Source organism: Flexithrix dorotheae DSM 6795 (assembly GCF_000379765.1).
Taxonomy (GTDB): Bacteria; Bacteroidota; Bacteroidia; order Cytophagales; family Flammeovirgaceae; genus Flexithrix; species Flexithrix dorotheae.
Genome location: NZ_KB903465.1, coordinates 115,344 through 173,014 on the forward strand (window position 1 = coordinate 115,344; position 57,671 = coordinate 173,014).

The following is a 57,671-nucleotide window of genomic DNA, read 5'->3' on the forward strand; positions in this document are numbered from 1 at the left end:
TTATCCCAAATTCAATTTTTAAAGTTTTTGTTACTTTCATTTTCTGTTATCCTCATTACCTGTTGGAGGCTCCTCAGGTTTGTCTCCTCCACCATTGTCCACTTCCTCTGGAAACCTTGAAAGCATTTGGTCATTTAATAGTTCAAACATATTATTCATTTTAAAGTTAAAAAATTATTTCAATTCATCATCTAACTGATCAATTATATTGTTCAACGTTTCTTTTTGGCGATTGTTTTTATCGAAAAAAATCTTCTTTAAAGAATTTCTAAAATAGAATATTCCCATTGACAGAAAAATAATGAAAACACAAATAATAATTATAAGGTAGACAAGTATATCCATCTCCAGCTCAGCTTAGTTAGTTGAAAAAATGCGAGTTAATAAGATTTGTGATTGGACTATTATTGTTAGTGGGAGTCAGAGCACTATATATAACTTTTCTGAATCGGGAATTTTAGAATTGGAAATTAATTTGTTAAACAAATTCATACCAGTATTATTAAAAAAGATACCCCCTCACAGTATATAGTGAAGGGGTATCTTTTTTAATAACTTTGAAAAGAAAATATCAATCAACTTCTTCTACTTCTTCTACTTCATATTTTTTATCACTTTGACTTTGACTTTTACCATAATAATAACCTCCTCCACCAGAAACTAAAGCAGTACCTAGAATTTTCAAAAATTCCATGGCAAATTCTGGGTGTTCTGAAGAAAGAGAAAACATAATCAATCCAATAATTCCAAATGAAATGAGTCCAGTAAAAATCCATTTCATTTTCGTTTTCTTATAGTCGTATTCCCTGTATTGCTTAAAATCTTCAACATTTTTAGTTAAAGCAAATTTTGCATAATCATGGGAATTATTAACCTCTTTTTCTCGTATTTTTAATCCTGCAGCTTCATTTTCAATCTGTTTTTTTTGATTCTCTAAAAACTGAAATAAAAGTTTGTTATCATAAGGAGAAAGGTTCCCTTGGCCTCTCTTTTGATTGTGTTGACTCATCTTTTCTTATCTGTTCTTATTACCACTTTAAATTTTCCATACCCTCTTTGTCCTAATTTAGGTGGAATTACTCTTACACTTTCTATAAGATTTGTATTCATTTTATAGAATGATAAGAAAGATTTTGGGGAGTAAAAAACCTGATTTTTTGATAGTACAGACATAGTAAATAACGGCTTAGGTTCAGTTAATTAGTGATACATATGTGACATGAAGTCTAAATATATAACGTAAAAATGAGTAAAAAATACCAAATAATAGTCATTTTGTTACAAAATTGAATTAAACAACTCTTTTTTGAATAATTTAATCATTATACTTATTTTGCAACACACCAGCAACAAATCCAGCTAAAAACAAACTGCAACACGGTTATCAGTAAAAACAAACCCCTCACAGCAGTCTGAGAGGGGCTAAACGCTAGTAGAATACAAACTTTCCGTTTGGGTTTTTCTATGCATTTTCAAATCTTAATTCAGGCTGGAGGGGATTTCAATTCTGATTCCACCTGTAAAAAATACCGGGCCAAACCGCACATCGGGATAAGGAACAATCTCATCCGGAACCTTATAAAATTTTTTCTCTGGCTCACCTTCTTTATTTTGTTTTCCAGTATGAGCCTCATATTTCCAGGAATTAAACCGCAAATTTCTGTAAGCCACTTCCCCGAAAAACACAACATTTTTTATTCTTAGGTTAGCTTCTAATTTTCCAGCCGCCATAAATGACCAGTCACGTACATAATCACTTTCCTGATCACTTATTTCATTAATTACACTCAGGTCTTGTTTCAGTCGGCCATATCCAAGTTCTATACCCGGGGATAAATATAAAATTTCGGGCACCAGGGGAATATGATAATTTACAAAGGCTTTCGGCAACCAGGTTTTTAATTCCCCATCCCCCAGAGAATAGAAATCCAACCCTATCCCCCCGGAAAAATTGGATAGTAAATCCCGAACTTGCATATTCACATGCAGCACACTTCCCCCACTCAACGGTTTATACCCTGCTAAATAGTCTGTTCCAATGGTGCGTGGTCCTGGCTCACCATTATCAATTGTATAATCTCCTGAAGGCTGGTTGGGTTCAATTGTTTTCTGATTGTGGGAAAATCCATAAGAAACCGATCCCCCAACCAAAATTGGTGATCCATAAGTATGTTTTACCAACATCCCCTTTTTAAACTGATACCTCCCATCCAGCACCCTTCCTTCAGCATGATTAAACTCTACTTTATCGATATAAATAAGCCCAACTGCTTTATTTTTCCCCAAATTTAACCTGTCCTTTTTAGCCTTAATCACTTTAAAATATTGCCCCTCCTTTATTTCAAAATTACTCCCCCGGTCAATTACCACTTTATTGAGTGATTTTTCCAAAATAGTAGCCTCATTTTTCTTTTCTTCCCTAACTTCCCTTACCAATAGTCCTGTAGTTGAAATTTTACTTTTTCCTAAAACAAGCCCCTTGGCAAACATACTTTCAGTTTCGGTAATTTTTATTAAACCCAGCTTTGGTGTCCCTGCATGAATTTCAATATCCCCTTCTAAATTCTGATTTTCATTCGCATTTAAATTGAAGACCTCAAACACCATTCCTTCCTTCACTCCCATTTCATAACCCCGGTCCAGAATAATTTCGCCCTCTCTGATATCCTTGATGTAGGCCTGAATCAAAAAATATTTCTTAAATTTATCTACAATTTCATAAGCTAATCTTCCTAAAGCTTCCGTGGAAGCGCTTTGAGGGTTTCTACCTTCCGCATATGCTGTTGCCTCGGTAGATTCAACATAAACACCCGTTTCTATATCCAATAATCGAATATTGGCTTTTATCTTAGTAGAGTAATATTCTGGCTGTGCCAGTTCTCCTTCATCATTATAATAGGCCGGATGATAATCTGTAGTGTTTCCTGCAAAATTGCCTACAATAAATTTATTTACGCCCCGTCTTTTTCCGACTTCCACAGCAGTAGCTTCATCCACCATTCCGGACAATTGAAGTCTCAATTCTTTGGCAATTTCTTTTAATTCCGCATCATCAGTTGTGATTACATTAAATTTTTTAGAGGCAACAATCAGATTTAAGATTCTTTCGGTAATTATCTCTTCCATTTCCTCAGCATTAGGGCCTTGCCATCCGCTAAATGGAAGCACTGAGATATCTTCTTTTTCAAATGGATTTGACTGGCAATAAAGTTGAAACTGGATTAATAAAACCAGAGAGGCGCAAGTAGTAATAAATTTCATCAAAAGAACAATTTCAGTTAAAAATAGTAGTATCGTGAGTTATTTTTTCTTCAGAAAAAAATTGAGTAGTAGAGATTATCCAGGGTTTATTTTGCCTCTTTATACGGATTTTTTTGATGGTGGTTATGGATTTGGAGAAAACTTAAATGCATTCAATTTTACCTTAATTGAGCTGTAATGGGAAAGGGTTGCTCTAATTAAAATAGTACCGTGCATAATTTTTTTAGATTTAGTTGTAACCATCACTATTTTCGGTAGTAACCATATCAAAGCCTAATAAAAATCCAGCTTTATCACCATTCATTTTGTGATGAATAAACTAAAATGAAAGAGCAAATGACCTACTTACAAAAACTTAATCTGATTAAAAAATGACTGATGAAAAAGTCATGGGAGATGTTAGTCGGGGAGATCTTGACAAAGCTGCAATTCTGTTCGAAAGGTATCAGGGAAAAATGTTTAACTTTTTTCTAAAGATGACTTTTGAGAGAGATTTAAGCCAGGATATGACCCAAAATCTTTTCCTAAGAATGATAAAATACCGGACTTCATTTAATGAGTCCTTAAGCTTTAAATCCTGGATTTATCAGATCGCCAGAAACGTGCATTATGATCATTACAGAAAACTAAAGGGGAAGTTTTCCAAATACACAGATTTGGAGGCCATTTCGGATCATCTTGCCCATCAGGGAGATGATAAGGAACAAATAGAAAGAGAAAAATCGCTGCATAAAGCCATGACACTTCTGGATGAAGAACAAAGGGAAATTTTAATTCTAAGCAAATTTCAAAAATTGAAATATCATGAAATTGGGAAAATTCTGAATTGCTCTGAAGGGGCGGTGAAAGTAAAGATTCACCGGGCAATTAAAAAATTAAAAGGGTTGTATTTCATGGTTGAAAACAACTGATGAAAACCTTATTCCAAAAAATTAACACTAAGCTTAAATATTAGAGCTATGGATAATGATAATTTAAAAGACAAACTTGTGGATTTTATAGAAGGGAAACTTCCTCCACAAGAAGAAGTAGAGATTCAGCATTTACTGGCCGAAGATGAGGAGCTTTTCAAAGAATATGATCAGCTAAGGATTGTGCTTGAAAGCCTGGAAAATAGCAGGGAAGCCACTCCTGACCATTCTCTTTCCACTCATTTCTACGAAATGCTTTCAGAAGAAAAAACAAAACAGGCATCTGCCAATCATCTGGGGAAATTCAGTGTAATTTACAACAATGCCAGGAGCATTTGGAAAAATAATCTGGTAGTAAGAATAGCGGCTTCCATCACCATTTTTCTGGCAGGTTATATTCTGGATAAAAACATTCAGGTAGAGGAAATCCAGACCACTGAAATTGCCACTTTAAAGGAGGAATTAGAATCTACCAAAACCCTGGTGATGTTGTCATTACTCAAACAGGAATCGGCAAGTGACCGGTTGCAGGCAGTAAATATAAGTTATGAAATGGAAGAGGCCGATAATCAGATTATTAATGCCTTAATCCATACGCTAAATACAGATCAGAATGATAATGTAAGGCTGGCTGCTTGTGAAGCACTCGGCCATTACACGGATAAACCGCTGGTAATTAATGCACTGATTGAAACGCTAACACAGCAACAAGATCCTGAAATCCAATTGGTAATAATCGACCTTTTGGTTAAATCCAAAGAAAAAAGAGCCATTCCCCAAATCAGAACCTTACTGGAAACTCAGGAAGTAATCCAAACCGTAAGGAACAAGGCCAATGAGGGAATTGGGCAACTATTATAATATAATTCAAACAAAACAACTTTTAAAATCTAATTATAAAATGAATAAAATAGCCAAAATATTCTTCACTCTTTTATTAGCAATTGGTATGGCTGTTGGGCTTCATGCACAGGAGTTTAAAACCAAATTCACTGGAAAATCTTCCAATAGTAAAATTTCAATTGCCCTTAATAATAGCGAAGTGATCATAGAAGGACATGAAGGAAATGACGTGATAATTATTGCAAAAGGATTTAAGGCTCCTCCAAAAAGAGCAGAGGGTTTAAAACCACTTTATAACACTAATGTAGACAATACCGGAATAGGATTAGCACTTATCATTGAGGGAGATGAAATGAAAATAGAAAAAGCCTCCAGAGAAGACATAGATTATACCTTTAAAATCCCTTCTAATGTTCGCCTGGTTGTAAATGAAACCCAATGGCAGGGAGATGGCATAGAAGTACATAAAATGGCTGGAGAAGTTGAGGTAAACGCCAAAAACTCAGATATTGTGTTTAAAGATGTCACCGGGCCAATTGTAGCCAATACGACTAATGGGGACATAGAAATTGTTTATTTGTCCTTAAATCAGGAAAAGCCCAATTCCATTAAATCCGTAAATGGCTTTGTGGATGTAACTTTGCCCGCTTCCTCTAAAGCTGAGGTTAAAATGAGGTCGATGAATGGAGAAATTTACAGCAATTTTGAATTGACTTATCCTGAAGATAAAAAAGGGATACCCCATGTAGGCGGAAATAATACGATAGAAGGAAAGCTTAATGGAGGAGGAATAATGCTCAGTATCAACTCCATTAATGACGATATTTACCTTAGAAAAAAATAAATAATCAAATCAGGAGGGTTTTAACCCCCTCTCCTTTTCTTCCCCTCAAAACCCATTTACATCATGAAACTACAAAATACGCTTACCATTTTAATGGTAACCCTGGCCCATTATGCCTTTTCCCAAAAAATTGTTGAAAGAACAATTAGTGTTGCTCACCAAAAATCCATCAACCTGCAATTTAATCAGGCGGATTTGATTAAAATCACTGGCTGGGATAAAAAGGAAATTCAATTTAAAGCTTCTATTGATTTAAATGGAGGCACCCTGAATGATTCTCTTCATCTGTTTTTTGAAGAAGGAAATGAAGAAATCCAAATCTATTCCCAAATAGACAAATCATTTAAGCACTGGATGAGTAAAAGGAATTATACGGAAGAAGATGGCAGAAATTATTATTGGGGCAAAAATGAGAAGTTTATCATCAGTGAAATCCTTTATGAACTCAAAATCCCTAAGGAACTCATCACTCAACTCAAAACCATAAACGGAGATATTGAACTTAAAAACCTGGATAATTCCCTTACCGCAAAAACAATTAATGGGTTCATAGATTTAGACTGGAATCCTGAAACAGGAGCTTATTTCGAAATGAAAACTATCAACGGAGAATTATACTCCAATCTGGAGAATATTGAATTTACCAATAAAAAAGAACATCCGATAGTGGGCTACCCGCTAAAAGGGACCTATAAGTCCGGTAAAACACCTGTGATGCTGGAAACTATCAATGGGAATATTTTCCTGAGAAAAAGGTAGTTAAATCATTTGAATTCTACCATTTTTTTCTCGAAATGCCTCCAATCGAAATCATTGTAGGTAATAAGGGAAAGCAAATCACCTTCCTGGATTTTGCTTTCATAATCAGGGCAAATTTCAGGTTCTCCATTTCTAATAATGGCAAATGGCGAACATTTTATACCTGTCATGGCTGAAGCTTTTATCAAAGCAATCAGGAATTCATTCCAGGTCCAGCCAATTACAAGTTCAGGGGATAAAGTTTGAGGGTTGGAACCTTTTGAGTTTAATAATAATTGTTCGATAATTTCAGCCGAATATTTGTCCTGGCATTCCTGCACAAGTGCAAATAATTCAAAACTTTCCAAAACCTGAGTAGAATTCACATCATCAAACATCCAGGCATTTGCAGGATCGACCAGAATATGTAAAACCCTTGTCTGATTTTCCACAAACTTTGAAACCAAATCTACAATGGTTTTTGTGGCCCCATCAGAATCTGAAACGTTAGGCTCTGTGGGGAAAATAATGATGGCCTTATTTTCTTTTAATCCGGCATTTTCATAGGTCTCTCGGCTCAACGGATTCCCTTTTATAAAATGAATACCCCGTAAAAGGGAAATGGCTTTTGGTAATTCTTCCAGACTACTATCCACCACACAAACCCCTACATTCTTTTCTGCATCTCTGATTTCTTTCACAAAATTGATCAATTGATTTTCTCCTGGAAAATTGAAAATTACATAACCATCTTTATAAGGGTTTTTCATATAACCTAATCTTTTAATGTCTGATAAATGAACTTTATAATCGAAAAAGGCAGAGAACAGTGCACCCAAAATAGCAATACCAAGGGTACATAAAATCACAGTTACCCATCTGCCCAAAGTAGTTTCTGCGGGTCTGTTGCCATAACCTACGGTGGTAAATGTTTGCCAGCTTTGCCAAAAAGCTTCTTCCCAACTTACGTTTTCTGCAAATTGAAATGCAACTACATTTAGACAAAATAGAATGATGAAAACCACTCCCAACTGAACAAGCCAAAGCAAGGGCTGCTGCTTTTTAAGTTTACTTGTTAAGTCATTAAATAATCTAAAAATCATGGCACCAACTTATCTATTTTCCTGATTTTATCAAAAAAAATCTACTTTATGTTAATAAATATTAATATTTATTTAAGAAAAAACCCGAATTATTCAAAATTGTGTTTTTCAAAGAAAAAAATGGAATTATTCTTGATACAGGTTTTATAAGGCAATCATGAGCAATCTCGGTATAAACTTTTGTCCTATTTGAATTTTAAAGAATGGGATATATTGTGAATGATAAATAATCTTTGAATAATACAGTATTACCTGCGTTCCATTTTTAAGGAAAATATTATATATTGGTTTCACTTAAATACTAACTATTAATTTTTTACATTGATTCTTTAAAACCTATTCCACTGCCAAAAAATATTACCTAAAAGGAATTGACCACAAAGAATCCGCAATTTTTTAAAAGGCTTACATTTTTCTGACATGTTAAAACCCAATGCGTTCATAATGATTTTTATGACACTGATGTTAAGCAGTGGGCTGTCAGCTATTGGGAAGAGCGGAAAGGAAGATAGTCTTAAAAATGTAATTAACACTCACCAGTCAGATTCCGCAAGGATAGAAGCGATGATGGAACTATCCATACATTATTATCGCTCTGATATCAATCAGGCTCAGACACTGGCTTCACAAGCAGTTGACTTATCCTCAAAAATCAATTTCCGAAAAGGTTTAGCTTATAGCCATTTTATCCTTGGAAAAATTTATGGCAGACTCAATGATCCGAAGCTCAGCCTAAAGGAATATTTGTTGTCATTAAAAGTTTATCAGGAAATAGAAGATAAAACCTATATCTGTAAAATCTTCAACAACATAGGATTGATTTATAAAAATCAGGCTGACTATGATGAAGCTATATCTTACTACCTGAAAGCACTGGATCTGGCTAAGCAGGAAAATGATTTAAAAAACACGGCTGATGCCCTTAACAACCTTGGTACTGTATACAGAAGGGTTGGGAAATACGAAACTGCCATCGACTATTTTATTCAGGCCCTTAAGGTAAAAGAAGAAATGGGAGATAAAAAAGGTGTGGCCGCCATTAACGGAAATCTGGGAAATCTTTACCTGGATCATAGTGAATACGATAAGGCTCTGCATTATTATCAGGCTGCCAATACCCTTTTTGTTGACCTTGGAATCAGAAAGCTAGAGGCGGTTTCTCTCTCCAATATTGGACTGGTTTATTTTTATAAAAACAATTTAAAAGCTTCTCTGGAACACCATAAAAAAGCATTGCCCATTCTTACCGAACTTGGGGAATATAGCGAAATTGCAAATTGCCTTAACGATATTGGAAGTATTTACCTGAAAGAAAACAACTATGCCTTAGCCATACAAACATTCCAGCAAGGCCTAAAGTCATTTAAAGCAGCCGGAAGCAAAAACATGCTTTATATGGCCGAAACGTATAACAATTTAGGTGAACTTTATATCAAAGTCGGGGATTTTCAATCTGCTTTGGAGTACCTGGAATCAGGAAGAGCCATTGCCAATGATATTGATAACTTGTCTCTAAAAAAGGACATTTATCGAAACCTGGCCTTATTTTATGAAAAAACTGAAGATTTTGAAAAAGCCTATTTAAACCACAAATTATTCACTTCTTATAAAGACAGCATTTATAACCTGGAGAAAACCCAGCAAATTGCGGAGATCGAAACCAAGTACGAAACCGAAAAGCGTGATCAGGAAAATATGTTTTTAAAGAATGAGCAGGCCAGAAAAAATGCCGAGCTCAAGCGAAAAGACCTGGAAAACAAAATGCTGGCAGGAGGAATTATTCTTTTTCTTATAGCCATCATTCACTTTTATAGAATAAACAAGCAGAAAAAAGCCACCAATAAAATTCTCTCAGAACAAAATAAGCAGATTTACGATAAGCAACTGGAAATTGTCAATATCAACGAGAACCTGAAAGAATCTCAAAAAAGGCTTCATAATGCCAACTCCGAATTAAGGCTGTTGAATGACGGGCTCGAAGCTACTGTAAAAGCAAGAACTTCTGAGTTACAAAAGACCAATAATGAACTTGACACCTTTCTTTACCAATCCTCCCATGCCTTAAGAAGGCCCTTGGTTCATATCAATGGTTTAATGCAAATCCTTAGAATTGAGGAAGATAAAATAAAAGCGCAGGATATTTTTGATAAGTTGAACTACACTATCCAGAAAATGGATATGATGTTGAGCAAGCTGGTAATGGCCAGTGAAGTACATTATGGTCAGGAAAAGGAAAGAGAGATAAATTTTGAGGAATTAATAAAGGATGTCTGGGCATTTTTAAGTCTTAAGTACGATACCAAAAGCATCAGATTTGGAGTGGAGATAAATACCGATCTCAAGTTTTTGGCAGATGAAAGAATGCTTAGAATTATGTTCCAGAATATTCTTGAAAATTCAATTCTGTTTAAGGTAGATTCTACCTTAAGACCTCCTTCACTTGGAATTGATATTACAAGTGATTCCGAACACATGGAAATAAAAATTCATGACAATGGCATAGGCATTCCTAAAGAAGCCCTTTCTGATATTTTTAAAATGTTTACCGTGGCCACACACAAAACAGAAGGGTACGGTCTGGGGCTTTATATTGTAAACAAAGCAGTGAAAAAGTTGAAAGGAACAATTACAGTTTCAAGTTTTGAACATGAGTATACCGTTTTTAGAATTACCATTCCTTTGGTAAAAGCCACTCAATTAATTTAGTTTCTTATCCCCTCCTTTCTCGCCAATTTTCTCAAAAACACTACTACAATTTCGGAATCGAAAAAAACAACTGACTACTATTCCAACAAAATTATCTTCATGCCTCAATATATGTTAATGGTCCTCGTTTTGGAAAAGCATATATAGAAACCAGGAAATTATCCAAAATAGTTTCTATAAAGCTATAATCACTTAAAAATGGGAATTTGATTCTCATAATTTTTTAGCCAGGGCTGATTTTTTTATGTATAAACTGGAAGAGCAGTTAAATTCAATTCTTTACAATTCAAGAGGGCGCGCTTTAAGCTTTTTAAAACTGGTTTCAGGTTTAAATGTCATTATTGCCATATTCCTGTTGGTATTGAGATTTGGTTTTTTGCCAGATCCAGAAGAAACCTTTACGATTTTTCGGGGCTATGACATTTGTTTTCTGATTTTTGCGCTGGTTTACACTACCCGGCTTTTATTTTCCCTTACCCGGGTTAAATTTTTCAAGAAAACATGGTTTGAAGGTTACCTCAATATTATTATTATCATCCATGGGTTGGTAAATTATCTTTCCGATGGATTTAGAATTTTGCTCTGGCTGGTAAATCAACTTGAGATTTATAATCCATTACTCACTTTCGAACACATATTGAGTATTTATCTGGTAATACTTGTCGGTTTGGAGCTTACCAAAATCACTACCAGAATATCAGACTTACAACTTAAACCTGCCTCTACATTTATTTATAGCTTTATTATCCTGATATTCTTTGGCACACTATTGCTCATGCTCCCGGCAATGACTCAGGGAAAGGGAAGTATGCCATTTTTAGAAGCTTTATTTACGGCTGTAAGTGCCTCTTGCGTAACCGGACTTTCCGTGGTGGATACAGGAACTTATTTCACCCAAAAAGGCCAAATCATCCTATTATTCCTCATTCAGTTGGGAGGGATTGGAATTGTGTCATTTGCGACCTTCTTCGCCACTTTTTTGGCCAAAGGAGTAGGCCTTAAACATCAATCCATTATCAAAGACCATTTGAGTAGCGAATCATTGGTTTCGGCAAAAGGTTTACTAACCCGGGTTATTCAGATTACCATGATAATTGAAATTCTTGGGGCTATTTTCCTTTTCCTGGCCTGGGATGATGAATTAAAATTCAATACTTTAGGTCAGAAAATATTTTATTCTATCTTTCACTCTATTTCGGCCTTTTGCAATGCCGGGTTTAGCCTTTTCAGTGATGGTTTGTTTACCAATGACATCAGTGAAGGCACTGCAGTATTTGCCAGGGAAAGTGATATCAATATCCGCAAAATGTATTTGTTGCATTTTATAATTGCCATTCTAATCATTTTGGGAAGTATTGGGTTTAGTACCATCGAAGATATTTTTACGCTCAACAAAACAAAAAAACGATTTAAGAATCCTAATAAGGAATGGAGATTAAGTACCAAAATAGCTGTTTATTCTACTGTAATTTTGGTGACACTGGGCACGGTAGGTTTTATGTTCTTAGAGTTTAATCAACTGACAGACAGAACTATTATTGAAGCTTTGAGTACTTCCTTCTTTCAATCTGTAACTACCAGGACTGCCGGCTTTCATACTATGAATTTTGGGGGATCAAGCGGTGGATTACCCATAGGAAATCCCACCATAATCATGGTGATATTCTTAATGTTCATTGGGGCTGCCCCCGGTTCTACAGGTGGTGGAATAAAAAGCACCACGTTTTATGTACTCACCATGTCTGCCATTTCCAATATTAAAGGACAGGATAGAATTGAAATTGGGAAAAGAACCATTCCTGATGACTTAATCAGGAAAGCCTTTTCCGTATTTATGTTTGCTACTACCTACAATCTGGTGGCTGTATTTATTTTATCCATTACCGAATCCGGAAATCCGGCTGGAATTGGAATTTTACAACTTGTATTTGAGCAAATTTCAGCTTTTGCTACTGTGGGACTAAGTATGGGAATCACCTCCGGGCTTTCGGCCATGGGAAAGGTCGTTATCATCATTTCCATGTACATCGGCAGAGTAGGAACCTTAACCCTTGCCCTTGCCCTCAGCAGCAAAGTAATTACCAATTCTTATCGATACCCGGACGGACATGTCATGGTGGGTTAATGTCTACAAAGTAGCCATAATACCTCTTGCATATCCTATAGATTCTGCAGCACCCGCCATTGGATCATCACCATCCTTTTCATATTCTAATGAAACTATTTCCTGATAATTTAATTTACTAATGGTTTTCAAAAACTTGGGAATATCCATAATTCCTCTGCCAAGCTCCAGCGTTTTTCCTTCAGCACCCAAGCCATCCACATCTTTTAAATGTATGTCATATAATCTGTCAAAGTATTTTTTTGCTTTCTCTGCCGGGTCCTGCCCAATTCTATAAGTATGCCCGATGTCAATACAAAGACCAATTCTTTTATCCAATGCTTTTACTTTCTCATAAACATCATCCGGACTTGGATAAATTTTATCCCCTGGCCCATGGTTATGAATCGCCAATTTAATATCATATTCTTTTACTTTTTTATCTACTAATGGCAAAAGTTCAGGATTAGGCACACCTATAATCACCCTGAATCCTGCATTTTTTGCATATTCAAAAGCATCATTTACTTCAGGTTCTGATTTCATATAAATCACCCCGCCTCCATAAAGATCAATGCCAGCATCTCTCACCTTTTTGGCCATTGCTTTAATTTCTTCAGCACTGCTATCCATAGGCATATGCATGCTTTTGAGGGCAATATGTTTCAAACCTAGCTTTTTGGTCATTTTTATCGTATCCTCTAAACTAAATTTTCTAAATGAATAGGAGGCCAGGCCAAACTTTAGATTATGGTCAGCTTTTACAGTTGGATTGGATAAAACTATATTAGGCACACTCAATGAAGCCACTCCCACTCCAAGAGTTTTCAGAAAGGATTTTCTTGTGAATTTCATAAAATTATGGTAAAAAAGGGTATGGTAAATCAGTAAATTTACCTAAACTTAATAACCATATTTATCTTTCCATAATGCCTTGAGCCTTTTTCTCAATTCTTCTTCTCTGGGGTTTTTTCCCGGGTCATAAAATCGGGTACCTTTCAAATCATCGGGTAGGAATTCCTGGGAAGCAAAATTTCCCGGATAATTGTGGGAATATTTATAACCTTTTCCATAACCCTCAGCCTTCATTAGTTTTGTAGGGGCATTTCTGAGGGATAATGGCACAGGAAGATTTCCCTTTTCCCTTACCTTTTGCTGTGCCAGGTTAATCGCCATGTAGGCTGCATTGCTTTTAGGAGAAGCCGCCAGATATGTAGTGGTTTGAGAAAGGATAATTCTGGACTCCGGAAAACCAATAAAACTGACTGCCTGAAAGCAGTTTGTAGCCATTACCATTGCGGTTGGGTTGGCATTCCCAATATCCTCAGAAGCCAAAATCAATAATCTCCTGGCTATGAATTTAGGATCTTCCCCTCCTTCTATCATCCTTGCCAGCCAATAAACTGCAGCATTCGGATCACTTCCCCTAATAGACTTGATGAATGCAGAAATAATATCATAATGTTGCTCACCGGATTTATCATATAAAACAGTACGCTGTTGGGCTGCATCAATCACAAATTCATTGGTAATAAAAACCTCTTCATCATCTCCCGAAGCTTCCACAACCAACTCCAAAAGATTCAGCAACTTTCTGGCATCTCCATCGGAGAGATTTAAAAGAGCTTCCGTTTCTTCTAAATGGATGGTCTTTTTAGCCATCATACTATCCTGATCGATCGCCTGATGGAGCAAGCCAATAAGTTCTTCTTTAGTTAATGATTTTAACCTGTAAACCTGACAGCGGGAAATTAAAGCGGAATTTACTTCGAAGGAAGGATTTTCTGTGGTTGCACCAATCAGGGTAATGATGCCCTTTTCCACTGCCCCAAGCAAAGCATCCTGTTGAGATTTATTGAAACGGTGAATTTCATCAATAAACAAAACTGTATTCACATTCCCTTTAGCATTATTAATCACTTCTCTCACATCCTTTACTCCGGCACTTACCGCACTTAGTGTTTTAAAAGGCAATTTCAAATGATTGGCAATAATATTGGCCAAAGTAGTTTTGCCTACTCCTGGAGGTCCCCAGAGAATAATGGAAACAAGTGTCTGGTTTTCCACCATCTTTCTAAGTACACCATTTTTACCCACTAAATGTTCCTGGCCAATAAAGGTAGCCAAATCAACAGGTCTCACCCGCTCAGATAAAGGAGCTTTCATATTTTTTTATTTAAGAAATCTATTCCATCCTACCCAATTTCCGAATCGTAAAATTAAGAAAACCAAAACAAATCTATCCTCTAAAAAATTAAGGTATGGATGGATTTTTTTGTATTGGTAAAATCTTTCAACCAGAACCAGTTCATCATAATTCAATAATTGTTATTAAGTTTGCCAAACATTTGAAACAAGGGAAGGAAAACAGGTAAATTCTAAATTGATTATCTTCAATTCCCAAAAACTACTTTAAAAGGGTAGCACTTATTATGCTCACAAAAAGAATAATTCCCTGTCTGGATATAAAAGATGGGAAAACCGTGAAAGGAATTAATTTTGTTGACCTCAGAGATGCCGGAGATCCTGTAGAACTGGCTCAAATTTACAGTGAACAGGGAGCCGATGAACTGGTTTTTCTTGATATTACTGCAACAGTAGAGAAAAGGAAAACTTTGGTAGAACTGGTAAGAAGAGTGGCTCAAAAAATCAACATTCCATTTACGGTTGGCGGAGGAATAAGTTCTAAGGAAGATGTTTCTGCCTTATTAAATGCAGGAGCCGATAAAATCTCTATTAATTCATCCGCTGTGCGCAATCCTGAGTTGGTCAATATTCTGGCCAATGAATTCGGATCACAATGTGTAGTGGTGGCCATTGATTCCCGCTATGTGAATGGAGAACATATCGTGCATGTGAAAGGGGGAAGGGAAGCCACATCTATCAAAACAATTCCCTGGGCACATGAAGTGGAAGAAAGAGGAGCAGGTGAAATTTTATTGACTTCGATGGATCATGACGGCACCAAAAATGGTTTTGCCATTGAACTTACCGGTACCCTGACCAAATCCTTAAATATTCCGGTAATTGCTTCTGGTGGAGCTGGAAATATGGAGCATTTTGTAGAAATCTTTAAAAATAATGATGCTGATGCTGCATTAGCAGCCAGTATTTTTCATTTTAAGGAAATCGGAATTCCAGATTTAAAAAATTTCTTAAAAGGCAAAAACATCACCACAAGAATTTAAGCGCTGAAAGTAAAACAAAACAATTGCAGAAAATAAAATGGAAAAAGATCAAAGTGATATTGAGTTTTTAAATTATCTGGTGGAGATAATTAAAGACAGGAAAAACAATCCAAATCAACAGTCTTATACAGCAAGCTTATTCAAAAAGGGGCTGAATAAAATTGCACAGAAAGTTGGAGAAGAAGCGGTGGAGCTTGTAATAGAAGCAAAAGATGATAATAAAGACCTGTTTTTAGGAGAAGCTGCCGATTTGATTTTCCACTATTTAGTGTTGCTTGAGGCAAAACAATATTCTTTAAATGAAGTAATTGAGGTACTGAAAAAACGGCATCAGGAATAAAAAACTGCACAACAAATGTTAATAACACATTACATTCAACTTTTTTAAATATTTTTCAATATTTTGTTTCGATTATTTGATATAAACAAACATATTCTTATTTTTGTATTATTAAACTTAAAGCAACTTCTCCCAACTACCTCCTTTTCACCCAAACATACATTGTTTTAATCAAGGGTAAATACTGAAAATGATTAAAGTCATATACTAAAACTGACAGGTATCATGGCAAACTTAGTAAGTTAATACTATCTTATAACTAACAGGAATAGATTTTTTAAACCTAACAAAGTTATATTAATTATGCCCTATTACAAGTCCACAAACAGAAGGAGTGCTACACCTATTTCAGATGCAGCAAAATTTTTCAGTACAAAGAGAAACGAAAATCAATTACAAGGATACACTGCATCCTTTAGTAATGAGAAATCAGAAATTAAAGCAATAAGAAGAGAAGATAAATTTAACCAGAAAGCAAGATAATCCCTTTTCCTTTTTGCCTTAAAGATTTTAATTAAAAAGGCTTCGGAATAAATTCCGAAGCCTTTTTTTAGGCAATTATTTTTTCAAAAACTTTTTTACAACTTTTGATCGCCCATTATTTATTTCCACAAAATACATCCCAGGTTTATATGAGCTAATATCGATAGTCCTGGAATTTTTATTAATGTTTGCTTTATTTAACTCTGTCAATAGCATCAGCTTTCCAGTCAAATCTATAATTTTAATACTATATTCATCCATGACTGATGAACTAAAAGATATATTTAAATCATTTTGAGCTGGATTTGGGTATAAACCAACTTGCTCTAAATCAGAAGAAATTTCTTTATCCAATACTTTATCCAATACTTTATCCAAAGAACCATAAGCATTTCTGGATGCAGCAGATTGATGGACTTCACTCTCTACTATTAAATAATCCACAGCTCCCCAACTACTATTCGCTTTAATAAAAAGTGAATGCTTCCCTTCGGAAATTTGAATAGGTTCTGAAATCATATCTCCCCAATATGCCCCCCCAAAATGACTACTAAAATCAGAAACAGAACCAGGATCTCCATTCAAAGAAATACTATTATTGTCTAATTTGAATAAATAACCATTTGGCCAATAAACCATTGAATTATGGGTATGTCCTGATCTTACTCTTAGTTTAAGCGTGTAATTGCCAGAAGAAGGTACATCAAAATCAATTTTAAATTCGTCTCCGTTATCAAAAATGGCTACTGCTCTTCCAGAATCATCGCTATAAACTGGAGAGGAGAATTCGGTAACATTACTTTTAGAACCCTGATTATTTATTACAATAAAATGCTCCTCCGCTTCATACTTTTGAGAGGCAGGTTCTATAACACTATTTTCAATAACAAATGTTCCTTCAGCAGCAAATTTGGATGATAATTTCCCACAACCCTTAGTTTGAACACTCCATTGATAAGTCCCAGGCTTTAAATTTGTCACTTTAAAAATAGGATGAATTCCTACATTACTTTCTTCAACTAGTCCATAACCAGTAATAAAATTTGCTTCACCTGACAAGATTAATTCATCTCCTTTTTTTACATACAAATTATAAGATTCATGCTCTTCCGGTCTTCTAACATTGTCCCATGTGAGTAAGGCAGAACTTGAATCAACTAGGGCATTTAAATTTGTGGGTACAATTGGAAGAGGTTTAGATTGAAAAGACTGATTGATTAATAACTTCCCATCTTTAGTGAAGATATCTAAAAATCCATCTCCATTGTAGTCCACTTTGGCAATCACGTTAGTTAATCCATTTAAGGTATTATTGGGATAAATTGGGGATGGAATACCTGTATCTGAAAATTGCCCACTACCATTATTTTCATAGTAGGTTTCTGCTTTAATGTCAAGATCTCCATCACCATCGTAGTCAAACCACTCGCCATAAAGCTGATCGGGTAAACCTACATTCATATCTTCAAAAATACCTGAGGAGTTTTGTTGTAGAAGTTTTGTCCAATAATTAAAAACACCATTATCATATTTATATCCGTGGTGTAAAAAATCAACCAAACCATCCTGATTATAATCTGCCCAAGATCCAACCCCCCTCACATTTCTCGCATTATTTTCAAAAAGAGTTTTATCCGCTTTATTTAATTCCACAATAAAGTCATAAGAGGTCTGGATATCATAACGTCCTATTGATAACTCCAAATCACCATCCTGATCAACATCAATCCATTTAAAATTAAATACACCATAAACATCAAAACTCTGAATCATTTCCACATAATTTCCTTCCTGATTCTCAATTATCCTTAATTCTGTATCATAACCTAAAAAAGAATAAAGTAAAAAATCAAAATCACCATCACTATCAAAATCACGCACTTCAAAACTTATGATTTGATCTTCCTCATTATAGGGTAAAGGGATTAAAGAAGCTGTAAAATTATTTTGATTGTTTGTGTAAAGTTTAATTTGATTACTATACTCTTCCACAACCATTAAATCAAGATCGCCATCATCATCAAAATCCAACCATTTAGCAAAATAAATATTAGGTGAATTTGGTATTCCTTGTAAAAGCTGACTTTGATATAACAAACCTGATTCTCCTTCAGCAATTTCAACTTCAAAAAAATCTATCCCACCCATTGCCTTATCGGCTCTAACTTCTAAAAAATAATTCCCTTTTTTCAACTCCAAAACAGGAGATTTAAGATCACCCCAGTAGGATTCACCAAAAGTATCATTGACTTGGAAAATTGAATTATTATCTCCAGAAAAATTCAATCTAACATCATCTACAAAAAAGGAATATCCAGAATGCCAAAAGCTTTGGCTATCGGTAGCATCGCCACTTCGTACTCGTGCATTTAATACATAAGTACCATCTTCAGGAATTGAAAAGTTAACATGGATTTGGTCATTTTTGTCAGGGAATCCAACCACTTTACGAACCTTTCCATTTTCCAATAAATCTTCAAAAACAGTAATTAAACCATTTCCTAAAAAATCCTGATTTACGTAATAGAAATCCTCCACCTCATATTTTGCTAAAGGAGGAGTTTCATAAACAAGTAAAGTCCACTTTAATTCTCGTTCAACATAATTGTCAGGGTTTTCAGCCTCGTAAACTTTTATGGTTGACGAAATTGTAATTGGATATAACGAATTTGAGCGATCTGCTTCTAATTCACCTGAAATTAATCCAGTCCTCTCATTTATCCATAACCCTTCAGGTAATCCCATTGCCACATAAACAAGTGAATCATTTTCTTCATCGATAGCTTCAACTTGTAGGGAAACCGATTCACTTATAAATCTCTTCTGAGTAGATAAAGGACTTATTTGAGGTTTTTGATTTGGGATAACTTCTTGAATTACTTCCAAATAATCAACAGCCCCCCAACTGCTTTTACATTCAATAGTTAATTCGTGATTTCCAGCACTAAGTTCAACTCCATTTAAAACCATATTCCCCCAATAAGATCCTCCAAAGGCGGACTGAAAAGTGGAAATACTATTTACATCACCAACAAAATTAACAGAATTACCATCTAATGTAAAAGCGTAACCATTTGGCCAATATGATTCAGGCGCATTGTTATAACCAGACCTCAAGTTTATTTTCAACTGAATCATTCCGGATGATTCTATTTCAAAAGCTATTTTCAACCTATCACCATTATCAAACAATGTCACTGCTTTTCCTGTACCATCAGCATAAATCGATTCTGGGAATTCAATTATATCTCCTTTGCTACCTACATCAGTCACCACACTAAAATAATTTTCTGCTTCGTAGATTGTACTTTGATTCGTTTCAATATTAGGAACAGGAAAAAAACCAAAGGATTTACTAAATTGTATTAACAACAATAACAATAAGGAAAGGGTGTATTTTACCATAACAAGCTGGATTTAAAAATTAACAAAAAAATAGATAGTTAAAAAATAATTCGCCTAATTTGGTAAAAATCAATATTATATATTAATGTGTAATATACAATCAAAACAAATGCTCAGCTGTTAACAATAGTTAATTCCACTTTTTTTTAAACAGGTCGCTCTTTAAAGGGATTAACTTCATCAAAAAGCTATTTGAAAAAATCCAGAATTTAAAAGCTCTGATTTTCTTTTATAATTCTGGTTTTATAACTGTATGTACCGGTACTTATAGTCAGAATATATAATCCCTGTTGAAGATTTTCAAGGTTTAAAACTTTTCTAAAGTCCTGACTATTTTTTTCAAAAACCTGCTGATCAAGTATTTTTCCCAGTACATCATAAATCACTAAACTGTAACTTCCATTTATTTGATTCTTTAATAAAATCGAAAATTCATTTTTAACCGGATTAGGAAAAACACTAATTCCTTCCAGACTAATTTCGTCTTCAAGCCCGGTTACAGATTTATTTTCAATAATTATTTTCTCGTTGCCTACTATTACTGTCACTTCCTTTTCTTCATTACTTTTATCTATACCTAATGAAAGGCTTCCCAAATCAAGCGGAATACCCTGGTAATCAGCCAATACCCTGTATTCATTGATGGCTAGTCCTTCAAACACGAAATTCCCTTCTTCATCAGAATAAGTCTCGGCAATGACCTCATTTATATTTAATTGAAGAATATAAAGCCGAACATTTGGCAAAGGATCTCCTTCTGCATTCCCACTTACAATTCTTCCTCCGGAAAAATTAGAACTAGCCACCACTTTTCCTTTTATAGAAGAGTTTCCCCCTACTACGGCAGCCATCTGCTGGATAATAATATTTTGATTGAGACTATCACTGGAAAGTGTTACTTTATTAGCATCAGCTCTGATAATCACATCTCCAAAATATGTATCAAGCAGATTTGGAAATACTTTTTTATCAGGTATGGCCTTAATGAAATATCTGCCTTGAGGAACATCAGTGAAAACATAGAGATCACTCTCCACAATTTCCTGAGAAGTAAAATTCTGGAATTTTCCATCTTCCTGTTCCTGATACAACACCACTTTCGCATGCTTTACCCTCTCCCCGTTTTTCTGGAATAAAATACCTCCGATGCTATAACCTACTTCAGTTTGGGTTAAGAAAATACTAAATGCTTCCTGATAACTTCCACCATTTCCATCCTGAGCTTCTATCCTTACGCTAAAGACCTTTTGTTCGGTGTAGCGAAATATTCCCCCCGAAAAAATTTCATTTCCAATAATGAAAAACTTGCCATTATCATCATCTCCTTCTCCTTCTATGAGATAAAATGTATGATTATCGAATTCATCTGGGTCTGAACTAGTTAGTTTTCCAACAAGTGTGCCCACAGGCGCATTTTCCACCAAATTCACATTGGAGAGTTTAATATCATCGGGATTACGATTTGCTGGTGATTCATCCACATCGGAGACTAGAATAACAAATTCTTTATGAAAAACACCTCCATTCCCATCACTTACAGCCACTTTGATTTTATGACTTTCCTTTTCTTCAAAGTCGAAATTAATTTTGGTAAAAAGGCTGTCTCCTTTGGCTTCAAAAAGCTGGTCACCACCAAAATCAGCCAATACAGAAAATTGATGACTATCCAAGCTATCTAAATCCTCCACGGAAAGCTTCCCTAAAAAAGCGCCTTTACCTTCATTTTCATTAATAATTATATTTGATATCAGAATATCAGTTGGTAAATTATTCCCTATTGTTTCTTCTACATCTTCAATATTTATAGAAAAAACCTTCTCAAAACTCCCTCCATTTCCATCTGAAACCTGGATCCTTATCTGATAGGATTTCTTTTCCTCAAAATCGAAAATTACTGCATTTTTAAGCTGCCCATTTTCAATAATAAAACTACCATTATCTTCACTTCCTTCTCCATTAAGAGCCAGACCAAACGAAAGCACATCTGCGGAATCCGTATCAATACCTGTTAAATCCCCAATATTGGAACCTGGCAGTACGTTTTCCTTAATATTATTGTTTGAAAGCAAAATATCGGTTGGTGAGGAATTTTCCACACTTTCCTCTTTGTCAATTACAGTTACAATAATGATTTTTTCGAATTCTCCTTCATTGTTATCAGTTACCTTAATCCTCAAACTGAAGGTTTTTTGAGTTTCAAAATCAAACACTTTGGCCGATCTTAATTGGTCACCTTCAATCTGGAATTTATCGTTGTCAAGGGCTCCTTCTCCATCAGCAAATTCAAAAGTATGGGAATCTTCAATATCCGGATCATCAGCTGATAAAACTCCAATTAATGCTCCCGGAGCCTGTTCCTCTTCTATTCCCGAATTGTCAATTAAAATATCTGTAGGAAGCTGGTTTTCAGGAGCTTCTTCTTCGTCCAATACCTGAATTGTAAATTCCTGTTTTACAAAAGCCCCATATTCATCTTTTGCTAAAACAATAACCTTCAAGAACTCTTGTGTCTCAAAATCAAAAACTGTTTTAGTTTTCAACAGATTATTATCAATTACAAATTTAGTACTATCCAAACCTCCTCTTATCTCAAACTGATGTACCTGAAAAGTATCAGGATCAATGGTGCTTAGCTCGCCAACTATACTTCCAATAGGAAGGTTTTCCTTAATCGTATTGCCCGATAATGCTACTGCGGTAGGCGATGAGTTTTCGAAAACATCTTTTACATTAATCGTAAAGTTTTCAGCTAATACCCCACCTTTTTTATCAGAAACTTTCACCCTGATCGTAAAACTCTGGTTTTGTTCAAAATCGAAAATTTCCCGGGTAATCAACTTATTTTCATCAATAGCAAATTTTTCATTATCGTTACTTCCTTCTACCAGGGAAAATTCGAGTTGATCAAAAAAATCAGGGTCTTTACCGGAAAAAACTCCAATTTCTGTATTTATTTTTTCATTCTCTCCAACTTCATTTTGGCTCAATTTCAACTCCGATGGAGGTCTGTTTGATCTTACCCCTCCTACTTTTTCCACAAACAGATAATCAACCGCAGCATAGGCCTTGGCAGACTTAATAGCTAAGTTATAAGTTTCACCAACTTCCAGATTTACGGTATCCGAAATCATGTCACCCCAATGCGCACCACCATAATAAGAGCTAAATTCAGAAAGGGTAGTATTATCACCAACAAGTTTCACCTCCTTCCCTTCCAGTTTAAACTGATAACCGTTAGGCCAATAAGCCTCATTGGTCACCTCTCCACCTGCTCTTAACCTTACCACCAAGCGGTAACTAGCATTTTCTTCTACATTAAAATCAATTTTAAACTCATCATCAACATCAAAAATGCTAACACCTTTTCCAGAGCCATCTTTGTAAATGGGTTCATTAAACTCCTTAACTGTTCCATTCGAACCCACATCATTTAACACCTGATAATGTTCTTCAGCCTGGAAGAAATTTGGGGATAAGCCGCATTCCCTTTGTATATTTTCCAATGAATAGCAACCAAAAGCATTATTCTTTATAATCAGGTTACCAGAAACAAAATCTTTTAACTTATCCAGAATACAACAATCTGATAATAAAGGATTAAAGTTGATTGCCAATTGGGTAATTTTCTGAAGATTTTCTAATCCTTTTAATGAAGTAAGTTGATCATTACTATGAATTTCCATATTTCCTACCTCTGTTAGATTTTTAAGGCCTTCTATCGAAACCAGATTTGGGGAATTTTTGATTAAAAGAGTCTCTTTTACAGAAGTTAAAATATGCAATGCATCCAGGTTAGTAATATCAGTTCCATCAATATATAAATTACCTTCCAACACTCGGCAATTAAACTCATCTACTTCTTTTTGAGTTGTTAATACCCTGTTTTTAAAACAATCATCACATTTTTGAGGCAGGATAAAATCTTCTATTTCATACTTACACTCAGGATTTTCCTTAAAATAAACAGAAAGGTCAATTGGTTCGCCTGGCTCAGGAGCAAAACCTACGACCATTGGATTAGAAATAACTTCGAGTTCTTTGTTATTCACTACCAAAGTACCAAATGGTCTGTTAGTAAAATAGATCTCTACTGTTTGAAGAAGAATATTACCAAAGTTGGAACAACTTGTTTCTGCAAGCACTACTTTATCTATACTACATGGAAAGTCCTTATTGCTAATGGTGAATGAACCTTCACTTGCAAATTTTGAAGCCAGTTGACCACTACCAACAGTTTGTACACTCCAATGATAAGTTCCGGGTGCAAGTTCACGTGCCTTGAATATTGGAGCAATACCTACATTTCCTTTTGGCCTTAAAGGGTCACTTTCTTTAAGCCCACTTCTATAATCCTCGTACTTTAAATGATTCTTGGTTATTTGAGGATAGCCTGTATCTCTATTCGACTCTGAAGTAAATATAGTTTCGTTTCCTTTTCGAATATATAAGTTATAAGCCTCTTCTTCTTTCCTGACATCATTCCAACTCAAAAGGACACTGTGTGAATTGGGATTCGCTTTTAAATTAGCAGGAATTTGAGGTTTGGATTTTATTTTATCAGATGAGTTAATATAGAGTTTACCGTCTTTGGTAAAAAAATCAAGATGACCATCCCCATTAAAATCCAATGTAGTCAGGATATTGGAAACCCCATTTATACTTTTTGGATATACAGGAGTCCTTATACCGGAATTACTAAAATTTTCATTGCCATTATTTTTAAAAAAAGTAGTTGAACTAATATCAACATCCCCATCTCCATCATAATCAAACCATTCTCCATAAAGCTTATCAGGAAATCCCTTATTTAAATCTTTAAATATTCCAAATTCACCTTGCATATAAAGCCTTGTCCAAAAATAAAAAGGGCCATTTTCGAATCTATAACCATGCTGCAAAAAATCCTTTAATCCGTCCTTGTTCAAATCCGTCCATGAGCCTAGTCCAGAAACTCCCCTTTTGGGATAATTAGAAAAGGAATTTTCAGATTTATCATATAGAAGTCTAAAATCTTGAGAATATTGGATTTCATGTTCTCTCCCTTGGATGTCCAAATCTCCATCCTGGTCGCTGTCTACCCAATTATACTCAAAGTTACCATAGACATTTAGAAACATAGGAATCTCATCATATGTCCCATTTCCATTATTTTGAAATATGTTTATTTCAGATGTAATGAAACCTGGAACATTATCTGACCCATATATAAGAAAGTCTAAATCTCCATCACTATCAAAATCTCTCAGATTTATATTATAAACTAAAAAATTTGATTCAAGATTTAGATTTATTATACTTCGATTAAAATGTCCACTATTATTTCTATAAAACTCAATTTCATTGGAATTTTCTCTAGCCAAAAAAAGGTCAAGGTCTCCATCTTTATCTTCATCCACCCATTTCGCGTCCTGGATGTTTTCTAAACTTACTCCTGAAAGAAGCTGTAGCTTATATAAGTCCTGAGCAGTTCCATCATTTTTCACAATTTCCAAATAATCCACAGCCACCCACGGAGATTCAGCTTCTATTTCCACATAATATTCTCCTGCTTTGAGATTTAATAAAGGGGATTCCATTTCACCCCAATACGATCCTCCCAAACTATTCTGAAGCCCTGAAAGACTACTATTATTACCTATAAAAGATAAATCCACATCATCAATACTAAAAGAATAACCTGAAGGCCAGTATTTGGTTTGGCTGGATTTATCTCCGGCACGTAGTCTTACGATTAATTGGTATTTTCCGTCCTCTGGTATTTTGAAACCCAAATGAATCCGATCTCCGACATCAAATAATGCCACCGCTTTTCCTTTACCATCATTGTTTATGGCCTCGCCAATAATTTCAACCTTTCCATTTGTCCCTACATCCTTAAAGGTAGTATAATTGTCCTCCATTTCGTATTTACTTGTTGAAGGAACACGGTGAATATCAATTTTCCAATTAAATATAAAATTCTCATAGATTGATGGATTATCCTTTAGAGAGACTTTTACAGTTAATGTTGCTTCTGTAGGGTAAAAAAGATCAGAGTAGATTTTAGTAACTGTACCTGAAATTAATCCGGTTTCTTTATTAAGCTCCAATCCATTAAAAAATCCACTAATTTGATCGTCTGATTCATAAACCAATTCCCCACCATTAGAAGCACTCGCCTTTAACTGCAAACTCACTTCATCGCCAACAAAACTGGACTGATTGGGAACATCCTCTATAGTAATTTTCACTTCACCATTATCTTCCACTTCTTCTATTTCCAGGTAGTCTACTCCAGCCCATTTGGCTTTTGCTTCTACGGAAATTTCATTATTGCCAGCATTCAGGTTTAATTCGACTGACTCCAATATTCCCCAATAAGATTCACCATATTGAACTATACTATTATAAACTCCTGAAAAACTGATACCAGTATTATTCACACTGATTCCATAACCATTTTCTGTCCAATACCTGTCTTTATATCCTGATTCACCTGATCTTAACCGGACTTTTAACTTATATTTTCCTGATTTTGGAATATTAAAAGTCATCTTTAATTGGTCTCCAATATCCCAAAGTTTTACGGCAATTTCCCCATTTGGATCTCTTATCCATTCAGGATCGGCTTCAATAGGATATCCTCCCCCATCAATCACAGCAACAAAATGATCTTCAAATTCAATTTTATCACCAGAAGGGGGTGGCGGAGGATTTCCTTCTATTTTTTCTATTTCTATATAATCTACACCTGCCCAGTAAGCTTTTGCTTCTATAGAAATTTCATTGTTATCTGTAGCCTTTAAGGTTAATTCTGGAGAATTCATTATTCCCCAATATGAGGTTCCATATTGAATAATACTACTCTGGTCTCCTGTAAAATTAAAAACATTATTATTTACACTTAATTCATATCCGTTTTCTCTCCAATACCTATTGATATCTCCCGATTCACCGGACCTTAACCGTACTTTTATTAGATATTTTCCATCTTCTGGTACCTGAAATTCCATTTTTAACTTATCTCCAGCATCCCATAGTTTTACAGCTACTTCACCGTTTGGATCTTTTATCCAATCATAATCCGCTTCAATAACACTTTTTGTTCCTTCATCGGTCACTACCACAAAATTATTTTCAACCTCAATTCGGGTAGCATTTATTTTATGCTCAATGGAAGAATAGGAAAAGGAGCTTATTGTAGTAAAAAGCAAGGTGGTGAAAACCAGTTGAAAATAATAGTTGTTATTCATATTCATAGATCAGTTAAACACAGTCTTAAAAAATAGTAGTCCAGTTATCTTGCTTATAGGAATTCCCCCCATCAATTCACAACTCAGAATTGACCAAAAATGAGGATAGTAAAATACAGTTCTGTACGTAGTTAAAATGCAATTTTAGAATTGTTCTACAAGACTCTCAAATATGCTAAATTTTATTTTTAATTTTGGTTAACAAATGTTAATCACCGCAATAATTATTGGTTAAATAAGGATTAAATCAGTTTTTTATTTCAGAAAACAACAAAACCTTCCAATAATGAAAGGTTTATCATACTAAAATTCACCAAAACTTAACGGACTGGAAACATGATAAGATCAGGTCATCTTATCTTCAATTCATTCTTATCCGAACTTTTCTTGTGCTGTAATCTATTTTAAAGCCATAAGTTTTCATGGTATCAGCACCAATAATCCCATTAATTTTTATGTTTGTACGTTCAAAAGTTGAATTTACAATTGGGGAAATATCATAGGTTACGTAGGGTGTTACGATTTCCTTCCCTACCAGGTGAAGCTTCACATTATAGGCATTTTTCATTCTTACCCGGGTGTTTCCAAATCCGGTAAATTCCAAATTAGGATTGTGCTTTTCCAAAATTCCAAAACCATACTTTTTCTGATCTTTTAAATGAACAATCGTTCTGTCAGAACCTGTATCTAAAAGTAAATATGCTTTTTTTCCATTAATTACCCCTTCCACAATTGGTTTATCATCCAGGCTGATAATATCCAAATAAAAATAATCCACATCGGAGGAATTTTCCACGACAGGAAAAAAGACTACCCAAAAAAAAGAAAATAAAGCCATCATAATGTTAGTAATCTTTGGTTTACAAGCAAAAAATAAAACTTAACAACTGAAGTGGCCTTTATGAATTGAAATATACATTCATTTCAAAAGCCACCAATTAACTTTCCTATCCGTTGGAAAGGAGTTGTACATAGTTCAGTTTTGGAAAATTAAAGGATTGTTGAAAGTTTGTGGTATTGTTATAATTCAACCTCTGGAATAGTATTTTTACAAAGGTTTAATATGCTTGTCAAAGGTAAATAGCCAAAACTCCCTAAGCTATCAGATATGAGCCAAAAAATACCGGAAATGTATCATCTTTACCTAAATGGTTAAATTGATGAGATTTTTAAAACTATTTATTAATCCCCTTTTTCCATTTATAAATATCCATTGGACTTTCCTTTTGGGAATATTATTTCATCATATTTTTTTCATTTTAAACCTGATTACAAACCAATAATTTAAGGTTGGATGAAGTATTGAGTAGCCTATTTTCCCCTTTTTGCAGATGGAATAAATTAATGTAAAATAAAAAATGATACATTTGTAAACCATGGCTTTTCCATAGAAGTTAGGTAAAATCAATTAAAAAATAATTAAAAGCAGCTGTCTTTTTTATCCGTTTATATGAGTTGAAAAACATAAGCATCAAAATTACAGCTTCTTCTATCCAGCACTTGGTTTAAAAAATGAAATTTCAAATTATCATTATCGGGATAATATTTCTTTTTATCTCAATATCAGGAAGTTATTCACAAGTCAGAACAAAAGTAGCTCTTACCAAAGTGAGTAAATTAACTCATAAAATAATTACTCCACATACAGATAAAAAGGAACAGGTTAAAGCTATTTACGATTGGATTACTCATCATATAAAGTTAAGTACAAACCCGAGAAAAAAAGTCTTTTCAGACCCACACAAAGTAATTCAAAAGAGAAAAACCAACCAGCTAGGATTTTCCAACCTTTTCCATCAGATGTGTCAGGTTGCCGGAATTCCATCTCTGCAAGTACAAGGTTATTCTAAATCTCATTTCATGCCTTATAAATACCGGGCAATAAATTCCTTCCATTATTGGAATCTCATAAAAATTGAGTCAAAGTGGTATGCAGTTGATGCAACTTTTGGAAGTGGTGATTTAAAATACAGAACAAATTTCATCAAAACTAAAATTTTTAAGCAGCCCCACTTTTCACAGAAAATCAAATTCATTCGAAATCCATCGGAAGAATATTTTTGTCCATCTCCAGATATTCTGAATGAAACGCATATTCCAAATATCCCCGAATTTCAACTTACATTAGATCCCCGACCTGTAAATCCATTGTTTGAAATTGATTCCACTGCTCATCTCTCACCAATTAATTATACTGATTTAATCGAAAAGTTTTACAATACGACTTTGTGGAGGCAAAAACAAATTGAAGGGAATAAGGCATCCGAATTTAATCCTATAAACCATTTTGATTTGGCTTTGACACACTTTGAATATTGTGACTTTCACTTTCAGGAAGGAGCTACTGATGACATCAAATTTTTAAATGCACTTAAAGTAAAGATTGATTCTGCGAGTATACTTTTCAGAAATCATTTGGATGAAATTAATCGGGTACATAAGGAGTACTTATTGGATTATGGAGATATGAACAGAAATGTTTCAAGGATAAATTCAAGACTGGAAAGTACCACCAGTATTGTAGAAAGCCATATTGGATTAGCTTTCAAAAATAATGACCGGGCAAATGGGTTTCAGATTAAAACAGAAGAACTGGAAAACCTTATTCAAAATTGGAAATATGCAGGGTCTGGCCCAAAAAAACCGAACCCACAACAATTAAATAAACTGAAACAACAAATCTCCGAGTATGACAAACAACTCAGTATTTTTAATGATTCAATCCAGAGAATTGAATACGAATGCGAGCTCAATCACGATTCTATTATAAACCTTCAACTTCTATCTCTTCACCATATTCATGAAATCAATTCCCAATTTTCACTTTTAAATGTGGAGATGGAACATCGTTTTCTCCCTAAAACCAAATCTTTAATTTCGGTAACAGATAGTTTAATAACCCTATTAAATACAAGAGAGAAGGATATTTCCAGGATGAATAATATTTTCAGAAAAAATTCAAACAAACTTTTTCAATACCTTAAGAAAAAAGAAGTAATCGCTAGCAAATATCGGAATATTATAAGACGATGGAGTTTTGATGAATTGAAAAACAAAGACTTTAAACTGAACATCAAAGAGTTTGAAGATCGACTTATAAATGATTACTTAATCTTTCAAAGAAATTTAAAACAAATGACTTCCTGGTTCAATGAACAAAAAGCTTTTTGCCAGACAGCCGGGAAGGATCTGCTATGGGGAAAAAGTAAATATGAAAAATTCAATATAGTTTATCCCCATTTTTTATCCTTTATCGCTATTCGGGAAAACAATTATTTCTCAGAGGAATTGGAATTAGCCAAAATGATGATCTCCAAATCAAGTGCTTTACAAAGAAGCATAGGCAGGAAGACCCCAACAAAATGAAACCTTTACACTTGTATACTCATGTGCAAGAAAAGCAAATTCAAAACAAGCCTTAGAAACAATTAAGAGGCATTATTAAAAATTCAATAAATTAACTTGTATATACAGGATAAAAAATATACCTTTGGCTCATATTCATACAAAATGTCAGATTTACCTCAATATAAAAAGCTCCAGCACCTAATTAAAAAACAAATACTTTCGGGTGTTTACAAAGAAGGAGATTTGTTGCCTTCTGAGAATGAACTTAGTACTATTCATGAACTGAATAGAGCTACGGTTCGTCAGGCATTAAGTGAATTAGTGAAGGATGGGTATATCTACAAACACAAGGGCAAAGGGAGTATAGTTAGCTCCAGAAGGCAAACACTTGGACTTCTTTCATTTAAAGGTTTTTCCGAAGTAGTTGGCCAGACCACTCATGCTATTAAAAATAAAGAATTGAAAAAGCCTTATTTAACCAAATGGGATGATCAGTTCTTTTATGAATTAACTGATATAGAAAAAGCTGCAGGCTGTATTTGCCTGGAAAGGTTAAGGATGGTTGATGAGGACCCGGTAATGTTAGAATTTACTTATATTCCAAACCTGAATTTACCCAGATTTGTAAGTAAACCTTTAATCAACAATTCCCTTTTCGATACTTTGCTTAATAATTATCAAATAGAAGTGATTAATCTGGAGCAGGACATCAGGGCAATTGCAGCGGATGAAGAAATAGCCGGTTTATTGCAGACCGAAGAGGAAAGTCCGATTCTTCATATTTTCAGGAGGTACCGTACGAATAGAGATGGCTTGTTTATATACAGTTCTTTATACTGTAATACAGAGCAATATTCTATTGGAAGTATTTTTAACTAAGAATAAAAATATTGTAAGAAAAGCGATTCCAAAAACTTAAACTAGAATTAAAGTAAAAAAATGATTTTTGACTAAGAATATTTATAGGTATTTATTTTAGTAAAGTTGAAAAAATTAAATCCGGATTTATACGCCATTATTTTTGACCAAGAAGATGCGTTTTTGAGGAGCATAGCAGCGTTAGGCAACAAAAAAACAAAGACCTATTGGGCAAAAAGAACAAGTAGAAAACGGATGTTATTATTTTATCTTTACTTAACTTGGACACCTGAATTTAAATACCAGACATAATTATTTGAAATATGAAAAACAGACCCAACGTATTCTTAAATCATGTAGGCTTTTTGTGTGATGCCAGGAAGATAGTCACCATAGAGGATTGTGAAGCTACTGAATTCACCATTCAGAACATGAGTCTTCATACAGCCGAATCTTTAGGTGGCTATGAAAACTGGCAAACAGTGTATACCGGGCCACTAAAAAAAGTTCAAAATCATTTGGGAACATTTCTACAGGGCGATTTTACAGATTTTACCCAACCAGGTTTATTTAGAATTTTCCTTCCCGATGGGATAGGTCATTCTTACCAGTTTTTAATTACAGATGGTGCCTTTTCCCGATTACCAAGGCTTTTTCTGGACCATATTCACAACTGGAGATCGGGAAATTTTGAAAACGAATGGAGAGGACCTATAAATGCAGATGATGGCATCAGGTCAGATAATGGCGAATATATTGATGCTTCAGGAGGTTGGAATGATGCAGGAGATTTGAGGAAATGGATGACTATGACCAATCTGCCAGCTATTGGTTTTTTAGATATTCACGAAAGACTGGGATTAAAATGGAATCACTTTGCGGAGGAAAACGTAACCGATAACGACCTGATCACAGAAACCATTTGGGGAGTGAAATTCATCCTTAAAATGCAAGACCCTGATACAGGGATGATTTTTGAAGAATTGGGTGCTGGTGGCGAAGGACGAAAACAACCGGGCATGAGCTGGTGGTATGAGAATCATTCTGGCTGTTATGCAGATAACTCCCAAAACCACTTTACTGATAACAAAGTACAATCAGGAGATGAAAGAAGGGTAAGGGTGCAGTATAATCCAATTGTACAATATATTAATTCATACATTTTACTTAGGGCCGCCAAAGCTTTAAAAGCTTATGATCCTGAACTGGCTGAAACCTGTATAAAAGCTGCTTTCAGGGTGTGGGATTTTATCCAAACTAAAAAGGATGAAGATCCTTTACATACCTGGACCTCGGTGAGATCCTGGAGATTATGTGCCGGAATAGAGTTCCATCTGGCAGGAAAAATCCCTATGGAAGAGGTAACAGTGATGCTTGATGAATTAATTGACCTGCAAAGTGAAGAATACGGATTTTGGTTTATGGATGCTAAAAAAGATGATCCTTACCGGGCAATTCTACACTCAGCACAACCTATTATCGGGCAGGCGCAGTTTATGGAATATTTCCCCGATCATCCTGTAGTAGAAAAATGCAGAAAATCTATTCTCATCTGTTGGGAAAAGTATGTGCAATACATCACGAAAACCAACCCATTTGGCATAATTCCTCTGGGTTGTTATTTCAAACCTGCAACCGAAATAGATGTTTACAGAGATTTGGATAACGGTTTAAAATTCAGGTTTTATTTGCCTCCAAATTCTCCACAAAGAATCACGCATGGCCTTGCCGGTCACTGGACTAGTTGGTCGCATGGGTTAGCACTTGCCGGAAAGGTTTTGGGAGATAATGAGATGACTCAGGCTTCCTGGGATCAGCTTTACTGGCTGCTGGGCAATAATCAGCTAAACAGTTGTCTGGTTTCGGGAATTGGGTATAATACCCCCATGCCGCACAGCAGGTTTTTGGGCACAGATGTAGGAGGATTTTGTGTAGGGCCCAGAGGCGAAGAAGAAGACGAAATATTTATAGATATGGATGCCAGAGCGGATTGGAGCAGTACAGAATACTGGAATTGCCCCTTATCGAATACGTTAATGGCATTTTCAATTTTATTACCAAAAGAAATAAAAACGGAAAGGAAAGTGGGATATATTGGCTAACAACTATTTGCCCACCATCATCACTACTTTTCCGGTTTTGAATCAGAGTGCATTTATTTAAAACTAAATATAAATTCAATTAAAATGGACAAAGTAACCGAACTGTCAAAAATGATTGACCACTCTTTGCTTCACCCCACCATGACGGATGAAGATTTAATAAAAGGGTGTGAAATTGCTAAAAAGTATAATGCGGCATCAGTATGTATTAAGCCTTATGCAATAAAACTGGCAGTTGAAGAATTGAAAGGTAGTGATGTTTTGGTGGGTACTGTTATTGGTTTTCCACAAGGAAATTCTACTGTAGCCATCAAGGTAGCGGAGACCAAACAAGCCTGCCTGGACGGAGCAGTAGAAATTGATATGGTGGTAAATATCGGAAAAGTGTTGCAGGAAGACTGGGATTATATAGAAGCTGAAGTGAAAGCCGTTTGCGAAGAAACCCACAAGCATGGTGCAATTCTAAAAGTGATTTTTGAAAATGATTTCCTTCCTGAAGACAAATTCAAAATCAAATTATGCGAAATCTGTACTAAAGTTGGAGCCGACTTTGTAAAAACTTCAACTGGTTATGGTTTTGTAAAAGGAGATGATGGAAAATATTCTTATCAGGGAGCTACTCATGCCGATTTAAAATTAATGAGAAAGCATTCTGGTCCAGAGGTGCAGGTAAAAGCTGCCGGAGGGGTAAGAACACTTGATGATTTAATTGCAGTAAAAGAATTAGGAGTAACCAGAGTTGGGGCTACAGCGACCATCGCCATGATTGAAGAAGCTAAAAAGCGATTCACTGGCGATTATGATGCGGAAGCACAAGCCAACGCAGCCGGAGATACTTCAGGTTACTAAGAAAGGCTCTTGCGGGTAGAAAAAGGTTTCCTTGATCGACTAAAGGACAAAAAACTAATTAAATTGAAAATATTCCGTCAAGTATACAATTGTGCATATCTGATTTTTACGGTTAAAATCCTCCCCTTTATCCCCTCCAAAGGGGAAAAAGTAAATTTCCTCCTCAAAGGAGGGGGGTAGGGCGAGTGAAAAACAAGTATTAATTTATTTTTTAGACCCTAATTTTCAAAAATGTCCAGGAGTATGGTTTCCTTGATCGATTAAAGGACAAATTACTAAGAATTTGTAAATTGCCACTTCAAATTTTTAATTCAATTAAAACAATGAAAAGAAGACCTTTTTTTACCGCATTTACAGGATTATTAACCGGAGCAGGATTATTTGCTTTTCCTTCATGGGCTAAAATTAAACCTAACAAAAAGATTCCGGGTGGTTTTATTCACCATGTATTTTTCTGGTTTAAAGAGCCTGATAATAAAGAAAAAAATGATGCTTTTTTAAAGAGCTTAACTTCATTTTTAGATGAAGTGGATGAGATTATGGCTTCTCATGTAGGGCTTCCGGCTAATACTCCAAGAGAAGTGGTAGATAACTCCTATACCGTTTCCCTAATTGTAACTTTTAAAGATAAAGCCGCTCATGATGCTTATCAGGAGCATCCTGCGCACAAAAGATTTATTAAAGAATCATCGGATATCTGGGAGAAAGTCCAGATTTATGATGTGGTAAGTTAAAGCTGATTTGGGGTTGAGTTTTTCTCAACCTCTCATTTCGCTAATTTTGTAGCTTTTTCAGGATTTATTGGTTGTTGATTTAATGTTTCTTAGGCATGAACTTCTTTTGTTTTATTGCCATCAATTAATGGACTAGTTTCATTAAATCCGTAGGAACAAAACCAATTTTACCTATTCCTCTCCCTTTCCTCCTCAATTGAGGAGGAAATTTAATCTTCCCCTTTGGAGGAGAGAAAGGGGAGGTTATTTAGCCCAACCTCCTGAAATAGTTTCCAAAATTGGCCTAAATCCAGCTTTATAATTAAATTGAAAATGAAATCACTTATTCAAAATCTGATTAGAAAGCTGGAAAAAAACCAGGATGAGCAAAAAGCCAAAAAGATCTTTATTGGATTTGATGGCTATATCGATAAAATCCAAAGGGCAGTAAAAGCCCAGCATCCTGAAAGAACTGCATTTTATAAAACACTTACAGATTTTTCAGCCAAAATAGCCGCTGCTTCAGGAAAAAGCGGTCAGGTGGAAATTACCACACAGGAAACCAAATTAGGCGGTAATGCTCCTATTCTGGCCCATGCTGCCGATTGTCTTGGTCTGGATGTAACTTGTATGGGAACCTTAGGAGACCCGGAAATCCATCCGCTATTTAAGGCAATTGGCAAGCATAGCCAGTTAATTTCTGTAGGAAAACCTGCAGAAACCAATGCCCTGGAATTCCATGACGGAAAACTGATTTTATCTGAAATTAGTACTTTTAAAGAACTGGATTGGGAACACCTGAAAAAGAAAGCAGGGCTGGAAAAACTTATACGGATATTTAATGAAAGTGAGTTGCTGGCACTTGTAGACTGGTGTAATTTATTCCATTGTACCGCTATCTGGCAGGGAATATTTGAAGAAGTACTTCCACATCTGGAAAAACGGCCCAAAACTTATTTCTTCGATTTAGCCGATCCGTCTAAAAAAACGATAAATGAAATTGGGGAAGCACTTCGGCTAATTGGTCAGTATAAATCTTTTGGAAAAGTAATACTGGGAATGAATGAAAATGAAACTGATTTGATTTACAAAGCCTTAAGTGAATATTTGGGAGTTACAGCAGACCCAAATGCTAATCTGGAAGAACAGGGAAAATATATTTTCGAAAAGTTAAACCTTGATCAGCTTTTGATTCATCCTATTAAAAGTGCATTGAGTATTGATAGCAATGGCAATATTTCTCTAAAAGGTCGCCTGGTGGCCGCGCCAAAAATTTCTACTGGTGGAGGAGATAATTTAAACGCAGGTTTTTGTTTTGGCATCCTGCAGGGATTCAATACAGAGGAAACTCTGATATTGGGAATGGCTACTTCCGGAGCCTATGTTCAGAACGGAAAAAGCCCTTCAATAAAAGATTTAATAAACTATTTGAGGGTTTGGGAAAAAGAAGTTGTTCTATAATAGTAAAATATACGGTTAATTACCAAGGCAATTAAACTTGGCTAATATAATATTGAATAATTCAATAGTGTGCGATTATCTAATTATCAAGCAATGACTAACTTAAACTAAAGTGCTGTATATTAATTTTCTTTGGAGAATTGATGTCAGCACTTTTTCTGCTTACATATTAATAACATTATTTCAGAAGATGATATGAAATTGAAAAATCACTTACTATCTGTTACAAATTACTCGGTATGTTTATTTTTTCTAATGGGAATATATGCCTGTTCCACGATAACCCATGAGGAAGAATCAGTCCGGGAAAACAAAAACGAATGGCCTGCTTATCAGGGAGATAAAGGTAGAAATCAGTACTCTAATCTAAAGCAGATTAATAAAGAAAATGTAACCTCTTTAAAAGTGGCCTGGGAATACAAAACCAACGACCTTGATCCCGATGGTCATGCCCAGATCCAGTGTAACCCCATTATAATTGATGGCATTATGTATGGCACTTCTCCCAGACTTAAGGTTTTTGCGATTAATGCAGCAACAGGTGAGGAAAAATGGGTGTTCAATCCCAATGCTAATGCTGAGGGGGAAAAAATGAATTATGGAATGAATGTGAATCGCGGAGTGACTTATTGGGAAAAAGGGAATGACAAAAGAATTCTTTTCACCTCAGGACCAGTACTTTATTGTCTTAATGCCGATACCGGCCAGCCGGTAAAATCTTTTGGTATTGACGGACAAACTTCATTAAAACAAAACCTCGGGGGAAGATCCGCAGATTTATATGTAGTATCTACCACCCCAGGAGTAGCCTTTAATGATCTATTAATTATTGGAACCAGAGTTTCTGAAAATGTTGATGCGGCATCCGGTTATATCAGAGCCTTTAATATCAAAACCGGAGAAGTCGCCTGGACTTTTCATACTATTCCCAAACCAGGGGAATTTGGATTTGATACCTGGCCGGAAGATGCCCACAACAGTATTGGAGGGGCAAATTCATGGTCGGGCATGAGCCTTGATGAAAAAAGGGGAATTGTTTTTATCCCAACAGGATCTGCTGCTTTTGATTTTTATGGTGGAAACAGAAAAGGGGAAAACCTTTTTGCCAATTGTGTGCTGGCCTTAAATGCTTCCACTGGAGAAAGGATATGGCATTACCAGACTGTCCATCACGATGTTTGGGACAGAGATTTACCTGCCCCTCCAAATTTGATCACGGTGAACCACAATGGGAAAGAAATTGACGCAGTGGCCCAAATTACAAAATCAGGATTTGTATTTCTTTTCAATAGGGAAACGGGTGAGCCACTTTTTCCCATAGAGGAAAAACCTTTCCCAAAATCTGATCTAGAAGGGGAAGAAACCTGGCCAACACAACCAATTCCAACTTTACCCCCTCCTTTTGCCAGACAGCAAATGAAGGAAGGTGACATTACCAATATCAGTCAGGAATCACACGATTATGTCAGGGGAATTCTGGCCAATGTCAGGTCAGATGGGCAGTTTGTTCCACCCAGTAAGGAAGGCACTATAATTTACCCCGGATTTGATGGTGGAGGAGAATGGGGAGGAGCTTCATTCGATCAGCAATCGGGAATTATGTATGTAAATGCCAATGAAATGGCCTGGATTCTCACTATGGTAGAAGTTGGGAAGGATAAAAAAGTTAGCGAAGATGGTGGAAAAGAACTTTTGGCTGATGCTGGAGCAAGCATTTATCAGGTTAATTGTGCGATATGCCACGGACAGGAAAGGCAGGGAGACCCTTCTGGGACTTACCCTCCTTTGAAAAATATTGGAGAAAAATATAAGAAGGCGGAAATTCTGGCTCTGGTAAATAGTGGAAAGGGATTTATGCCATCCTTCGGGCATTTGGAAGATGGGCAAAAAGAAGCATTGCTGGCTTTTTTATTAAATCTTGAGGATGAAGTAACTGATGCACATGAACTCGGAATGGAATCGAATAAAACGGCTTTACCTTATACACATACCGGCTACAACAGGTTTTTTGATCACCTCGGTTACCCAGCAGTAAAGCCCCCCTGGGGGACACTTAATGCCATAGATTTGAATAAAGGCGAAATTTTATGGAAAGTACCTTTAGGAGAATTTGAGGAATTAACTGACAAAGGCATTGCCAAAACCGGAACAGAAAATTATGGAGGCCCTGTGGCTACAGATGGAGGCTTAATTTTCATCGGGGCATCCAAAGACGAATATTTCAGGGCATTTGACAAAGATACCGGAGAAGAATTATGGAAATACAAACTTCCCGCTGGTGGTTATGCCACGCCTGCGGTATATGAAGCAGATGGCAAACAATATGTGGTAATTGCCTGTGGTGGGGGAAAAATGGGTACCAAATCTGGGGACAGCTACGTAGCCTTTGCCCTACCCTAAAAGACACCTTCTTTTAATTATTTACCAATTGAGCCCTTGCATTTCGTGAGGGCTTTTTTGGTGGATTGTAAATCCTACGATATTGATTCGATTTTGTAAAGGTCGAATTGGGACCACTTTAAATCCTAGGCCCCTCATTTGTATCAAATTTATGTCTGATTTTCAGCAAAGTTAGTGCTTTGCTTATTCTATTTTTTACAATGTCTTTTTCTTCATCATTTAGAAAATCAACAGAATAATCTGAACCCCACCTTGGTTTGAAAAATGGAATAACTGTAATATTATCCTTTCCAGACATGGTATCCATTAAACCTAATTCTATAACTTTTTCGCCTTCGCAATAATTTAAGACAAATTGGTTCAAGACTTCTATTTTAAATCCCTCACCTACTACCACTTTATTATTTATTTTTTTCACTTCTATTATAACTCGTTGTTCTATTAAAAATACAACATTTTTATTAATTGTAATCCAATAGCTATAAACTCTTATCCATGGGATAATTTAATATAACTCATATCCCTTACTTTTGCACAAAATAAATACCTGTTATGAGTTCATTCGCATCATTAAACTTATCAAAATTTCTTTTAAATGCCATTTCCGATCTTGGATTTGAAACTCCTACTCCTATTCAAGAGGAAGCTTACCCTATTATTCTCTCCGGAAAGGATATTGTAGGGATTTCCCAAACAGGTACAGGAAAAACTTTTGCCTATGCCCTACCACTTTTAAGAGATTTGAAATTTTCCAGACAGGTTCATCCAAGGATTCTCATACTGGTCCCTACAAGAGAATTGGTTTTACAAGTAGTAGATCAAATCAAAAGCTTGACGACTTACATGAGCGTGAGGGTACTCGGAGTTTATGGTGGGGTAAATATCAATACCCAAAGACAGGTAGTAGCGGAAGGTTCTGATATCCTGGTTGCCACTCCGGGCAGATTATATGACCTGGTGCTTAGCCAGGCAGTTCAGTTGAAAGCCGCCAAAAAACTGGTGATTGATGAAGTAGATGTGATGCTCGATCTGGGTTTCAGGTTCCAGTTGACCAATATTTTTGAACTGATGCCTGAAAAAAGGCAAAATATCATGTTTTCCGCCACCATGACTGAAGAGGTGGATGAATTGATTGACAGCTTTTTTACACCACCGACCAAAATTTCCATAGCTGTGAGTGGTACTCCCTTGGAAAATATCACTCAACAGGCTTATCCTGTTAAAAACTTTAATACCAAAGTAAATTTACTGGCGCATTTACTCAAAGATAAAGCCCTATTTCATAAAGTACTGGTTTTCGTTTCCAGTAAAAAACTGGCTGACCGTCTTTTTGAAAAACTAGAGGAGCAATTTGCTTCTGCTATGTGTATCATTCATTCCAATAAATCACAAAATTATAGGGAAAGATCAGTTGAAGAATTTGATGAAGGCAAAAAAAGGATTTTGATTGCCACCGATGTAATCGCCAGAGGGCTTGATTTAGATAAAATTTCCCATGTCATAAATTTTGATGTCCCCTCCTACCCTGAAAATTATATGCACAGGATTGGACGAACTGGAAGAGCCGAAGAATCCGGAAATACTATCATGTTTTACACAGAAATGGAAGAACCTCAAAAGGAAGCCATAGAAGCTTTAATGGATTATGAAATTCCTTTGCTCGACTTTCCTGATGAAGTGGAAATCAACAATGAATTGATTCCTGAAGAAAGACCTAAAAAAGGAGGAGGCAACAAAAACATTCAAATTAAGATTGAAGAATCCAATCCGGCTTTTCATGAGAAAAAGGAAAAGAACAAGAAAGTAAACGTAAGGCGATCCCATAAAAAGGAAATGCAATTGAAATACAAAAAACCAAAGAAAAGAGCACCTAAAAAGTCCGGAAAAGGGAAACGGTAGGTTTTAGGGGTTAGTGATTAGAGGTTAGGGGTTAGAAGAAAATCACTTGAGCTGGAGCACGCGTGATGCATGTGCCATTTTCAAGATGCTAACCAAAATAATCCTTGTGTATGACGTGGATTTTGGAGGAAGGCGAATATATTGCCCTAGTGTGTTAAATTGCCTTACAAACGCAATTCTCAGACATCCTCGTTCGGAAACGAGGATGATTCATTTAGCTAATGGTTCATTTTTTTTCTCACTAAATAAATATAAATAATTACTGGACCTACAACTATTAAAAACCAAAATAGCAAAATTAATTCTGCCCAACCAGGAGGTTCCGAATATAGGAACTGAAAATAACCGTCCATTTTCGCCCTTATCATTTCAATGGTTATAAAACTACCTGCAAGCGCCATAAAATAGGACAAGGAAATTACCCAAATTTTTTTATTTTTTGATAAAAGGTAAAGCAAGGTCAACCATAACATCCCTACAGCAAAAGGAATTCCCAACATCTGTCCTCCATGGCCATATGCAGTTATAATAAAGCCAAACCTTAAACAGTATATAAATGAGGTGATTGAGCATACAATCAATACTAGCAATTTAATCACACTCGTACTATTCACCGCTTCCTCCTCCCTTCTTTAATTCTTACATAAATTAATTTGAAGCGTCCGTTGGGGCTTTCTCTTTGTTCTATTTCAAAGTTTTTGATAGATTTGATCAGTGGGGTTAATTTTTGGAATCCATAGTTTCTGGAATCAAAATTGGGTTGCTTTTTTTGTAATAGATTACCTACATCTCCCAGGTATGCCCATCCGTCATCCTCTGCCAAATCGGAAATTGTGGTGGAAATCAGTTTGATTTCCTTCTGGGTAATCTTATCGAAATCATCTTCTTTTTTACCGGACTTTGATTTGGTACTTCCCTCATGATCATCCTCTTCCGACTGGCTTTTCAAAATTTCTATGTAAATAAATTTATCGCAAGCCACTATAAAGGGATTTGGCGTTTTCCTTTCTCCTATGCCCAAAACCAACATTCCTGCTTCACGCAATCTGGTGGCCAGCTTGGTAAAATCACTGTCGCTGGAAACCAGACAAAACCCATTTACCTTTTCAGAATACAGAATATCCATCGCATCGATAATCATAGCTGAATCGGTGGCATTCTTTCCTGAAGTGTAGCCATATTGCTGGATTGGGGTAATGGCATTTTCCAACAATAAATTTTTCCAGCCACCCAGATTGGGCCTGGTCCAGTCACCGTAAATTCTTTTAATGGTTGGATTGCCGTATTTGGCAATTTCTTCCATCATTTCCTTCACGTATGCGGAAGGAATATTATCTCCATCTATTAATACTGCAAGTTTTAAATCTGCCATAAGTGTTTTTTAGCGTTTTTTCTGGTTTGGTTAATCTAATGCTACAATTCCCAATTTATAAGTCTTTCGTTTTTCCCCATAAATCAAAATCTCATTGTCGGTAATTTGTTCACAGCTTTTGGGCCTGCAAATGATATTTTCTGCTCTGTTACTGGACACAAGCCTTCGCTTCATTTGGCCCTCCTTATCGATAGATGCCAGCACCACAACTGATTTTTTTCCATTAAAATAGGCTGTACTATTCGGATGGTTATTTTTAATATTTTTGATATTATCGTTATAAATAAAATGAATTTTCCCTCCCTGAATGCCATGAACATAGGAAGAAAAATAGCCACCATCATTGGCTGTTTTTTGCCTTTTTGGCACCCGTGTGGCCCACTCTATACTCATATCCGGGTTGATATTCAGCACAATAATATCATTGTAATAGTAATAGTAGGTATAATCTGTCATGCCCGATCTCTGGTCGTAACTGGTATATACACGTACGTAAAATTGTTCCGCTACCAATAAGGCTCCGCCATCACTTCTTAATATAATATGATCAATATTATATCGGTATAATTCCTTATCTCCTTTATTGGCTTTTTTATAAGACATAAATTCCGACAAAAACTTATTGTCAAATTCGCTAAAACCTTGCTTTACAATTTTTTTGGATTCGGCATCAATCCTTAAAAAACAGGTGCCTTTAATGGTAGTAGTTCCTTTATCAGAATAAAATCCTGCACATATAATGTCGCCATCATCATTAATCCTGAAATTTAGGTCGGTAATAAATTTATCATCAAGAGATACCGTATATTCCTGAAAATCCTCTCCCCTATTCTTATAAGAAAGGATTTTATATTCATAATTTGGCTTCCCCCTCCTTCTTTCCTTCAATTTCCCTTTATATTCTACCCCAAGGATATAGGCATTTCCTCTATTGTCTACCCTGTAATTATCAATTTCAAATAATTTATCCGAATAAGGAATAGTGATGTTTTTTTGCCATAGTTCCTCCATTTTTTCATCAAAAACCTGAATGGCAAATTTTTCATTTTCCCCTCTTACATAAACCTCCGAATTCCAAATCATGAACTTGGAACGATCTCTGGACAGTTCATGGGAAAACTCACCAAAATTATTCCTGTTCCTCAACCCCGACTCGGCAATCTTTTCAGGTGGACCAGCAGCTTTCATAGTTTCCATGTCAAATTCCTGAACAAAGAGGAAGTTTTTTCGGGCCTGTTGGTTCAACTGGCTGGAAAAGGTAAATATTTTTCCATTCATGCTCTGGGCAAAAAGGAAAATTAAATACTCATTGCCTATTCTATTTTCAATCGGGACGGCTTTTTTCAGCATCATTTTCTCATCATAAAGCTGTAACATGGCAGGTTTGGGAGACGAGAAAGAAAAAATTGAAGGACCAAAAAATCCCGGATCGGCTTCCATAATGGCGTATACACCCAGTTCATTGCTATCCACAATATCACTGATGAGGGCGTGTTTTTTTATTTTTTTCTGAGTTGGTCCCCATTGGGTTTTCACCTGTTGAGCAGTAGCTGATTCTATTCCCAAAGCGATAAAAAACAAAATAAGGGAAAATTTTAAGGAGATTTGAAAGGAAATAAATCTCGGTTGTATAGGATTCATTTGTTTGTTTTTAAATTAGGGTCTACAAAAGCAATTAGCTGGCAATAATAAAGGCTAAGTTAAAAATTAATTAGGCAAAATTTATAAAGTATCTTTTAATCCACTTATGGCTAAAAAAATTATGTACTATGCAGTTGGTGGAGGGATGGGACATATTACCAGAGCAAAAGCCTTTTTATATACCACAGAAATGGAATTGGATGAAGTCATCATTTGTACGGCTTCCCGATATGCAAAGGATTTGCTCAAGGACTACAATCATGAAATTATCCCCGGGGAATTAGCCTATGACAAAAATGAACTGAAAAACTGGTTGTTGGATTTGATCAAAAGGCATAATATCGGTTCGGTTTATCTGGATGTTTTTCCCGGAGGAATTATTGGGGAATGGATGGACTTTCCTTCCACAGACCTCAAATTTTTTTACCTTGCAAGAATTTTAAAATTCAGATTCTATCTTTCTAAGTTCAAGGGTTCATTCCCTGCTTTTTCAGAGATTTTCATTTGCGAAAAAATATCAAATGATCAACTGGCCTGGACCAAATCGCTCTCCAGGAATACAAGCTTTTTTAATCTTTATTACCAGGAAAAAACAAGTCCTTCTCATTTGAGAAAACGATTCGAAGCGTCCAAACCTGACAATTGGATAATTCTTCATTCAGGACCTGAAAAGGAAGTAGAGGTTTTATATCAGGAAGCAATGGATTTGGCCAAACTCGAAAAATCAGAACCCAAAATATGGCTAATTTCCGGGAATTTGCCAGAGCACTTAAAGGATAAAGTGAAGTATTTAGGGGCTCAAACTTATAATGATTTGTTGGAATTAGCCGATTTAATTATTTCCGCCTGTGGATTTAATACCATGCATCAATTAAAATTTATTAAAACCAGACACAAATCAATTCCTTTTGAAAGAAAATATGATGACCAGTTTTGGAGAAAAGAAAACATGTGATCAACTGTTTTCTTTATCCACAAAAATAATTTGAACTTTAGCCGAATATTTTTTATTTAAGGGTTAACATTTAAGCTCTATTGCTTGGAGCGTGTTTAAAATTTAGGTTTTAAAGCGAAAACGTCCAGTTTTGGGTACTCACGAAAAAAGAATTTTTTTGAATAGCAGCGCTATTTGGAAATCTTATTTTGAAGTGGGGTTTCATAATTGGGCCTTTGCAGCGAAACAGTTAAAATTTAAACATGCTATTAAGTTATCAGGAAATAATTGTCCCGGTAAGGTTGGCATTTTCTGTGAACCTGGGTCTTTAAAGCTGCTATAGTGCGCTTACGTAAGGTTTCTGGTTTGTGGAAATGACTTTGTTAAAACCAAAGGCGTTTTCAGGTTACCTAGAGAATGGATGTGCAACTTTTTTATTTATAAAAATGACCATCTCTCTCTTTCAAGCTTTAGTACTCCAGACCGAGTGACAAATCAATACTAGTTTAATTTTGATTTAGCAATTAACTATAAAGATACTCATGAATCAGCAAGAAAAATTTCTACAGGAATATCCAGATAAAATATATTTAAAGCATGATGATACTGAATTAATTTCCAATTACCTACAGCAGGAGGAGTTTTTGGAAAAAGATGAAAAGGTAATTGGGATGGAAAAACCCGGAGAGGGGAACATGAATTTTGTAGCCAGAATAAACACCAATCACCGAAGTTTTATTCTCAAGCAATCCAGACCATGGGTGGAAAAATACCCTCAAATTTCAGCTCCTATTGATCGAATAAATGTAGAATCTAAAATTTACAGACTCATCAGGCAAAATAAAACCCTGAGAAATTTCACTCCGGAAATCTTATTGGATAAATCTGAAGATTACATTTTGGTATTAGAAGACCTGGGGAAAGGAGCTGACTTTACCTACCTGTATCAAAAAGATAAAACCATTCATGAAGAGGAACTGGCCACATTAGTAGGTTTCATCAATCAGCTTCATCAAATAAAAAGAGACGTAGCAAGTGAATTTCCAGGGAATATGCCAATGAAAAAATTAAATCATGAGCATATTTTTTATTTCCCTTATTTGGAAGAGAATGGATTTGACCTGGATACTGTCCGGCCGGGCCTACAGGCCATTGCCATGCAATATAAAAAGGATGATGCTTTAAAAGCTAAAATAGCCACTTTGGGAGATATCTACCTGGGTGAAGGGAATACCTTGATTCATGGAGATTACTATCCGGGAAGCTGGTTGAGGGTTACTTCAGGGATCAAAATAATAGATCCGGAATTTGGCTATTTTGGGAAGCCTGAGTTCGATCTGGGTGTTTTCACTGCGCATTTAAAAATGGCACAGGTTGAACAGGAATCTATTGATTTTGTTTTGGAAAATTACGACCAGCCGGCTGGTTTTGATCCACAACTTTGTCAGTCATTTACCGGTGTGGAAATTTTAAGGAGAATAATTGGACTGGCTCAATTACCTTTGGATTTGACTTTAAATGAAAAGGAGGCTCTTTTGAAAGAAGCTGTTAGACTTATTAAAAACTGACCTAAAAACAAATGCGTTTCATCACTTATTTTTTCCTGGGATTATTCTTAATCTCCTGTTCCAACGCTTCGGAAACTGACGAAAAAACTTCAAAAAAACCTGAAAAAATTTCGGGGAACACCCACCTAAACCCTCCTTTATTGAAAAAGGAAGCACTTTATGATAAAATTCTGGGCATGCTGGTGGGATCCGCCATTGGTGACGCCATGGGCGCACCAACTGAAATGTGGAGCCGGGAAAATATTAAAATCAATTATGGATTTGTAGATCAGTTGGATACCATGGTGCGGGCTCCTTCGGCAGAAGGCACCTGGGAATATAATTTGCCAGCGGGAGGAACTACCGATGATACCCGCTGGAAAAAGCTGATTATGGAATTTCTGATTGAATCCGAAAATGGCTTTTTAGATAATAGCCGGGCATTGGATGACCAGCAGTTTGCCGAATTTATATTATCCAAATACCAAAAAGATATTCAATCTTTAAAAAATACGGATGGTTTTTCTCCGGAGCCCTTTGAAGTAAATGCCAGAAAAATGGCCTGGCTTCAGGAATGGGCAATGGTAGCCAAACCCTTTGCAGAAAAGGATTTAAACGGATATGCCTTTGCCCTTAATAAATTCTATGGTGGAGAAATGACCTGTGCAGGAATGCTTTATGCCCCGGCATTAGGAGCCTTTTACCCATCACAACCAGAACTGGCCTATTCCGAGACATACAAACTTTGCCTTTTCGACATCGGTTATGCGCGCGACATCAGTGCCTTAACCGGAGCAATGGTAGCTGAGGCCTTAAGGGAAAATCCATCAAAACCCGCCATCTTAAATGTGGTCAGGGATATTGATCCACAACATTATTTTAAGAGCCGGTTGGTGGGCAGGTCAGCATTCCGAAATTATCAGATTGCCAAAAGTATTGTGTATGAAGCCAATCAACTCGATAAAAGCCAGGTTGATATTTCCAGGCTTATTTTTCCTAAAAATAAACCTTTTGATACCTTACATGTAGCCAGAATGCAGAAAGCCTTTGAACTCCTGGATGGAAATAACCAGGATATGCCATTCCATGCTGCCGAAATATTTTTAGTTAATCTCACTGCCATCATGTTTTGTGATTTTGATTTTGAATCTTCCCTGGCTTTTGTTATCAATTATGGCAGAGATAATGATACTACTGCAGCTGTTACCGGAGCCATATTAGGTGCATTTCACGGAGCCAATAACCTTCCCCCAAAAATGGTGGATCAGGTATTGACAGTAAATAAAGAGCAACTGGGAATTGACCTGGAACAATTGGCTAATGATTTCACTGAAAAAATCTTAACTCAACAGGAAAGCAGCTAGAAATTACTCATAATTGATCACCTCATTTTTTTCAAAATCATAAAGCGTTAGCATTCTGATTTCATAATAAGCATTCCAGAAATCCCTCAAGGCATTGAGATAGGTTCTTTTTGCAGAATCCTTGTCCTGCAGGGCGATATTTAAATCTGTAATGCTAATTTTAGCCACCAGGTATCTTTGCTGGGCAATGTCGTATCTTTTCTGTCCAATTTCATCAGCTATGATGGCAGCTTCTAATTGAGATTTCAGAATCTGAAACCGCTTGACCAGTACATAAATTTCCTGTTCGAAATTAATTTCTTCCTGGGCAACGGTGTTTTTGATCAATTCCTGGTTGGCAAGCGCTGATTTGATGGCCGACTTTTGCCTTCCCCAGTCAATGATTGGTATCTGAAAGGTAACACTCAAATTTTCCCTATCCTGAAGGTCCTGATAAAGTAAATTAAATTCTTCAGAGGTATTTGTCAGACCAAAAGATCCATTGATTTGAACATTCAATCCACTTTCCCCCTTAGCTTCTGCCACATTCCTTTCTGCCTCTAGTTGTTGTCGTTTAAAGCTTAGATATTGTTGCCGGTTTTGTTTTGCCTGTTCAATCGCCTTTTGCTCATCAATATCAAATTCTGGAATTACAGTAGGTTCAATCAGGAAAACACTGGTATTTTCATTATTGCCAATAAACTGATTCAGTTCCAAAGTTCTGGTTTCTACATTAAGTCCTTCCTGGCTCACCTGCTGTTCTGAGTTTCTTAAGTTCAGTTCCAACTGAAGCAATTCATTTTCGGCAATTTTCCCCAATTCATATCTTCCTAATCCAATTTTATAAATGGTATCATTATTTGCCCTGTTTTTTTTGGCTATCTCCGAAGAAATCTGAGCCAATAACAAATCGAAAAATAATCCACTTGCCCTTAATGAAATTCCTTCAATGTCCTCATTATATTCTTTCATCGCCTCTTCATATAAAATCGGCTCTATTTTCTTATCCCATTTAAACTGATTAAAAGTAAAAATGGGTTGATATAGTCCAACTGTGATCGGATTAGCTCGGTAAGTGAGGTATTCATTATCCCCAAATTGCTGGATTCTGCCAATTTCTGATCTCATAAAAACAGTTCCTCCTGTAGGGGAAATTCTTTGAGAAATTCCTAACCCTAACTCGGCAGATGTAAAAGTTCTCCTTCTAAATTGTTCCGATCCGTCATCCTGTGTAATTGGATCAATACTTCGATTGAAATCTGGCAAAGTTCCGTCAAACCCGAGTTGAGGTTTAAACCTAGCCTGGAAACTTTTATAAGCCCAGAAAACCTGTTCTTTTTGGTTTTGAACTCTAAGTGACCACAAAGATTTCCCCTGTGCCAATGCCACTACATCCTGTAGGGTGTAGATATTTTGCTGGGCATTTAAACAAACAGGAAGTGAAAGAATAAGAATGAAAAAAAATGTCTTTTTTAACATGAGTGGTATGTTTGTTAATCGAATTTTGAAGGTTTAACAGCTTATTAAAAAAATGATACTTAATTTGAATTACTCATAGCGTAAGCAGGTAATTGGATCTTGCTCTGCAGCCCTTTTGGCCGGAGTAATCCCAAAAATAAGCCCAACACCCGCAGCCACTACAAAGGAAATGAAAATGGATATGGGGGATACAATTGTGGGGATATCCGCAATCTTGGATATAATTAAGGCGAGAATCACACCCAGTATCACTCCAATTATTCCTCCCGAAAGGCTAATCATTACGCTTTCAAATAAGAATTGTAATACAATGTCCAGTTTTTTTGCTCCAAGGGAAATTCTAAGGCCAATTTCTTTAATCCTCTCCAGCACAGAAGCCAGCATGATATTCATAATTCCTATCCCTCCTACTACCAGAGAAATTCCGGCAATTGCTCCCAGTACTATATTGAAAATATCGTTGGTCCGCTGCTGCTGCTTGAGCAATAATTCGGGAATGGTAATCTCATAATCCACCATGCCATAATGCCGCCTTTCCAGCATTCTTACAATTACATCTGCTGAAGGATTAAGTTGCTCTGTTTCAGACACCTGGATAACAAGTTTATCCAACTGATGATAATTATACGACTTTTTGTTTTCCTGATCCTCATCATTATTTCCATTTCTGGCGGCCTGCTGTACCATTTTGGCTGTAACCAAGGCCCGGTTTTCATAACGCATCAATATCGTTTTCAATGGAGTATATACATCCATATTAAAATCTCTGATTCCCAATTTGGCCAAACTTGAAGAGGACACCTGCCTTTCTGCCATCACCCCGATTATTTTTAACCAGTGCGGTCCGCATTTTATATATTTCCCGATGGGGTTTTCCTTACTAAAAAACTTAGTCTGAATACCTCGGCCAATAATGCAAACCTGAGAGCCATTTTGCAGCTGAAAGTCATTAAACATTTTTCCATCGGCCAATTCGAAATTGTAGATATTAAAATAATCGGGCAAAACACCTATAAGTTTTGCCGACCGCCTTATTCCATTTTTTACAATAAAAGTTTCTTTGATAATTTCCGGACTAATCCGCTGAACGTTGGGCAAAACATTGGTTATACTATTCACATCCAGCATGTTCAACCCGGGAGAGAATTTATTTTCTGAAGCCCCTGAACCATCCCCTTCATCAACCTCCTCTTCTTTTTGTTCTACAATCGGTTCTATTACAATATTATTTACCCCAACCAATTTTATTTGTTCCAGTATTTCCTGCTGAGCACCATTCCCCACAGCCAGCATGGCAATTACAGCCGCTACTCCAAAGATAATCCCGAGTGCAGTAAGAAAGGACCTGAGTTTGTTGGCAATTACCGCTTCAAGGGCAATGGAAAAGTTGGCTAAATATCTGTCCATCATAGCTTATGGGAATTTTGTCTTGGTTTTAAAAAAGTTGTTGAAGGCCGGCAGGGACATTCAATAAAAATTGTAAATCTATACTTATAAAAAATTACTTTTCCGGCTTAAGGCAAATCAAGCTGTAACAATCAAATCTATAGAAAGTGAAAATCTAAAAAAACAGAATTATACTGATTACACTTATAAAGAATATGAAGCCGGATATTTCAAATTTGAATTTTTAGGAGAATGATTTCTCCTAAAAACAGGTCATACCCCAATTTAAAGATCATTTTTTCTGGCCACAACATCTGTCTCCTCCATGTCCAGCAATTTCACTTCATCTTCTTCTTTTCCTTCCGGAGTAGATAAGAGGCAAATGTCTCCTTCATTAATACCCATTTCCACAATAGCCTCATTTTCATTGGTTTTACCCACAATTACCTGTTGTTTTACCACAGTGAGCCCTTCCTTTTTATACACATAAGAGATGGAATCTCCCTGAGAATGAAGACATTCTAGAGGAAGGAAAATAGCTTCGGGAATAGTTTCACAGGAAATAATATTACTGGTGGTCATTGCCGGACGCAAAGTTGTATCCGATTCATTAACCTTAATGGTCACTTCAAATACTTTGGCATCGGAATTGGGTTTTTGTTCACCCATATTCGCCACATTTATTACTTCACCTGTCATTTTCTTATCCGGGAAGGCATCCAGTCCAATTTTTACTATCTGCCCTTTTTGGATTTTCATGATGTCCACTTCATTCACATAAGTTTTGGAAATCATACTGGTAAGATCAGGTAAAGTGGCCACTGTAGGGTTCCAGGTTTGTACGGTTGAGCCCTCCTTTTTCTTTCTCCCATTCCAGTCTCTGGCATAAATGACCATACCATCTTCCGGAGCCAGAATAATAAATTCTTCAAGCAATTTTCCCATAAAATCCACACTTGCCTGTTCCTGAGAAAGGGTTGCACTTTTTTCCTGCATTTTTGCTTTAGCTTGATCTACTTCAATTTTATAGTTTGAGCTGGCCTGTTCAAAGGCCCTTTGCGCTTTTTCCAATTCAATTTCTGCCTGTTTGATGGTTGCTGGCGGTTCAAATTGAGATTGCTCTAAAACGATTCGTTTTTCCTCCACGGCAAACTCCAAATCAACCAGATTATCCCTGGCTTTACGCAGGCTAAGGGCAGTATCCAACATGGTTTGTGTATATTGGGATTCTGCTTTAGTAAGCTCAGTTTCCCTTGCTCTAAGTTTATCAACTACCGAAGATTTATCAAGTTCTCCAATTCTATCTCCCTTCTTTACTACTGTACCTTCGGGAATCAATTTGTTTATTTTCACCTCCCAAACCTGTATAGCCCGTAGCCCGGAAGAGGGCCCCTGCACATTTACAGAGTTCAATGCTTCCAGCTCACCAGTAGTATTCACTGCGATTTCAAAGGGTCCTTTACGGGCAGTTACTGTAATGTCCTGTTTATCATCGGATGTGGTGCCCCAGAAAAAATAAATTAAGGCAAGTACAAAAACTACAATTGCGGGAATTAAGATTTTTTTATTCATTGTTTCAGTAGGTTAGCAAGGCTTTGTATCTCTTTTCCAAAGCTAGAAACTGTTTTGTTGAGGTTATGTTAAAAAATAGTTAAATCCATAGTGATAATTGCAATAATTCCGCTTCTATTCACCAATTTTAATCCTAAAATTATCAACTAAGTTAATAGTTAAAATCGCATAACTGCAAACCGTTCGTGTAAAATTTTAAAAAAATAATAATTAACCAGGTTGCTTATGAATTATCGCAATTAAATTCTATAATTCGAAGATGTATTTTATTAATTTATTTGGAAAAAGCTGGTTTCTAAATTTTATCCTGTACATGAAAAAACTCATTTTTGCCTCAAAACAGTCTTTAAAACTAAAATTCATGCCTTACTTCAAAAGTTGCCTCCCTGTTATTATTCTGGTATTTTTCTTTGCTGCAAATTTAAATCTGGCAAATGCCCAAACGTTTAATTTCGATTTACAGGGCCACCGGGGAGCCAGAGGTTTGATGCCTGAAAATACAATACCGAGCTTCCTGGAGGCCCTTAAACTTGACGTTAATACCCTTGAACTGGATGTTGTTATTTCCAAAGATAAAAAAGTAGTGGTATCTCATGAACCCTGGTTTAATCCGTCAATCTGTCTTGATGCAAGTGGAAATCAAATTACGGAAGAATCAGAAAAGAAGATCAGGATATATGAAATGGATTATGCTGAAATTCTTCAATTTGACTGTGGTTCCACCCAAAATCCCCAATTCCCCAAACAACAAACTCAGAAAGTTGCCAAACCATTATTGGAGGATGTTATCAGCACAGTAGAAGCTTATATTAAAAATAATAATTTACCCAAGGTGGCTTATAATATTGAAATAAAAAGTGCTCCAAAGGGAGATGATACCTTTCATCCTACTATCGATGTATTTTCAAAACTTGTACATAAAGTGATAAAAAAACAATTGCCTACAGAAAGGGTAACTATTCAGAGTTTTGATTTTAGGGTTTTAAAATACTGGAACAAGCATTATCCAGCTTTTAAACTGTCCGCTTTGGTTTCTGGAGGAGATATAAAAAATCAAATAGATAAACTTGGGTTTACCCCCCAGATATATAGTCCCAGCTTTAAGTACCTCGATCAAAACACAGTTAAGCAGGCCCAAACCATGGGCATGAAAGTAATTCCATGGACGGTTAATCAAAAAGAGGAAATGATTCCCCTACTGGAATGGGGAGTAGACGGAATTATTACCGATTATCCTGATATTGGGATGGAACTTAAAAAGTAAATCCTGGTTAGCCAAAAATATCATTGGCAACCAGGATTAAAAAGAAAGCCTAAAGCGGCTAAAGATGGTCAATTATTAAAGCAGGTTAGAGTTTTCAGTTCATTTTTTGGGGGCATTTCCCCTTAATGTTGAGAACATTTCTTTCCATTTCACCAGAATAATTCAATAAGGTTTTAAAATAACTATTCAGGTAAAAACCATTTTCAAAAGTGCCTAAAATGGCTTTCTTGATGTTTTTCCTGGATTCATTTTTGGTAACCAGGCAATTACATCCAAAATCCAGGTAACGCTGTAGTGTTTCTTTATGGGTAGTATCCACAAATAAAATTTGTCGGGAAAGAGGGAACATCTGCCTAAAAGCAACCAGGTTATTTTCGGGCTGGTCGGAAATTGTTTCCTCATCAATTAATAATACATCATTAGAAATTCCAGCACCTTGTTTGGGTAACCGGGAAGTTTTGATGGTGGAAGTTGTCATTTCATTAACAAGTTCAGCCAGGTTATTACCAAAATAGTTTTCTTTAGTAATAGAAATTAAATTGAGGGCGGTCATGATAGTCAACGTTAATATGGCACTCATTAAATTTTATTTGAAGCAGCCATTTTCATCAATCCAATAACACTATAAAACATTTAAAAAGTACTGTTGCACTAAATGAGCGCACAATTTGGCAGATTTTTAAAAAATAAATTATTCCTTAGGAAATAAAATGTTATGTTGAATGAAATTTACACAAATAAATTTTAGTACAATACCAAATTTTATAAATAATTAAAATAGATAGTTTCAGGATAGTAATAAAAATTAGTTAATGCTGGAGGAATATTCTGATCTTATAAAGTTACATCAAATATTCTGCGAAGTCAATACCCAAAATAAGGTATATACATCAAAAACAGTTTTTTATTGACAGTAAATACAGGTAAAAACAAAATAAAAGCGGTTAACAAAATGCCCAATAATTAATTATTCTAAAAAGACCCCTTTAAAAATAAGTATTTTTTCGTAGTACAGGTTATTATTTCATATGGAAAAAATGTAGGACAGATTTACTTGTTTAGCCAATTTTCATTAAACTACTTAGATCCAAATCCTCGGCTTGAATTTTAAAATAAATCAGTGTTTATATTTTAACTTTTCCTTTAACATATTCACTTCCGTTTAATTCCCAATTATTTACTATTTTCGCACGGCATATTCCCCTGTGTTCACAGGTCATAATTATGCATTTTAAAGGGTTTAAAGAGGTTAATTACTTTTTAGTCTCCAAATTTTATAATTGAATTTTTCATTTTTTAATAGAATTTTCCTTGTTTAGAGTCGGATTAAAAATTGATTTCCCAATTTTCAAATTCAAATCATATTACCAAAGAATTGTATAAACAAACTCCTAAAGAGTAAAAATCTGGTTCTACGAACAAACTGAGAAATATCCAACTTTTATGAAAGAATTTAAAAAGATTAATGATATCACGGGCTGGGCGCTTTTCCTTATCTCCTTTTTCGTATATCTTTTAACAGTGGAAGAAACGGCAAGTTTCTGGGATTGCGGGGAATTTATTGCCGTATCCTACAAACTGGAAGTACCTCACCCACCAGGAGCCCCCTTGTTCCTGTTATTGGGCAGAATGTTTTCTTTCCTTGCCTTTGGAGATGTAACCCAGGTAGCATTCTGGATTAATATTCTATCTGTGCTGTCTTCCGCATTAACCATCATGTTCCTGCACTGGTCGATTGTTTTGTTAGGTAGAAAAGTAATCAAACCTGAGAAAGGTGAATATTCCATGAATCAGATCCTCACTTTAATGGGAGGTGGAATTGTAGGAAGCCTTGCTTATACTTTTTCAGATTCTTTCTGGTTTTCCGCAGTGGAAGCAGAAGTTTATGCTTTATCTTCTCTGTTCACAGCCTTCGTTTTTTGGGCTATATTAAAATGGGAATGGATAGAAAATCAGCAATTTGCCGATAAATGGCTTATTTTGATTGCCTACGTAATGGGGCTATCCATTGGGGTTCACTTACTTAACCTGGTAGCCATTCCTGCATTAGGCCTTATTTTTTACTTTAAGAAATATAAAGAACATACCCCTACCGGAGTTGTAGGTGCTTTTTTGGTAAGTGCTTTTGCCATTCTGGTGATCATGTACGGAGTTATCCCAGGACTTCCAAGTGTGGCAGGTTATTTCGAAATTCTCTTTGTCAATTCTTTCGGGCTTCCATTCGGTTATGGTATAACCTTCTTTATCATAATGTTCATAGGACTTTTGGTTTATGGATTATATTATTCAGAGAAAAACCAGAAAGAAGTATTGAATGTGGCCCTATTGGCCTTCACATTCATTCTAATTGGCTATACTTCCTATGGCATCATTCCGATCAGGTCAGGTTATAATACCCCAATCAATGAAAATGACCCTTCCGATATCATTAGTGTGGTGAAGTACCTGAAAAGGGAGCAATATGGAGACCGTCCATTAGTCTATGGACAGTCATTTGTTTCTAAAAGAGTGGACCAGGAACAAGGAGCCGCTGTTTATAGAAAAGCTGAAGACAAATACGAAATATATGATTATAAAACCAAGATCATATATGACAAGAAAAACAATATGCTCTTCCCCAGGATTTACAGTCAGCAGCCTGGACACCCTGAACTTTACCGACAAAAACTGGGGCTGAAAGCAAATGAAACCCCTTCTATGCTTGACAATATTTACTATATGTTCGACTATCAGTTTGGGCATATGTACTTCAGGTATTTTATGTGGAATTTTGCAGGAAGAGAAAGTGATGAGAAGGAAGCAGGCTGGCTTACCCCGTGGGAAGATATCGGGGTTGATTTACCAGAGGAATTAGCCAGAAATAAAGCCAGAAGTAATTTTTACATGTTGCCCTTAATTCTGGGAATTATAGGATTGTTCTTTCAATATAAAAAGGGCGAAAAGGATTTTTGGGTAGTAATGATCCTATTTTTCCTTACCGGATTAGGATTAGTACTTTACCTTAATTCACCTCCGGTAGAACCCCGGGAAAGGGATTATATTTATGTCGGTTCCTTTTATGCTTTTGCCATATGGATAGGTTTTGGTGTATTTGCTATCAAAGAATTTCTGAGTAAATATCTTAAAAACGGACTTGCAGCCCCTGCATTAGCTTGTGTTTTATCCCTTAGTGCGCCTGCAATAATGGGCATAAACGGCTGGGATAATCACAACAGGTCAAATAGATTCCATTCCATTGACCAGGCTAAAAACACCCTGAGAAGCTGCGCTCCAAATGCCATATTATTCACTGGTGGAGATAATGACACTTTCCCCCTTTGGTACGTGCAGGAAGTAGAAGGATTTAGGACAGATGTAAGAGTGGTCGTTTTAAGTTACTTCAGTACCGACTGGTACATTTCTCAAATGAGGAGGAAAGCGTATGAATCAGATCCACTCCCATTATCCATAAAACCAAAAAACTATCTTTCCGGAACCAACGATTATGTTCCTTTGGTAGAATCAGAAGGAAGTGAAAAAAGAGCTGTAAATGTAAAATCATACATCAATCTGGTGGACAAAAATGACCCAAGAGTACTTGTTCCGTTACAAGGTGGCGGACAAACTGCCAAATTGTTAACCAGAAACTTTTCTCTTGATATCGATAAGGGTGATGTATTGAAGAAAGGATTTATTCCAAAAGGTAAAGAAGATCAGGTAGTTGATCAAATGGTTTGGAGTTTAAAAGAAGGACAAAGAGCTATTTTTAAAAGTGATCTGGCTATTCTGGATTTATTAGCTACCAATAATTGGGAAAGGCCAATTTATTTCAACAATACTTCTTCAAATACTTCTAACCTGGAATTAAGACCTTACCTACAATTAGAAGGGATGGCATTCAGACTTATGCCTATCAGAAGCAAACCTTCCGGAGAGGTTGGAGAGGTGAACGTTGAGGTAATGAAAGAAAACTTATCAAAATTTGAATTCAGAGGTTTTGATGATCCAAGTACTTATAATGATGAAGAATACAGGAAGTTTGGGGCAAATACTAGACATAGTTATGCCAGGCTGGCAAAGGCCCTTTATGAAGAAGGAAGATTGGATGAAGCCAAAGAAGTACTCGATACCGGGTTGAAAAACATTCCTGATACGACTATTCCTTATAGCTATTTTACTTCTCGTTTTGTAGAGCTTTACTATTTATTGGGAGAAAAAGAGAGAGCCAAGGAAATTGCGGATGTAATGGAAAGAAGAGCCAGAGAATTTGTGGATTACGCAGTAAATCATGGCAAATATGATGACAATATTTATAGAAGTGCCATGATCTTCCCTTCAGCACTTGCTGATATTTACAGGAGGTTAT

The 57,671-nt window shown here is 35.9% G+C and carries 36 protein-coding genes and 1 pseudogene (2 of these 37 cut by a window edge); 21 read left to right on the forward strand and 16 right to left on the reverse strand.

The genetic code is table 11. From position 1 onward, the window contains the following. The 3 genes from A3EM_RS0127390 to A3EM_RS0127415 all read right to left on the reverse strand — a co-directional run. Window positions 1-40, reverse strand: partial view of a hypothetical protein gene (locus A3EM_RS0127390; RefSeq protein ID WP_020531446.1) — the 5' portion only. It extends 635 nt beyond the left edge of the window; only the first 40 of its 675 coding nucleotides appear in the window; the start codon lies at window positions 38-40; the stop codon falls past the left edge of the window. A gap of 531 nt (window positions 41-571) precedes the next feature. After that, the gene (locus A3EM_RS0127405) at window positions 572-1,009 is read right to left on the reverse strand and encodes a hypothetical protein (protein ID WP_020531449.1); all 438 of its coding nucleotides are present in this window, start codon (window positions 1,007-1,009) and stop codon (window positions 572-574) included. A 470-nt stretch (window positions 1,010-1,479) separates the two neighbouring features. Then, complete coding sequence (locus tag A3EM_RS0127415) at window positions 1,480-3,261, reverse strand: hypothetical protein (protein WP_020531451.1); 1,782 nt, start codon at window positions 3,259-3,261, stop codon at window positions 1,480-1,482. Between the two features lie 371 nt (window positions 3,262-3,632). On the opposite strand from A3EM_RS0127415, the gene A3EM_RS0127425 reads away from it, so the two are divergent. The 4 genes from A3EM_RS0127425 (at window position 3,633) to A3EM_RS0127440 (ending at window position 6,618) form a co-directional block, all read left to right on the forward strand. After that, window positions 3,633-4,172, forward strand: coding sequence for an RNA polymerase sigma factor (locus tag A3EM_RS0127425; RefSeq protein WP_020531453.1), 540 nt, complete (start codon window positions 3,633-3,635; stop codon window positions 4,170-4,172). A gap of 48 nt (window positions 4,173-4,220) precedes the next feature. Then, window positions 4,221-5,033 carry a HEAT repeat domain-containing protein gene (locus tag A3EM_RS46340; RefSeq protein WP_020531454.1) on the forward strand — a complete coding sequence of 271 codons (813 nt, stop codon included), beginning with the start codon at window positions 4,221-4,223 and terminating at the stop codon, window positions 5,031-5,033. Window positions 5,034-5,073: 40 nt separating this feature from the next. Then, window positions 5,074-5,859 carry a DUF4097 family beta strand repeat-containing protein gene (locus A3EM_RS0127435; protein WP_020531455.1) on the forward strand — a complete coding sequence of 262 codons (786 nt, stop codon included), beginning with the start codon at window positions 5,074-5,076 and terminating at the stop codon, window positions 5,857-5,859. Window positions 5,860-5,922: 63 nt separating this feature from the next. Further along, window positions 5,923-6,618 carry a DUF4097 family beta strand repeat-containing protein gene (locus A3EM_RS0127440; protein WP_020531456.1) on the forward strand — a complete coding sequence of 232 codons (696 nt, stop codon included), beginning with the start codon at window positions 5,923-5,925 and terminating at the stop codon, window positions 6,616-6,618. A 5-nt stretch (window positions 6,619-6,623) separates the two neighbouring features. Here A3EM_RS0127440 and A3EM_RS0127445 read toward each other — a convergent pair whose 3' ends face one another. Continuing rightward, window positions 6,624-7,700 carry a potassium channel family protein gene (locus A3EM_RS0127445; protein ID WP_020531457.1) on the reverse strand — a complete coding sequence of 359 codons (1,077 nt, stop codon included), beginning with the start codon at window positions 7,698-7,700 and terminating at the stop codon, window positions 6,624-6,626. Between the two features lie 453 nt (window positions 7,701-8,153). Here A3EM_RS0127445 and A3EM_RS0127450 point away from each other — a divergent pair, with 453 nt between their 5' ends. Together A3EM_RS0127450 and A3EM_RS0127455 are read left to right on the forward strand one after the other, a co-directional pair. Next, window positions 8,154-10,406 carry a tetratricopeptide repeat protein gene (locus A3EM_RS0127450; RefSeq protein WP_169513414.1) on the forward strand — a complete coding sequence of 751 codons (2,253 nt, stop codon included), beginning with the start codon at window positions 8,154-8,156 and terminating at the stop codon, window positions 10,404-10,406. A gap of 244 nt (window positions 10,407-10,650) precedes the next feature. Further along, window positions 10,651-12,531 carry a TrkH family potassium uptake protein gene (locus A3EM_RS0127455; protein ID WP_020531459.1) on the forward strand — a complete coding sequence of 627 codons (1,881 nt, stop codon included), beginning with the start codon at window positions 10,651-10,653 and terminating at the stop codon, window positions 12,529-12,531. A 3-nt stretch (window positions 12,532-12,534) separates the two neighbouring features. Here A3EM_RS0127455 and A3EM_RS0127460 read toward each other — a convergent pair whose 3' ends face one another. Next, window positions 12,535-13,365 carry a sugar phosphate isomerase/epimerase family protein gene (locus A3EM_RS0127460; RefSeq protein ID WP_020531460.1) on the reverse strand — a complete coding sequence of 277 codons (831 nt, stop codon included), beginning with the start codon at window positions 13,363-13,365 and terminating at the stop codon, window positions 12,535-12,537. A 48-nt stretch (window positions 13,366-13,413) separates the two neighbouring features. Then, window positions 13,414-14,676, reverse strand: a complete 1,263-nt coding sequence (locus tag A3EM_RS0127465) for a replication-associated recombination protein A (RefSeq protein WP_020531461.1) — start codon at window positions 14,674-14,676, stop codon at window positions 13,414-13,416. A gap of 266 nt (window positions 14,677-14,942) precedes the next feature. Here A3EM_RS0127465 and hisF point away from each other — a divergent pair, with 266 nt between their 5' ends. Together hisF and hisE are read left to right on the forward strand one after the other, a co-directional pair. Continuing rightward, entirely contained in the window at window positions 14,943-15,698 is a 756-nt protein-coding gene (gene hisF, locus A3EM_RS0127475) for an imidazole glycerol phosphate synthase subunit HisF (protein WP_020531463.1), read from the forward strand. A 76-nt stretch (window positions 15,699-15,774) separates the two neighbouring features. Next, a pseudogene (gene hisE / locus A3EM_RS0127480) lies at window positions 15,775-16,038 on the forward strand (phosphoribosyl-ATP diphosphatase); the annotation flags it as partial. A gap of 558 nt (window positions 16,039-16,596) precedes the next feature. Here hisE and A3EM_RS0127490 read toward each other — a convergent pair. The 3 genes from A3EM_RS0127490 to A3EM_RS0127500 all read right to left on the reverse strand — a co-directional run bounded on the left by A3EM_RS0127490 (window position 16,597) and on the right by A3EM_RS0127500 (window position 27,999). Next, window positions 16,597-19,926, reverse strand: coding sequence for a T9SS type A sorting domain-containing protein (locus A3EM_RS0127490; protein ID WP_020531466.1), 3,330 nt, complete (start codon window positions 19,924-19,926; stop codon window positions 16,597-16,599). A gap of 209 nt (window positions 19,927-20,135) precedes the next feature. Further along, window positions 20,136-27,158 carry an FG-GAP-like repeat-containing protein gene (locus tag A3EM_RS0127495; RefSeq protein ID WP_169513415.1) on the reverse strand — a complete coding sequence of 2,341 codons (7,023 nt, stop codon included), beginning with the start codon at window positions 27,156-27,158 and terminating at the stop codon, window positions 20,136-20,138. A 361-nt stretch (window positions 27,159-27,519) separates the two neighbouring features. Continuing rightward, on the reverse strand, window positions 27,520-27,999 hold the full coding sequence (locus A3EM_RS0127500; RefSeq protein ID WP_020531468.1) for a pepsin/retropepsin-like aspartic protease family protein: 480 nt from the start codon (window positions 27,997-27,999) through the stop codon (window positions 27,520-27,522). A 671-nt stretch (window positions 28,000-28,670) separates the two neighbouring features. Between A3EM_RS0127500 and A3EM_RS0127510 the strand changes: the two genes are divergently transcribed. From A3EM_RS0127510 to A3EM_RS0127545, 7 genes are all read left to right on the forward strand, one after another. Continuing rightward, a complete protein-coding gene (locus A3EM_RS0127510; protein WP_020531470.1) occupies window positions 28,671-30,524 on the forward strand; it encodes a transglutaminase domain-containing protein in 1,854 nt (617 codons plus the stop codon). Window positions 30,525-30,668: 144 nt separating this feature from the next. Further along, entirely contained in the window at window positions 30,669-31,385 is a 717-nt protein-coding gene (locus A3EM_RS0127515) for a GntR family transcriptional regulator (RefSeq protein WP_020531471.1), read from the forward strand. Window positions 31,386-31,687: 302 nt separating this feature from the next. After that, the gene (locus tag A3EM_RS0127520; protein WP_020531473.1) at window positions 31,688-33,466 is read left to right on the forward strand and encodes a glycoside hydrolase family 9 protein; all 1,779 of its coding nucleotides are present in this window, start codon (window positions 31,688-31,690) and stop codon (window positions 33,464-33,466) included. A gap of 84 nt (window positions 33,467-33,550) precedes the next feature. Then, window positions 33,551-34,315 (forward strand): deoxyribose-phosphate aldolase, encoded by a 765-nt coding sequence (gene deoC / locus A3EM_RS0127525; protein WP_020531474.1) that lies wholly within the window; start codon window positions 33,551-33,553, stop codon window positions 34,313-34,315. 323 nt (window positions 34,316-34,638) lie between these two features. Next, window positions 34,639-35,049: a Dabb family protein gene (locus tag A3EM_RS0127530; protein WP_020531475.1), complete on the forward strand. Its 411-nt coding sequence runs from the start codon at window positions 34,639-34,641 to the stop codon at window positions 35,047-35,049. 312 nt (window positions 35,050-35,361) lie between these two features. Continuing rightward, entirely contained in the window at window positions 35,362-36,489 is a 1,128-nt protein-coding gene (locus tag A3EM_RS0127540; protein ID WP_020531477.1) for a carbohydrate kinase family protein, read from the forward strand. A gap of 195 nt (window positions 36,490-36,684) precedes the next feature. After that, window positions 36,685-38,889, forward strand: a complete 2,205-nt coding sequence (locus tag A3EM_RS0127545) for an outer membrane protein assembly factor BamB family protein (RefSeq protein ID WP_157638116.1) — start codon at window positions 36,685-36,687, stop codon at window positions 38,887-38,889. Window positions 38,890-39,007: 118 nt separating this feature from the next. Here A3EM_RS0127545 and A3EM_RS0127550 read toward each other — a convergent pair whose 3' ends face one another. Further along, entirely contained in the window at window positions 39,008-39,307 is a 300-nt protein-coding gene (locus A3EM_RS0127550; RefSeq protein WP_020531479.1) for a hypothetical protein, read from the reverse strand. Between the two features lie 134 nt (window positions 39,308-39,441). On the opposite strand from A3EM_RS0127550, the gene A3EM_RS0127555 reads away from it, so the two are divergent. Further along, the gene (locus A3EM_RS0127555) at window positions 39,442-40,788 is read left to right on the forward strand and encodes a DEAD/DEAH box helicase (RefSeq protein ID WP_020531480.1); all 1,347 of its coding nucleotides are present in this window, start codon (window positions 39,442-39,444) and stop codon (window positions 40,786-40,788) included. A 610-nt stretch (window positions 40,789-41,398) separates the two neighbouring features. On the opposite strand, the gene A3EM_RS0127565 is transcribed toward A3EM_RS0127555, so the two are convergent. Both A3EM_RS0127565 and A3EM_RS0127570 read right to left on the reverse strand, forming a co-directional pair. Then, the gene (locus A3EM_RS0127565) at window positions 41,399-42,160 is read right to left on the reverse strand and encodes an NYN domain-containing protein (protein WP_020531482.1); all 762 of its coding nucleotides are present in this window, start codon (window positions 42,158-42,160) and stop codon (window positions 41,399-41,401) included. A 30-nt stretch (window positions 42,161-42,190) separates the two neighbouring features. After that, window positions 42,191-43,801 carry a hypothetical protein gene (locus A3EM_RS0127570; RefSeq protein WP_020531483.1) on the reverse strand — a complete coding sequence of 537 codons (1,611 nt, stop codon included), beginning with the start codon at window positions 43,799-43,801 and terminating at the stop codon, window positions 42,191-42,193. A gap of 106 nt (window positions 43,802-43,907) precedes the next feature. Here A3EM_RS0127570 and A3EM_RS0127575 point away from each other — a divergent pair, with 106 nt between their 5' ends. The 3 genes from A3EM_RS0127575 to A3EM_RS0127590 all read left to right on the forward strand — a co-directional run bounded on the left by A3EM_RS0127575 (window position 43,908) and on the right by A3EM_RS0127590 (window position 47,646). Beyond that, entirely contained in the window at window positions 43,908-44,756 is an 849-nt protein-coding gene (locus A3EM_RS0127575) for a hypothetical protein (protein ID WP_020531484.1), read from the forward strand. 521 nt (window positions 44,757-45,277) lie between these two features. Continuing rightward, window positions 45,278-46,303: a phosphotransferase gene (locus A3EM_RS0127585; protein ID WP_020531486.1), complete on the forward strand. Its 1,026-nt coding sequence runs from the start codon at window positions 45,278-45,280 to the stop codon at window positions 46,301-46,303. Between the two features lie 11 nt (window positions 46,304-46,314). Then, window positions 46,315-47,646, forward strand: a complete 1,332-nt coding sequence (locus A3EM_RS0127590) for an ADP-ribosylglycohydrolase family protein (protein WP_020531487.1) — start codon at window positions 46,315-46,317, stop codon at window positions 47,644-47,646. A gap of 3 nt (window positions 47,647-47,649) precedes the next feature. Here A3EM_RS0127590 and A3EM_RS0127595 read toward each other — a convergent pair whose 3' ends face one another. The 3 genes from A3EM_RS0127595 to A3EM_RS0127605 form a co-directional block, all read right to left on the reverse strand. After that, on the reverse strand, window positions 47,650-49,104 hold the full coding sequence (locus A3EM_RS0127595; RefSeq protein WP_020531488.1) for a TolC family protein: 1,455 nt from the start codon (window positions 49,102-49,104) through the stop codon (window positions 47,650-47,652). A 69-nt stretch (window positions 49,105-49,173) separates the two neighbouring features. Further along, on the reverse strand, window positions 49,174-50,514 hold the full coding sequence (locus A3EM_RS0127600; RefSeq protein WP_020531489.1) for an ABC transporter permease: 1,341 nt from the start codon (window positions 50,512-50,514) through the stop codon (window positions 49,174-49,176). A gap of 261 nt (window positions 50,515-50,775) precedes the next feature. Then, window positions 50,776-52,062: an efflux RND transporter periplasmic adaptor subunit gene (locus A3EM_RS0127605; protein ID WP_020531490.1), complete on the reverse strand. Its 1,287-nt coding sequence runs from the start codon at window positions 52,060-52,062 to the stop codon at window positions 50,776-50,778. 313 nt (window positions 52,063-52,375) lie between these two features. On the opposite strand from A3EM_RS0127605, the gene A3EM_RS0127610 reads away from it, so the two are divergent. Next, window positions 52,376-53,326 carry a glycerophosphodiester phosphodiesterase family protein gene (locus A3EM_RS0127610; RefSeq protein ID WP_245576563.1) on the forward strand — a complete coding sequence of 317 codons (951 nt, stop codon included), beginning with the start codon at window positions 52,376-52,378 and terminating at the stop codon, window positions 53,324-53,326. A gap of 94 nt (window positions 53,327-53,420) precedes the next feature. On the opposite strand, the gene A3EM_RS0127615 is transcribed toward A3EM_RS0127610, so the two are convergent. Further along, a complete protein-coding gene (locus A3EM_RS0127615) occupies window positions 53,421-53,906 on the reverse strand; it encodes a hypothetical protein (RefSeq protein WP_157638117.1) in 486 nt (161 codons plus the stop codon). A gap of 863 nt (window positions 53,907-54,769) precedes the next feature. Here A3EM_RS0127615 and A3EM_RS0127620 point away from each other — a divergent pair. After that, window positions 54,770-57,671, forward strand: the 5' portion of a protein-coding gene (locus tag A3EM_RS0127620; protein ID WP_020531493.1) for a DUF2723 domain-containing protein. 188 nt of this gene lie beyond the right edge of the window; only the first 2,902 of its 3,090 coding nucleotides appear in the window; the start codon lies at window positions 54,770-54,772; the stop codon falls past the right edge of the window.

Coding starts and splice junctions, on each gene's coding strand:
- A3EM_RS0127405 (WP_020531449.1), bottom strand. CDS start 1,009: ATGAGTCAACACAATCAAAAGAGAGGCCAAGGGAACCTTTCTCCTTAT.
- A3EM_RS0127415 (WP_020531451.1), bottom strand. CDS start 3,261: ATGAAATTTATTACTACTTGCGCCTCTCTGGTTTTATTAATCCAGTTT.
- A3EM_RS0127425 (WP_020531453.1), top strand. CDS start 3,633: ATGACTGATGAAAAAGTCATGGGAGATGTTAGTCGGGGAGATCTTGAC.
- A3EM_RS46340 (WP_020531454.1), top strand. CDS start 4,221: ATGGATAATGATAATTTAAAAGACAAACTTGTGGATTTTATAGAAGGG.
- A3EM_RS0127435 (WP_020531455.1), top strand. CDS start 5,074: ATGAATAAAATAGCCAAAATATTCTTCACTCTTTTATTAGCAATTGGT.
- A3EM_RS0127440 (WP_020531456.1), top strand. CDS start 5,923: ATGAAACTACAAAATACGCTTACCATTTTAATGGTAACCCTGGCCCAT.
- A3EM_RS0127445 (WP_020531457.1), bottom strand. CDS start 7,700: ATGATTTTTAGATTATTTAATGACTTAACAAGTAAACTTAAAAAGCAG.
- A3EM_RS0127450 (WP_169513414.1), top strand. CDS start 8,154: ATGACACTGATGTTAAGCAGTGGGCTGTCAGCTATTGGGAAGAGCGGA.
- A3EM_RS0127455 (WP_020531459.1), top strand. CDS start 10,651: ATGTATAAACTGGAAGAGCAGTTAAATTCAATTCTTTACAATTCAAGA.
- A3EM_RS0127460 (WP_020531460.1), bottom strand. CDS start 13,365: ATGAAATTCACAAGAAAATCCTTTCTGAAAACTCTTGGAGTGGGAGTG.
- A3EM_RS0127465 (WP_020531461.1), bottom strand. CDS start 14,676: ATGAAAGCTCCTTTATCTGAGCGGGTGAGACCTGTTGATTTGGCTACC.
- hisF (WP_020531463.1), top strand. CDS start 14,943: ATGCTCACAAAAAGAATAATTCCCTGTCTGGATATAAAAGATGGGAAA.
- A3EM_RS0127490 (WP_020531466.1), bottom strand. CDS start 19,926: ATGGTAAAATACACCCTTTCCTTATTGTTATTGTTGTTAATACAATTT.
- A3EM_RS0127495 (WP_169513415.1), bottom strand. CDS start 27,158: ATGAATAACAACTATTATTTTCAACTGGTTTTCACCACCTTGCTTTTT.
- A3EM_RS0127500 (WP_020531468.1), bottom strand. CDS start 27,999: ATGATGGCTTTATTTTCTTTTTTTTGGGTAGTCTTTTTTCCTGTCGTG.
- A3EM_RS0127510 (WP_020531470.1), top strand. CDS start 28,671: ATGAAATTTCAAATTATCATTATCGGGATAATATTTCTTTTTATCTCA.
- A3EM_RS0127515 (WP_020531471.1), top strand. CDS start 30,669: ATGTCAGATTTACCTCAATATAAAAAGCTCCAGCACCTAATTAAAAAA.
- A3EM_RS0127520 (WP_020531473.1), top strand. CDS start 31,688: ATGAAAAACAGACCCAACGTATTCTTAAATCATGTAGGCTTTTTGTGT.
- deoC (WP_020531474.1), top strand. CDS start 33,551: ATGGACAAAGTAACCGAACTGTCAAAAATGATTGACCACTCTTTGCTT.
- A3EM_RS0127530 (WP_020531475.1), top strand. CDS start 34,639: ATGAAAAGAAGACCTTTTTTTACCGCATTTACAGGATTATTAACCGGA.
- A3EM_RS0127540 (WP_020531477.1), top strand. CDS start 35,362: ATGAAATCACTTATTCAAAATCTGATTAGAAAGCTGGAAAAAAACCAG.
- A3EM_RS0127545 (WP_157638116.1), top strand. CDS start 36,685: ATGAAATTGAAAAATCACTTACTATCTGTTACAAATTACTCGGTATGT.
- A3EM_RS0127555 (WP_020531480.1), top strand. CDS start 39,442: ATGAGTTCATTCGCATCATTAAACTTATCAAAATTTCTTTTAAATGCC.
- A3EM_RS0127565 (WP_020531482.1), bottom strand. CDS start 42,160: ATGGCAGATTTAAAACTTGCAGTATTAATAGATGGAGATAATATTCCT.
- A3EM_RS0127570 (WP_020531483.1), bottom strand. CDS start 43,801: ATGAATCCTATACAACCGAGATTTATTTCCTTTCAAATCTCCTTAAAA.
- A3EM_RS0127575 (WP_020531484.1), top strand. CDS start 43,908: ATGGCTAAAAAAATTATGTACTATGCAGTTGGTGGAGGGATGGGACAT.
- A3EM_RS0127585 (WP_020531486.1), top strand. CDS start 45,278: ATGAATCAGCAAGAAAAATTTCTACAGGAATATCCAGATAAAATATAT.
- A3EM_RS0127590 (WP_020531487.1), top strand. CDS start 46,315: ATGCGTTTCATCACTTATTTTTTCCTGGGATTATTCTTAATCTCCTGT.
- A3EM_RS0127595 (WP_020531488.1), bottom strand. CDS start 49,104: ATGTTAAAAAAGACATTTTTTTTCATTCTTATTCTTTCACTTCCTGTT.
- A3EM_RS0127600 (WP_020531489.1), bottom strand. CDS start 50,514: ATGATGGACAGATATTTAGCCAACTTTTCCATTGCCCTTGAAGCGGTA.
- A3EM_RS0127605 (WP_020531490.1), bottom strand. CDS start 52,062: ATGAATAAAAAAATCTTAATTCCCGCAATTGTAGTTTTTGTACTTGCC.
- A3EM_RS0127610 (WP_245576563.1), top strand. CDS start 52,376: ATGAAAAAACTCATTTTTGCCTCAAAACAGTCTTTAAAACTAAAATTC.
- A3EM_RS0127615 (WP_157638117.1), bottom strand. CDS start 53,906: ATGAGTGCCATATTAACGTTGACTATCATGACCGCCCTCAATTTAATT.